The organism is Clostridium bowmanii (assembly GCF_018861315.1).
Lineage (GTDB): Bacteria > Bacillota > Clostridia > Clostridiales > Clostridiaceae > Clostridium_AD > Clostridium_AD bowmanii.
Window position 1 is genome coordinate 1 of sequence record NZ_JAHLDL010000012.1, and the last position, 57,671, is coordinate 57,671.

At 30.9% G+C, this 57,671-nt stretch carries 59 protein-coding genes and 1 riboswitch (1 of these 60 running past the window's edge); of the genes, 35 read left to right on the plus strand and 24 right to left on the minus strand.

Going from position 1 to position 57,671, the window contains the following annotated elements; genetic code table 11:
• Positions 1-63: 63 nt before the first annotated feature.
• Genes KPL51_RS09605 through KPL51_RS09615 form a run of 3 tightly spaced genes read right to left on the minus strand, consistent with a single transcriptional unit; the run spans position 64 to position 2,347 of the window.
• Positions 64-819 carry an amino acid ABC transporter ATP-binding protein gene (locus KPL51_RS09605; RefSeq protein WP_216160168.1) on the minus strand — a complete coding sequence of 252 codons (756 nt, stop codon included), beginning with the start codon at positions 817-819 and terminating at the stop codon, positions 64-66.
• Between the two features lie 51 nt (positions 820-870).
• Positions 871-1,512, minus strand: a complete 642-nt coding sequence (locus KPL51_RS09610) for an amino acid ABC transporter permease (RefSeq protein ID WP_216160170.1) — start codon at positions 1,510-1,512, stop codon at positions 871-873.
• Positions 1,513-1,546: 34 nt separating this feature from the next.
• Positions 1,547-2,347 (minus strand): amino acid ABC transporter substrate-binding protein, encoded by an 801-nt coding sequence (locus KPL51_RS09615; protein ID WP_216160174.1) that lies wholly within the window; start codon positions 2,345-2,347, stop codon positions 1,547-1,549.
• A gap of 287 nt (positions 2,348-2,634) precedes the next feature.
• Positions 2,635-2,747: riboswitch (FMN riboswitch) on the plus strand.
• Positions 2,748-2,985: 238 nt separating this feature from the next.
• On the opposite strand from KPL51_RS09615, the gene ribD reads away from it, so the two are divergent.
• From ribD to KPL51_RS09640, 5 genes are all read left to right on the plus strand, one after another.
• Positions 2,986-4,083 carry a bifunctional diaminohydroxyphosphoribosylaminopyrimidine deaminase/5-amino-6-(5-phosphoribosylamino)uracil reductase RibD gene (gene ribD / locus KPL51_RS09620; RefSeq protein ID WP_216160177.1) on the plus strand — a complete coding sequence of 366 codons (1,098 nt, stop codon included), beginning with the start codon at positions 2,986-2,988 and terminating at the stop codon, positions 4,081-4,083.
• A gap of 24 nt (positions 4,084-4,107) precedes the next feature.
• Positions 4,108-4,758 (plus strand): riboflavin synthase, encoded by a 651-nt coding sequence (gene ribE, locus KPL51_RS09625; RefSeq protein ID WP_216160180.1) that lies wholly within the window; start codon positions 4,108-4,110, stop codon positions 4,756-4,758.
• Between the two features lie 127 nt (positions 4,759-4,885).
• Positions 4,886-6,088 (plus strand): bifunctional 3,4-dihydroxy-2-butanone-4-phosphate synthase/GTP cyclohydrolase II, encoded by a 1,203-nt coding sequence (locus tag KPL51_RS09630; protein WP_216160183.1) that lies wholly within the window; start codon positions 4,886-4,888, stop codon positions 6,086-6,088.
• A gap of 52 nt (positions 6,089-6,140) precedes the next feature.
• Complete coding sequence (gene ribH, locus KPL51_RS09635; RefSeq protein WP_216160186.1) at positions 6,141-6,602, plus strand: 6,7-dimethyl-8-ribityllumazine synthase; 462 nt, start codon at positions 6,141-6,143, stop codon at positions 6,600-6,602.
• 425 nt (positions 6,603-7,027) lie between these two features.
• Complete coding sequence (locus KPL51_RS09640) at positions 7,028-7,333, plus strand: hypothetical protein (protein WP_216160189.1); 306 nt, start codon at positions 7,028-7,030, stop codon at positions 7,331-7,333.
• 118 nt (positions 7,334-7,451) lie between these two features.
• Here KPL51_RS09640 and KPL51_RS09645 read toward each other — a convergent pair whose 3' ends face one another.
• From KPL51_RS09645 to KPL51_RS09660, 4 genes are all read right to left on the minus strand, one after another.
• Positions 7,452-8,528: a GGDEF domain-containing protein gene (locus KPL51_RS09645; protein ID WP_216160192.1), complete on the minus strand. Its 1,077-nt coding sequence runs from the start codon at positions 8,526-8,528 to the stop codon at positions 7,452-7,454.
• A 127-nt stretch (positions 8,529-8,655) separates the two neighbouring features.
• On the minus strand, positions 8,656-9,384 hold the full coding sequence (locus KPL51_RS09650) for an HAD-IB family hydrolase (RefSeq protein ID WP_216160195.1): 729 nt from the start codon (positions 9,382-9,384) through the stop codon (positions 8,656-8,658).
• A 63-nt stretch (positions 9,385-9,447) separates the two neighbouring features.
• Positions 9,448-10,029 (minus strand): 5-formyltetrahydrofolate cyclo-ligase, encoded by a 582-nt coding sequence (locus KPL51_RS09655; protein ID WP_216160198.1) that lies wholly within the window; start codon positions 10,027-10,029, stop codon positions 9,448-9,450.
• A gap of 416 nt (positions 10,030-10,445) precedes the next feature.
• Positions 10,446-11,450 (minus strand): peptide ABC transporter substrate-binding protein, encoded by a 1,005-nt coding sequence (locus KPL51_RS09660; protein WP_224854067.1) that lies wholly within the window; start codon positions 11,448-11,450, stop codon positions 10,446-10,448.
• A gap of 1,080 nt (positions 11,451-12,530) precedes the next feature.
• Between KPL51_RS09660 and KPL51_RS09665 the strand changes: the two genes are divergently transcribed.
• The 5 genes from KPL51_RS09665 (at position 12,531) to KPL51_RS09685 (ending at position 17,188) form a co-directional block, all read left to right on the plus strand.
• Positions 12,531-14,111: a sodium:neurotransmitter symporter family protein gene (locus KPL51_RS09665; protein ID WP_216160203.1), complete on the plus strand. Its 1,581-nt coding sequence runs from the start codon at positions 12,531-12,533 to the stop codon at positions 14,109-14,111.
• A 219-nt stretch (positions 14,112-14,330) separates the two neighbouring features.
• Positions 14,331-14,744, plus strand: coding sequence for a hypothetical protein (locus KPL51_RS09670; RefSeq protein ID WP_216160206.1), 414 nt, complete (start codon positions 14,331-14,333; stop codon positions 14,742-14,744).
• A gap of 545 nt (positions 14,745-15,289) precedes the next feature.
• Entirely contained in the window at positions 15,290-16,279 is a 990-nt protein-coding gene (locus tag KPL51_RS09675; protein ID WP_216160209.1) for an FAD:protein FMN transferase, read from the plus strand.
• Positions 16,266-16,652 (plus strand): NusG domain II-containing protein, encoded by a 387-nt coding sequence (locus tag KPL51_RS09680; RefSeq protein ID WP_216160212.1) that lies wholly within the window; start codon positions 16,266-16,268, stop codon positions 16,650-16,652. Before KPL51_RS09675 ends, KPL51_RS09680 begins: the two co-directional genes overlap by 14 nt.
• Before the next feature lie 23 nt (positions 16,653-16,675).
• Positions 16,676-17,188: a Gx transporter family protein gene (locus KPL51_RS09685; RefSeq protein ID WP_216160215.1), complete on the plus strand. Its 513-nt coding sequence runs from the start codon at positions 16,676-16,678 to the stop codon at positions 17,186-17,188.
• A 333-nt stretch (positions 17,189-17,521) separates the two neighbouring features.
• On the opposite strand, the gene rnfB is transcribed toward KPL51_RS09685, so the two are convergent.
• The 6 genes from rnfB to rsxC are packed head-to-tail and all read right to left on the minus strand — an operon-like array spanning position 17,522 to position 22,506.
• Positions 17,522-18,361 carry an RnfABCDGE type electron transport complex subunit B gene (rnfB, locus tag KPL51_RS09690; RefSeq protein WP_216160501.1) on the minus strand — a complete coding sequence of 280 codons (840 nt, stop codon included), beginning with the start codon at positions 18,359-18,361 and terminating at the stop codon, positions 17,522-17,524.
• A 6-nt stretch (positions 18,362-18,367) separates the two neighbouring features.
• Positions 18,368-18,955: an electron transport complex subunit RsxA gene (gene rsxA / locus KPL51_RS09695; RefSeq protein ID WP_216160218.1), complete on the minus strand. Its 588-nt coding sequence runs from the start codon at positions 18,953-18,955 to the stop codon at positions 18,368-18,370.
• Between the two features lie 33 nt (positions 18,956-18,988).
• Positions 18,989-19,681, minus strand: coding sequence for an electron transport complex subunit RsxE (rsxE, locus tag KPL51_RS09700; RefSeq protein ID WP_216160221.1), 693 nt, complete (start codon positions 19,679-19,681; stop codon positions 18,989-18,991).
• Positions 19,681-20,247, minus strand: a complete 567-nt coding sequence (locus tag KPL51_RS09705) for an RnfABCDGE type electron transport complex subunit G (protein WP_216160223.1) — start codon at positions 20,245-20,247, stop codon at positions 19,681-19,683. The genes rsxE and KPL51_RS09705 overlap by 1 nt, the downstream gene beginning before the upstream one ends.
• Complete coding sequence (locus KPL51_RS09710) at positions 20,248-21,168, minus strand: RnfABCDGE type electron transport complex subunit D (protein ID WP_216160226.1); 921 nt, start codon at positions 21,166-21,168, stop codon at positions 20,248-20,250. It abuts the gene before it with no gap.
• Between the two features lie 15 nt (positions 21,169-21,183).
• On the minus strand, positions 21,184-22,506 hold the full coding sequence (rsxC, locus tag KPL51_RS09715) for an electron transport complex subunit RsxC (protein WP_216160228.1): 1,323 nt from the start codon (positions 22,504-22,506) through the stop codon (positions 21,184-21,186).
• 423 nt (positions 22,507-22,929) lie between these two features.
• On the opposite strand from rsxC, the gene KPL51_RS09720 reads away from it, so the two are divergent.
• The 3 genes from KPL51_RS09720 to KPL51_RS09730 all read left to right on the plus strand — a co-directional run bounded on the left by KPL51_RS09720 (position 22,930) and on the right by KPL51_RS09730 (position 27,224).
• A complete protein-coding gene (locus tag KPL51_RS09720; RefSeq protein WP_216160231.1) occupies positions 22,930-24,573 on the plus strand; it encodes a YceG family protein in 1,644 nt (547 codons plus the stop codon).
• Positions 24,574-24,672: 99 nt separating this feature from the next.
• Complete coding sequence (locus KPL51_RS09725; RefSeq protein ID WP_216160234.1) at positions 24,673-25,773, plus strand: toxic anion resistance protein; 1,101 nt, start codon at positions 24,673-24,675, stop codon at positions 25,771-25,773.
• A gap of 128 nt (positions 25,774-25,901) precedes the next feature.
• Positions 25,902-27,224 (plus strand): replication-associated recombination protein A, encoded by a 1,323-nt coding sequence (locus KPL51_RS09730; RefSeq protein WP_216160237.1) that lies wholly within the window; start codon positions 25,902-25,904, stop codon positions 27,222-27,224.
• Positions 27,225-27,515: 291 nt separating this feature from the next.
• Here the strand turns inward: KPL51_RS09730 and KPL51_RS09735 are convergent, their stop codons facing one another.
• The 3 genes from KPL51_RS09735 to KPL51_RS09745 all read right to left on the minus strand — a co-directional run bounded on the left by KPL51_RS09735 (position 27,516) and on the right by KPL51_RS09745 (position 30,307).
• Entirely contained in the window at positions 27,516-29,303 is a 1,788-nt protein-coding gene (locus KPL51_RS09735; protein WP_216160240.1) for a M3 family oligoendopeptidase, read from the minus strand.
• Between the two features lie 137 nt (positions 29,304-29,440).
• A complete protein-coding gene (locus tag KPL51_RS09740; protein ID WP_216160243.1) occupies positions 29,441-29,782 on the minus strand; it encodes a hypothetical protein in 342 nt (113 codons plus the stop codon).
• Between the two features lie 30 nt (positions 29,783-29,812).
• A complete protein-coding gene (locus KPL51_RS09745) occupies positions 29,813-30,307 on the minus strand; it encodes a YtxH domain-containing protein (protein WP_216160246.1) in 495 nt (164 codons plus the stop codon).
• Positions 30,308-30,579: 272 nt separating this feature from the next.
• Between KPL51_RS09745 and KPL51_RS09750 the strand changes: the two genes are divergently transcribed.
• Positions 30,580-31,311 (plus strand): lysophospholipid acyltransferase family protein, encoded by a 732-nt coding sequence (locus KPL51_RS09750; protein ID WP_216160249.1) that lies wholly within the window; start codon positions 30,580-30,582, stop codon positions 31,309-31,311.
• Between the two features lie 43 nt (positions 31,312-31,354).
• Here KPL51_RS09750 and KPL51_RS09755 read toward each other — a convergent pair whose 3' ends face one another.
• From KPL51_RS09755 to KPL51_RS09765, 3 genes are all read right to left on the minus strand, one after another.
• On the minus strand, positions 31,355-32,962 hold the full coding sequence (locus KPL51_RS09755) for a Na/Pi cotransporter family protein (protein WP_216160252.1): 1,608 nt from the start codon (positions 32,960-32,962) through the stop codon (positions 31,355-31,357).
• Positions 32,963-33,129: 167 nt separating this feature from the next.
• A complete protein-coding gene (locus KPL51_RS09760) occupies positions 33,130-33,288 on the minus strand; it encodes a hypothetical protein (RefSeq protein WP_216160255.1) in 159 nt (52 codons plus the stop codon).
• A gap of 258 nt (positions 33,289-33,546) precedes the next feature.
• Entirely contained in the window at positions 33,547-33,765 is a 219-nt protein-coding gene (locus KPL51_RS09765) for a hypothetical protein (RefSeq protein WP_216160258.1), read from the minus strand.
• A gap of 334 nt (positions 33,766-34,099) precedes the next feature.
• Between KPL51_RS09765 and hcp the strand changes: the two genes are divergently transcribed.
• The 17 genes from hcp (at position 34,100) to KPL51_RS09850 (ending at position 47,635) form a co-directional block, all read left to right on the plus strand.
• Positions 34,100-35,743 carry a hydroxylamine reductase gene (gene hcp / locus KPL51_RS09770; RefSeq protein WP_216160261.1) on the plus strand — a complete coding sequence of 548 codons (1,644 nt, stop codon included), beginning with the start codon at positions 34,100-34,102 and terminating at the stop codon, positions 35,741-35,743.
• A gap of 113 nt (positions 35,744-35,856) precedes the next feature.
• Positions 35,857-36,015: a polynucleotide phosphorylase gene (locus KPL51_RS09775; protein ID WP_216160264.1), complete on the plus strand. Its 159-nt coding sequence runs from the start codon at positions 35,857-35,859 to the stop codon at positions 36,013-36,015.
• A 289-nt stretch (positions 36,016-36,304) separates the two neighbouring features.
• Positions 36,305-36,466: a CAT RNA binding domain-containing protein gene (locus tag KPL51_RS09780; protein ID WP_216160267.1), complete on the plus strand. Its 162-nt coding sequence runs from the start codon at positions 36,305-36,307 to the stop codon at positions 36,464-36,466.
• Positions 36,467-36,761: 295 nt separating this feature from the next.
• The gene (locus KPL51_RS09785) at positions 36,762-37,262 is read left to right on the plus strand and encodes a PTS sugar transporter subunit IIA (protein WP_216160270.1); all 501 of its coding nucleotides are present in this window, start codon (positions 36,762-36,764) and stop codon (positions 37,260-37,262) included.
• 13 nt (positions 37,263-37,275) lie between these two features.
• On the plus strand, positions 37,276-37,536 hold the full coding sequence (locus KPL51_RS09790) for an HPr family phosphocarrier protein (protein ID WP_216160274.1): 261 nt from the start codon (positions 37,276-37,278) through the stop codon (positions 37,534-37,536).
• 194 nt (positions 37,537-37,730) lie between these two features.
• A complete protein-coding gene (locus KPL51_RS09795; RefSeq protein WP_216160277.1) occupies positions 37,731-38,945 on the plus strand; it encodes a DNA polymerase Y family protein in 1,215 nt (404 codons plus the stop codon).
• Positions 38,946-39,045: 100 nt separating this feature from the next.
• On the plus strand, positions 39,046-39,909 hold the full coding sequence (locus KPL51_RS09800; RefSeq protein ID WP_216160280.1) for a DUF6414 family protein: 864 nt from the start codon (positions 39,046-39,048) through the stop codon (positions 39,907-39,909).
• A gap of 99 nt (positions 39,910-40,008) precedes the next feature.
• Positions 40,009-41,364, plus strand: coding sequence for a CCA tRNA nucleotidyltransferase (locus KPL51_RS09805; RefSeq protein WP_216160283.1), 1,356 nt, complete (start codon positions 40,009-40,011; stop codon positions 41,362-41,364).
• A 202-nt stretch (positions 41,365-41,566) separates the two neighbouring features.
• Entirely contained in the window at positions 41,567-41,806 is a 240-nt protein-coding gene (locus KPL51_RS09810) for a DUF1292 domain-containing protein (RefSeq protein ID WP_216160504.1), read from the plus strand.
• 21 nt (positions 41,807-41,827) lie between these two features.
• Positions 41,828-42,004 carry a hypothetical protein gene (locus KPL51_RS09815; RefSeq protein ID WP_216160286.1) on the plus strand — a complete coding sequence of 59 codons (177 nt, stop codon included), beginning with the start codon at positions 41,828-41,830 and terminating at the stop codon, positions 42,002-42,004.
• Positions 42,005-42,150: 146 nt separating this feature from the next.
• The gene (locus KPL51_RS09820) at positions 42,151-42,777 is read left to right on the plus strand and encodes an HD domain-containing protein (protein WP_216160507.1); all 627 of its coding nucleotides are present in this window, start codon (positions 42,151-42,153) and stop codon (positions 42,775-42,777) included.
• A gap of 379 nt (positions 42,778-43,156) precedes the next feature.
• Positions 43,157-44,026, plus strand: a complete 870-nt coding sequence (locus KPL51_RS09825) for a radical SAM protein (protein WP_216160510.1) — start codon at positions 43,157-43,159, stop codon at positions 44,024-44,026.
• Positions 44,027-44,093: 67 nt separating this feature from the next.
• Positions 44,094-45,083 (plus strand): biotin--[acetyl-CoA-carboxylase] ligase, encoded by a 990-nt coding sequence (locus KPL51_RS09830; RefSeq protein ID WP_216160289.1) that lies wholly within the window; start codon positions 44,094-44,096, stop codon positions 45,081-45,083.
• Positions 45,084-45,229: 146 nt separating this feature from the next.
• Positions 45,230-45,472 (plus strand): DUF1292 domain-containing protein, encoded by a 243-nt coding sequence (locus KPL51_RS09835; protein WP_224854047.1) that lies wholly within the window; start codon positions 45,230-45,232, stop codon positions 45,470-45,472.
• A gap of 172 nt (positions 45,473-45,644) precedes the next feature.
• On the plus strand, positions 45,645-46,145 hold the full coding sequence (locus KPL51_RS09840; protein WP_216160295.1) for a UPF0158 family protein: 501 nt from the start codon (positions 45,645-45,647) through the stop codon (positions 46,143-46,145).
• Positions 46,146-46,290: 145 nt separating this feature from the next.
• Positions 46,291-46,866, plus strand: coding sequence for a glycerol-3-phosphate responsive antiterminator (locus tag KPL51_RS09845; protein ID WP_224854050.1), 576 nt, complete (start codon positions 46,291-46,293; stop codon positions 46,864-46,866).
• Between the two features lie 64 nt (positions 46,867-46,930).
• Complete coding sequence (locus tag KPL51_RS09850; RefSeq protein ID WP_216160296.1) at positions 46,931-47,635, plus strand: MgtC/SapB family protein; 705 nt, start codon at positions 46,931-46,933, stop codon at positions 47,633-47,635.
• Positions 47,636-47,870: 235 nt separating this feature from the next.
• Here the strand turns inward: KPL51_RS09850 and KPL51_RS09855 are convergent, their stop codons facing one another.
• Both KPL51_RS09855 and KPL51_RS09860 read right to left on the minus strand, forming a co-directional pair.
• Positions 47,871-49,442 carry a DEAD/DEAH box helicase gene (locus KPL51_RS09855; RefSeq protein WP_216160515.1) on the minus strand — a complete coding sequence of 524 codons (1,572 nt, stop codon included), beginning with the start codon at positions 49,440-49,442 and terminating at the stop codon, positions 47,871-47,873.
• 120 nt (positions 49,443-49,562) lie between these two features.
• Positions 49,563-50,087 (minus strand): QueT transporter family protein, encoded by a 525-nt coding sequence (locus tag KPL51_RS09860; RefSeq protein ID WP_216160301.1) that lies wholly within the window; start codon positions 50,085-50,087, stop codon positions 49,563-49,565.
• Positions 50,088-50,432: 345 nt separating this feature from the next.
• Between KPL51_RS09860 and KPL51_RS09865 the strand changes: the two genes are divergently transcribed.
• The 3 genes from KPL51_RS09865 to KPL51_RS09875 all read left to right on the plus strand — a co-directional run bounded on the left by KPL51_RS09865 (position 50,433) and on the right by KPL51_RS09875 (position 53,795).
• Positions 50,433-51,683, plus strand: coding sequence for a M16 family metallopeptidase (locus KPL51_RS09865; RefSeq protein ID WP_224854054.1), 1,251 nt, complete (start codon positions 50,433-50,435; stop codon positions 51,681-51,683).
• Positions 51,684-51,685: 2 nt separating this feature from the next.
• Positions 51,686-52,543 (plus strand): recombination regulator RecX, encoded by an 858-nt coding sequence (recX, locus tag KPL51_RS09870; protein WP_224854057.1) that lies wholly within the window; start codon positions 51,686-51,688, stop codon positions 52,541-52,543.
• Positions 52,544-52,628: 85 nt separating this feature from the next.
• Positions 52,629-53,795: a transglutaminase-like domain-containing protein gene (locus tag KPL51_RS09875; protein ID WP_216160304.1), complete on the plus strand. Its 1,167-nt coding sequence runs from the start codon at positions 52,629-52,631 to the stop codon at positions 53,793-53,795.
• Positions 53,796-53,814: 19 nt separating this feature from the next.
• On the opposite strand, the gene KPL51_RS09880 is transcribed toward KPL51_RS09875, so the two are convergent.
• From KPL51_RS09880 to KPL51_RS09890, 3 genes are all read right to left on the minus strand, one after another.
• Positions 53,815-54,171, minus strand: a complete 357-nt coding sequence (locus tag KPL51_RS09880) for a tetratricopeptide repeat protein (protein ID WP_216160307.1) — start codon at positions 54,169-54,171, stop codon at positions 53,815-53,817.
• A 130-nt stretch (positions 54,172-54,301) separates the two neighbouring features.
• Positions 54,302-55,102, minus strand: a complete 801-nt coding sequence (locus KPL51_RS09885; RefSeq protein WP_216160310.1) for an ABC transporter permease — start codon at positions 55,100-55,102, stop codon at positions 54,302-54,304.
• Positions 55,083-55,829 (minus strand): ABC transporter ATP-binding protein, encoded by a 747-nt coding sequence (locus KPL51_RS09890; RefSeq protein ID WP_244998059.1) that lies wholly within the window; start codon positions 55,827-55,829, stop codon positions 55,083-55,085. Before KPL51_RS09890 ends, KPL51_RS09885 begins: the two co-directional genes overlap by 20 nt.
• 396 nt (positions 55,830-56,225) lie before the next feature.
• Here KPL51_RS09890 and KPL51_RS09895 point away from each other — a divergent pair, with 396 nt between their 5' ends.
• On the plus strand, positions 56,226-57,671 hold the 5' end (the start) of the coding sequence (locus tag KPL51_RS09895) for a 2-hydroxyacyl-CoA dehydratase (protein ID WP_216160316.1). The gene runs 2,835 nt beyond the window's last position; only the first 1,446 of its 4,281 coding nucleotides appear in the window; its start codon is at positions 56,226-56,228; its stop codon lies beyond the right edge, outside the window.

The window sequence follows — 57,671 nt, forward strand, 5'->3', positions numbered from 1 at the left end:
TAAAAGTTTGTAGTATTGTTGAAAATACAAGTAGAAAATACCCTAAAATTAAATATAGGGATTTTATAATATATTGTGCGGAGTATAAGCTAAAAATTGCTTTATTCTTGGATGTTTAGGATTTGTGAATAATAACTCTGGAGTAGAGGTCTCTAGTATTTCGCCATTTTCCATAAAAATAATTCTATCTGAAATCTCCCTAGCAAATTGCATTTCATGGGTAACTACTACTAGTGATATTTTCTCAAGGGCAAGATTTCTAATGACTTTCAAAACTTCACCTGTGAGTTTAGGATCCAATGCGGAAGTTGGTTCATCAAAAAGAATTAACTCCGGATTCATTGCAAGAGCCCTAGCAATAGCAATTCTCTGTTTTTGTCCACCTGAAAGAGTACAAGGATAAGAATCTATTTTATCTAATAGTTCTACTTTGGTGAGTAGTTTTCTTGCTATGTTTATGGCATCTTTTTTATTTATATTATTTACTATAATTGGAGCTTCAATAATATTCTCTAAAACTGTTTTATGGGGGAATAGATTGAAGTTTTGAAATACCATACCTATTTTTTTATGTGCATTAACAGCTTCAGTATTAACAATTTTCTTGGTAGCCGCGGCTATTGTTATGTCATTAAATTCAATGAGGCCACTATCCATCTGCTCAAGCCCAGTTATGCACCTAAGAAGAGTACTTTTACCAGAGCCAGAAGGACCAATAATGGATATTACCTCACCCTTGTTTAAACTTATGGATACATCCTTTAAAACTTGATTCTTATCAAAACTCTTATTTATTTTACTTAACTTAAGTAAATTCATACGAGCACCGTCCTTAATTTAGCAGGTTATTCTTATTTAGTGGGTCCTTATTTATTCGTAAACTGAATACTTTTTTTCTAACTTCTTAAAGACCATGACAATAAGTGAAGTAAAGATTAAATATATTATTGCGGCAATAAAAAAAGGAACTATTGTAAAGTCTCTAGTAACAATTTCTCGAGCAGCTCTTAGTAAATCTTGTAATCCAATGGCAGCAACTAAAGCTGTATCTTTTATTAGAGTAATTCCCTCGTTGCAGGTAGGTGGAATTATTCGTTTAAAAGCCTGTGGTAGTATTATTTTTGACATAGTTTGTCTATAATTCATGCCTAAAACTTTGGCGGCTTCATATTGACCTTTATCAATAGATTGAATACCGGATCTGAATATTTCAGTAAAGTAAGCTCCGTAATTCAAAGAAAAGGTAAGTGCAGCTGCGGTAAAAGGAGAAAACTTAATTCCGATAATAGGTAGTCCAAAATATGTGAAAAAAAGTTGAAGAAGTAAGGGTGTTCCCCTAAAAAACCAAGTATAGAGGTCTATAATTTTACCAAGTATTTTCAAGTTTGAAACTTTAATTAGTGCTCCCAATATTCCAAGAGGTATGCAAAAGATTATTGTTGCAAAGTATAATTCAATTGTAAAGATACTCCCTTTTAAAATATAAGCTGTAATGTCCATAAAATTTGCCAAATATAACACTCCATTCCGAAAAAATTCTTAATTATTATTTATTTATAATATCTTTGCCAAACCATTTTTGGGATATAGTATTTGCAGTTCCATCAGTTTTCATTTCTTCTAAAAGTTTATCTATTTCAGCAGTAAGCTTTGCGTCAGTTTTTCTTATACCTACTCCGTAATCTTCTACACCTAAATTCTCATTAAGTACTTTATAATCATCTGGTTTTAAATTAGTATAATATCTTCCAACTACTTCATCCACTATAACAGCATCGATACGACTAGCATTTAAGTCCAGTAGTGCTTCTGTATTATTTGAATATTTTTTTACCTCTTTTAATGAGTCAGAAAGCTTTGAATCTGAACTTAGTGCACTTTCACTGCTACTTCCCATTTGCAGACCTACAGTTTTATCCTTTAAATCAATTTTACTGGAGATATTTGATTTGTTTTTTACTATAATTATTTGTTTATTTTGAAGGTATGCCTTAGAAAAAACGATTTGTTCTTTTCTTTTATCAGTTATGGTTAATCCATTCCATATAGCATCAATGTCTTTATTATTTAGACTTAATATTACTCCATCCCATTCTACAGGTTTAAAGGTTACTTTTACACCCATTCTTTTACCTACTTCTTTTGCCATATCAATGTCAAAACCTACAATTTTACCGGTTTTATCTCGAAAGCCCATTGGTGGAAAATTATCATCAAGACCAATTATAAGTTCTTTTTTTCCTTTTATGTCTTTTAATGAATTATCTGCGCTAGGTGTGCTACCGCAGGCAGTTAAAATAATACTTGCAAGCATTGTTACTATCAATAATTTGAATTTATTTTTCATATTAAACACTCCTTCATTTATAATGTGTACAAGTTATAAATATTATAATAATCATTTTACTTTAACACGTTAACTTTGTAAAGCAAAAAATCTTAAATAAATTAATTTTTTTTTAGTTGGTGAAAATATTAGTAATATAAATCTCTCTTCTAGTGGAAATATAAATAAATATGGAATTATAAACAGCCAATTCTATAAAGGGTTAAATAATGGTTCTTCATTTTTATTCTATAGTTATTCCCTTGACAGTAAAATCACAAAGTGCTATTCTTAAGTTGAAAATTAAATAGATCCTTCAGGGTAGGTGAGATTCCTAACCGGCGGTATAGCCCGCGAGCCGAAAGGTAGATCTGGTCAAATTCCAGAGCCGACAGTAAAGTCTGGATGAGAGAAGGAGAATAATGATAGATGTAAAAATTTTTATTTGCTAACTATGAAGATAGTTGCTAAATATCTTTATGTTTTGATTTGAATATATCTAGTGAAACTAGATATATAATTAGCTTATTAAGCCCTGAAAACATTGTTTTCAGGGCTTTTATTAATTTATATGATTTTATTTATTTAAAGATATGCATACTAAGAAGTGAAATAATTACTAAGATTTACACTACAATTATAGAATTAGGGGTGATATATTGGATAACTGTTATATGAAAAGGGCACTTGAATTATCTAAAAAAGCAGCTGGGTTTGTAAATCCCAACCCACTAGTGGGCGCTGTTATTGTAAAAGACAATAGAATAATCGGTGAAGGATATCATGAATATTTTGGTGGACCACACGCAGAAGTCAATGCTTTTGCAAATGCCACTGAAGATGTAGAAGGTGCAACTATATATGTAACATTGGAGCCTTGCTTTCACTTTGGTAAAACACCACCTTGTGCTGATGCTATAGTGAAAAACAAAATATCTAAAGTGGTAATTGGAATGATAGACCCAAACCCACTGGTGGCAGGTAGAGGTATAGAAATTCTTAGAAAAAACGGTATAGAAGTGACTACAGGCATAATGAACAAAGAAATAATGAAAACAAATGAAATATTTATAAAGTACATAACTGAGAAAAAACCCTTTTGTATTATGAAAACTGCTATGACTCTAGACGGAAAAATAGCAACTTGCAGTGGGGATTCAAAGTGGATAAGTAATGAAAAATCTAGAGCCTATGTGCATGAATTAAGACAAATGGTTACTGGAATTATGGTGGGGATTGGAACTGTTTTAAGTGATAATCCAGAGCTTACTACCAGAAGAGAAGGTGTGCCTAGCTTAAATCCCATAAGAATAGTTATAGATAGTAAGGCAAGAATACCATTAGATTCAAAGATATTAAAATGTGATGATAATACAAAAACCATTATAGTTACAACAGAATTTGCTCAGAAAAGTAAAATTAACGTTATAAAAGAAAAAGGTGCAGAAGTAATTGTAACCAGGAGTAAAAATAATTGGGTAGACTTGAAGTATTTAATGACAGTTCTAGGCGAAATGGGAATAGATAGTATTCTTTTAGAGGGTGGAAGCACTTTAAATTATTCGGCTATAAACGAAGGTATTGTGGATAAAGTGATCACTTTTATTTCCCCGAAAATATTTGGGGGAACTTCTGGCAAAACCCCAGTAGGAGGATGTGGAATAGAACATGTAAAAGATTCTATAAGGCTCTTGGATACGGAAGTAAGTAGATTTGATGAAGATATTATGATAGAAGGTTACGTAGAGAAAGTTTAAAGTTCTTATAAAGGATGTGAATAGATGTTTACAGGCTTGATTGAGGAAATTGGGGAGATATTGTCCATGAAAAAAGGAGCTAAGTCTGCGAGAATTACAATAAAAGCCACAAAGATTCTAGCAGACACGAAAATTGGTGATAGCATTAGTACTAATGGAGTTTGTCTTACTGTTACAGAATCTAATAAAAATAGCTTTAGTGTGGATGTTATGGCGGAGACTATAGGTCGCAGTAATTTAGGAAAATTAAAACCGGGCTCCACAGTGAATTTGGAAAGAGCCCTTAGAGCTAGTGGTAGACTAGGAGGCCATATAGTAAGTGGACATATTGATGGAATAGGAACAATTGTAGAGCTTTATAAAGAAGACAATGCCACTTGGGTGTCTGTAGAAACCACAATGGATATACTAAAGTATATTGTACATAAAGGTTCAATAACCATTGATGGTATTAGCTTAACTGTGGCATATGTGGATGAAAATATTTTTAAAGTTTCAATTATACCTCATACAAAGGATGAAACTACTTTAATAACTAAGAAGATAGGTGATGAGGTTAACCTAGAGTGTGACATGTTAGCAAAGTACGTTGAAAAACTATTAAAACATGGTGAAACTCCAAAAGAAAGGAAACCGGTTAGTATGGATTTTCTTCTCGAAAATGGATTTGTATAAAACTTTTTCACATTATTAAGCAATAATAACATAGCAGCAAAAGTGGTAATTACATCACTGGAAGTGATGACTACATCACTGGAAGTGATGACTACATCACTGGAAGTGATGACTAAGGGGTGGAAAAATGTATAAATTTAATACTATTGAGGAAGCACTAGAAGATATTAAAAATGGAAAAATGGTTGTAGTGGTAGATGATGAGGATAGAGAAAATGAAGGAGATTTAATAATAGCAGCCCAAAAGGCTACTCAAGAAAATATAAACTTTATGGCAATGTACGCTCGTGGACTTATCTGTATGCCTACAATTAAAGAAAGATTAGATAAATTAAATATAAAACAAATGGTGACAAATAATACTGATGCAAATGAAACAGCCTTTACTGTATCTATTGATACTATAAATACAACTACAGGAATATCAGCCGCGGATAGAGCAACTACTATATTAAAGGTAATAGATCCATTGGCAACCGCAAAAGATTTTAATAGACCAGGGCACGTATTTCCTCTTGCAGCAATAGAGGGTGGAGTATTAAAAAGAGCTGGTCATACTGAAGCTGCAGTGGATCTAGCAAGACTTGCTGGATTATATCCTGCAGGTGTGATTTGTGAAATTATGAATGAAGATGGATCCATGGCTAGAGTGCCAGAGCTTATGGAGTATGTGGAAAAACATGATCTGAAAATAGTTACTATAGCAGACTTGATTTCTTATAGAAGACAAACTGAATGCCTTGTAGAAATGGTTACAGAAGCTAAAATGCCAACTAGATATGGTGAATTTACAATCTATGGTTTTGTGGATAAGGTAAATGGGGAGCACCATGTAGCGCTAGTCAAAGGGAAAGTAAACAGTAGTGAGCCTGTACTTGTAAGGGTACACTCTGAATGCCTTACTGGAGATGCATTGGGATCTATAAGATGTGATTGTGGGCAGCAATATGATGCAGCCATGAAAGCAATAGCAAAAGAGAAAAGTGGGATTTTGGTATACATGAGGCAAGAAGGAAGGGGAATAGGCTTAATAAATAAGTTAAAGGCTTATGCGCTTCAAGATAAGGGAATGGACACTGTAGAAGCAAATATAGCTTTAGGGTTCCCAGCAGATATGAGAGATTATGGTATAGGGGCTCAGATATTAGAGATTTTAGGTGCTAAAAAGGTAAAATTAATGACTAACAATCCTAAAAAGATATCAGGGATTTCAGGTTATGGCATTGAAATAGTTGAAAGAGTTCAAATAGAGATGAATCATAATGAAAGAGATAAATTTTATTTGGAAACTAAAAGGAAGAAAATGGGTCATTTGCTTAATCTGAAATAGAGTTTATTGTTAAGTGCTACAATCAATAATTAAAATTATAGGAGGAAAACATATGAAAACATATGAAGGTAAATTAATAGCAGAGGGTTTAAAATTTGGAATTATAGTAGCAAGATTTAATGAATTTATAGGTGGTAAATTATTATCAGGAGCACTAGATGGTCTAAAACGTCACGGTGTAGAAGAAGAAAACGTTGAAGTTGCATGGGTGCCGGGAGCATTTGAAATACCATTAGTTGCAAAAAAAATGGCTAAGTCTGGTAAGTATGATGGAGTAATATGCCTAGGAGCAGTTATAAGGGGGGCAACATCTCATTATGAATATGTATCTGGTGAGGTTACCAAAGGAATTGCATCTGTATCATTAGAAACAGGAGTTCCAGTTATTTTTGGAGTGCTTACTACTGAAAATATTGAGCAAGCAATTGAAAGAGCAGGGACTAAAGCAGGTAATAAGGGTTATGATGCTGCAGTATCTGCAATAGAAATGGCTAATTTATTAAAAGAGATTTAGTATACTAAAGGATTCATGTAATGCTGGTCATGCATTCTGCCGCATTACATGAATCCTTCAATATTTACAGAGTCATCTTTATTAGAATTTTTAATACTGACTTCATGACAGGCTTACGAGAATTCTATATTCGCAAAAGAAGAATTTTTAAATGAAATTTCAATAGTTTTATCGTTTCTTATTGCAAGTCCTTCAGAGAAATTTCATACTTAATATACAACTACTACTTTTTAAATTATCGGGGTATTATTTAGGGGTACATAACAATTATTAATTGTTATGTACCCCTAGTCTGATTATGTATACATATATATGATATAATATTATTACTGAGAGCATTAAAGAAAGTTATTTAGTACTTAAGAACCCCATGCATTTATGCGTGGGAGTTTCAGTAAAAGATAATTAGAGTGGGGGGATTTGAAATGGGACTTGGCGATAGTGTTTTTACTATTATATTCATTATGATGGGGGCAGCTGCTGTTGTTTCTGGCTTGAATTTTGAGAAAAAGCACGGCGGAAAGTTTAAAGGTGAAAATAAGAGTGAGTATATAAAACTAAACAAGATTATTTTAATTTCAATGGGTGGAATAATTCTATTTGGAACTTTCCTAGGACAAGGTATACCAGTATACAGAGATATAATAACAAATATAACAATGGGAAGTTTAGTAATTATATGGATTAGTTATTCAGTAATATCTAAAAGAAAATTTTTAAAGAAAAACTAAGTTGCATTAAATGATGGATATAATTAAATATTAGCACCTTACTTTCGAATAATTTCAATATTCGAAAGTAAGGTGCTTTTTATAGCTTAATTTTACACTTATTGATGAAGTATAAATATTATGGCTGGCAAACCTTATTTCTACCAGAACGTTTAGCGGAATATAATGCATTATCCCCCTCACTTATAAGATTGTCTAAATCGGATACATTGTCAGGATAAGTGGCAGCTCCAATAGAAATAGTAATATTAATTTTATTTTTATCTGGTAGAATAAATTCATGGATTTCTACAGCTATTCTTAAGCGCTCTGCAACTTCTAGGGCCTGTTGATTTGGACAATCAGGTAAAATAACAGAAAATTCTTCTCCACCAATTCTAGATACAATATCAAAACTTCTACAATAGGTAGATAATATGATTCCTAACTGCTGTAACACAGAATCCCCTGCTAAATGACCATAAGTGTCATTTACCTTTTTAAAAAAATCAATATCGATAATTAAAATAGACAAACGTTCATTTTTGTTTTTAACATTTATAAAAGATTCGTTTAGTGAATTATCGAATTGTCTAACGTTATTTAAACCAGTAAGGAAATCTATAGTTGACTCTTGCTCTAACCTATTAAGTAATTTAATTGAAGTATTCATATAACCTGCAATATAATAGGCTAAAGATCCGATAATAAATGAACCAAGCCAAAAAAATATGAGAGTGTTACGAAGTGCAATTGGATCTTTAATAATTAATAAAAATGTACCAGTTATAATTAATGAGCTCACAAAGTTCATATAAATCCATTTATTAAACATATTTAGTTTTAATTTTGATAATAAAGCAGCGGCAATAGCAACGATAAGCATGCTAAGAGTCGCTATTATAGACGCGGTGCTAACACCAAAGTAGCTTAATCTAAATATTGCAATGGTTATTCCAGTAATAATTGCAGAAAATCCACCTCCATAAAGAGCGGCTATTAATATTGCAATGTGACGGAAATCCATAATAACTTTAGGGGTAATGTGGATAGTGAATAACATTAAAATAATACCTAGTATTCCCTGTGCAAGTCCAAAGAAAAGTTTATTTTTATATGAAAGTGATAAGTTTAGAAAAGTCTTTTTAAATACTTGGCTAATTACAAAAATAAAGGAAATTAGTATTGTGCCGTTAATAAATATATACCTCAACATGATATAACTCCTTTCAAAACAAAATATCCAATGATAGAACTAAAAAAATTACTATATATTTTATTATATAGTAATTTTTTAGCAAATAAAAGTATATTAAGTAGAAAAAGCATGATTGCAGGAAAAATTATATTTCAATGTGTTCGGGCCTTAATCTATAAACAACATCTTTTCTTTCTAATATTATTTTAATTTTTTCTTTTAATTCATTATCGTCTAGAATCTTTAGTAGAAGTTCTTTAGTGGGGTTTATTACTGTAGGGTGACTAATTAACTTTAACATATTGTAATCCCCAGAAGTATCTCCATATGCATAACTTTGATTCAAATCAATATTGTATTTAAGAACAAAATTTTCTATAGCAGTTTTTTTACTATCACTATCCCACATAGGAATAATATCACCAGTGTAAATGTCATCTTTATTCAATAAATACTTTGTTCCTATATAATCATCAAATCCATATTTTATTGACATTTCCCGTACAAGTTCAATGGGGCTACCTGATATGGTTATAATTAAATGACCCTGATCCTTATGCCATTTAATTTTGTCACGGGTAAAGGTATAAACTCTATCTCCCTTTTGCTTTATAATTTGACTGGCAATAAACTCAATTTGACACCTATGAAGCCCGATTATTGCTTCACTATAAATATCAGCCATTTTTAGTAGGTAATTATCATAATTTCCTATTCGTTTATCCCATTTAACATAAAAAGGTTTTACTTCTTTGTACCATCTATCATTTTCTATCAGTTCGCTTTTGATTAATTTTTTAAATACCTCTGTTATTAAACCGTCCCTATAGAGAGTACCATCAATATCAAAGAAAGCAGCTATTCTTTTTTCCAAAGGGGTCACCTCCAACACTAGTAATTTAATATTGTATTTAAAATTTTATAAAAATAAAGAAAATTATTTTGGAAATATTATTCTTTTTTCTGTGATTATGAAATCTAAAGGCACATCATAAATACCTGTTGGGATCTCACCGATTATTTGATAGTCATAGGCTATACCTACAGTAGGAGTGGTTTTCAATTTTTCGGGTAGAAATCTATCATAATAGCCTGCACCAAAGCCTATCCTGTTACAATGTTCATCAAATACTACACCAGGAACTATTATTAAATCTATATCTTTAATGTTAGCTTTTTTGAGTAACTCATGTTTTGGTTCCATAATACCGAAAGAAGATTTAGTAAGGTCAGTAGTAAGATTTTGTATTTCAAAAGGTATTATTTCTCTTGTCTCTTTTATACAATAAGGAACAATTACTTTTTTACCATTATCTAAACACCATTTAGCAAGGTCATATGTATTTACTTCACTATTGAAACTTAAGTACATCATGATATTTTTGCAACTTATAAACTCGGGTAAATTAATAATTGTTTTTACAATTTTATTGCTAAAAGCACTCACATTATCCATCTTCATGGTTTTTCTTTGAAGTAACATATTTCTCCTTAAATCATCCTTAAGACTGGTCTCCATAAATACCCCCCTAGCAATTATTATAGTAGTACCACTATAGCAACTTATTGTGGCTTTAAGCATTTAAATTCAATAAAATTTATGTAATTATAACATATGTTTTTCATATATGCAATTTGTAGAAGTTGTTATAAGTAGTCATTCTCTTATATAAGCTAGTTTGCAAATATAAAATATTGGTAAAATATTATATGAAAAAGAAGGGCGAAGTGGAATAGTTATTCTGAATTTTATGCATCCACGAAGGAATTCATTATATACTATTTATCACACTTTTACATCCTACATCTTTTCACTTTCATTAGCGGTTAACTTTTAAATTATCACCTGCGCCGCAGTAGTTATTAAAATAATAATTTTAATAAAAGCTCATAACATTCTAATGTTATGAGCTTTTATTATTTTACTAAACTATATTATTTTGCAGCAGTTACGGAAGCACCTTGGAACCATGTCATTCCTAAGGAGGATGTACGAACTCCCATAATAGTTGGTTTTGTAACTATTGTATTTGTGTATTCATAAATAGGAATTACAATATCATCTTTCATAATAATGTCTTCCGCTTCATGTAGCATTGTCATTCTCTTAACTGGATCTAATTCTTTTTTAGCAGCTAAAATTTTAGCATCATATACTGGATTGCTGTATCCTGGGTCGTTGTTTCCTGAACTTGTTGTAAGTAAATCAAGGAATGTCATAGGGTCTGTATAGTCTGCTAGCCAGCCATCTCTTGCAAGAGTATATTGTTTATCGTTTCTTGTTGTTAAGAATACTTTCCATTCTTGATTCTTAAGCTCTATATCTATTCCAAGATTTGTCTTCCACATATCTTGAATTGCAGCAGCAATATTTTGGTGACCAGCACCTGTGTTATAAAGAAAAGTTAATTTAGGGAAGTCTTTTCCACCTGGATAACCTGCCTCTGCAAGTAATTCTTTAGCTTTAGTTATATCTCCCTGCGCTGGGTAGTATTCTTTACTTGCAAAATCTTTACCATTTGGTTCTATAATGCCTTTTGGAACAAAGGATGTTGCAGGAGTTTGACCATCTTTACTAACATTTTCAACTATGTCTTTCCTGTTAATAGCAAGTGATAATGCTTTTCTTACTTTAGGGTTTTGTATAGCCTTAGCAGCTTCAGGTGTAAGATTCGCTACATAGTAATAAGTTCCTAAGTTAGGAGTGATTTTACAAGCACCCTCTTTTACAAGACCAGGTATTTCAGATTGTGGTGGTGTATTAATCATGTCCATTTGATCTGCTTTAAATGCTGAAAGGGCTGCAGTTGCATCTTCTAGCATTTTGTAGTTAAGAGTAGTAAGTTTGATATTACTAGCATTCCAATATTTATCGTTTTTTACAAAGGTCATTACATCTTTAGGTAACCATTCTTTCATTTTGAATGCTCCATTAGTAATGTAAGGTAATAAAGAGTAATGTAACTTTTAACATTGAGCTCTAAATCTTATATTCGACTAAATTATGTATAAGATTACACAATACTTGCAATTTTCTGAAAAAATTGATATTATAATTATAAATAAATTATAAAAAGTATTATAAATAGTTAATTTTTAAAAAACATCTTATAAAAGATTGTAATTTAATAGTGTGGTAAACAATAATTTTTTATAAAAAATAAGGATAAGTAAAAGGAGGAATAAATATGAGTGGTCAAGCATTGGGTTTTATGCTTGCAATGTGGAGTGCAATAATAGTTTCTGCAATAGTGAGTCTAAGAACTGTATTAAAGAATGACAAAGTGAAAAGTTAAGACGTATTAATATTTTGCTAAAAATTACTAATATATAAATATATTAAAAACACTAAATTGGAAAATCTACAACTATAAGGCTTATGATGCTAGAGTATTGATAACTACTCTATGCTAGAAGGACATATAGGGAGGAATATTCAAGGATCCTTTGAAAATAAGGGAAATTAGTGAAATGGATCAGGTTGAGATGTGCCAAGTGCAAAAGAAGAATCATAGATTTTTATATTTTTCAAAAGAAGGTGCAGAATTTTAATTCTGCACCTTTGTTTAGTTGTTTTATATAAAATCATAGATTTTAAGGAGTTATGTAAAAATATGAATATTTATTTTTTGTTAATTTAAATAATTAGAAAAAATGACTATGATTTGTTAAAAAAATATCAACAATTTAAATAAATTTTAATTTTCATTTAAAATATTGCTTATTTATGGTGGAAATTATTTTTAATTTTTCTTAGATAATGACAATAAATACTTGTATATTGTTGATTTATATACAAACATATTTTAAAAAGTTATATAATACATGGTTTTTAATGCGATTTAGTTAATAGATGAAAAAAAAAAATGAAGAATGTTTAACAACTCTTGCAATTTTCTGAAAAATTTGATAATATATTAATAATTTAAAAATAATTTATATGTTAATAATCTATAAACTATTAACATATAAATTATTAACATATAAATTATTAATAAATACACAGGGGGAGGTTTAATTATGGCTAAAGAACGAGAAGAATGGGGATCAAAGATTGGAATGATCCTAGCAATGGCAGGTAATTCAGTTGGCCTTGGTAATTTCTGGAGATTTCCATATCAAGCTGCTAAAAATGGTGGCGGCGCTTTTATGATTCCTTATGTGGGTGCTCTTATTTTAATAGGAATACCTTTGATGCTTGTAGAATGGATGATGGGAAGACTTGGTGGAAGATATGGGCATGGAACTGTAGGTTTTATGATTTATATTCAGTCTAGAGACAAGATTAAACCGCGACGTGCAATTATATTAGGTTCTATATGTGGAATGATAGTTATTGGGGTTACACTACTGGTAAATTCTTATTACAATCATTTGATAGGGTGGACATTGGGTTATGCATTTTTATCGGCCACTGGTGGTTACTTAGATAAGGCCGTATCTACAGGACAGTTTTTTACAAATTATATACAAAACCCCGCTTATGTATTCACTTTTTGGATTATTAGTTTAGCAGTTTTAGGACTAGCAGTTACAAGAGGAATTGAAAAAGGTATAGAATCTTGGGCAAAATTAATGATGCCTACTCTATATATATTTGGATTTATATTAATTTATAAGACACTAACTATTGGATCACCAGTTAATCCAGATTGGTCTGCTATAAAGGGATTGGATTATCTTTGGACTCCAAGATGGGGAGATTTAAGCTTTAAAGGTGCTCTTGCAGCAGCAGGGCAGATTTTCTTTACACTATCGTTAGGTATGGGAATAATTCAAAACTATGCTTCTTATTTAAAGTCTGATGATGACATTGTAGCATCATCAATGACAACAGTATCCTTAAATGAATTTGCAGAAGTAATCCTTGGAGGAAGTATTGCAATACCAATTACTTATGCTTTCATGGGCGTAAAAGGTCTAAGTGCAGGAGTGGGACTATCGTTTATCTCATTACCTAATATTTTTAGGGTTATGGATGGCGGTAGAGTAATGGGAACACTATGGTTCTTGTTATTGTTCTTTGCTGGATTTACCTCAGCTATTGCTATGTATAATTACTTAGTAACAATCTTAGAAGAAGGCATGGGTATGGTTAAGAAGAAGGCTGCCTTGTTAGTTTTCGTAGGCTATATAATAGTTGGACTTCCAGTTGCACTAGAGCCAATAATTACTAAAACTGCTGAACTTGCTTATTTTACAGAGCTTGATAACTGGGTTGGTACTTATTTACTAGTTGTAATGGGTCTTATTGAAATAATTGTGGCTGGTTGGCTTATGAAAGAAAATCCAGTAGACGAGATGAATCATGGTTCTTTCTGGCAAGCGCCAAAATGGATGTATACAGTTATGATTAGATTTGTAACTCCTGCAACAATAATAATTATTTTAGCAGGATCAACTTGGACATACATTCAAGAAGGATATTTTAAAATGATACCAACTTTTGTAGCAAAAACACCAGAGCTAATTCCCTGGGTTAATGGTGCGAGAATAGTTTTACTAATAGTATTTATTATTGGATTTATTGGTACTTATAGGAGTATAAAAGGTGTTTATGGAAAAGAACTTGTAGAAAATAAGGTTCTTATAAGAAAGTAAAAACAGGAGAGTATAACCATTAATAATTGTTATACTACTGAAAAATACTAAAGTAGTAATATTTAATAATTGTTATTACTTTAGATAAAAATAAGGAGGAAGAAATATGAGTGGTCAAGCATTGGCTTTTATGTTGGTAATGTGGCTCAGTATATTCGCGTTATCATTCCTTAGTTTAAGAACAGTATTAAAGCATCAATAGGAAGAGAGTGAAGATGTATGAATATTGAAGAAAGTATAGCTTTAAAAAAGATCACCTTTTATTTTACAATTTTAAGTGCATTGTTTTTGATTTTATCTTCACAATTCACAGGATTTCTTTTGCCATTACTATTTGTTCTACCGATATATATGGGGCTTATAGGAATTAAGCAAAGAAGAAAGAGTGGGTATTTAATAGGAATAGCAATAGTTCCTATAGCATTTGCTATTTCAGTACTATGGATAAGATATTCTATAAGTGTTTTCGCTGATAGAATAAACCAAATTGCTAAAATTAGTGAACAGTATAATATATCATCTGCTAAAGCCGGAGCATTCACTACAATCTTTTTTGCATTAAGTATTGCATTGGTTAGTATATGTGTAGTATTTTTGGTGAAATTACTTAGGCATAAAGAAATTTTCACATAAGATAGTTGAAAAAAATTAAATAGAGGACCTATTAAAAACACTGGAACACTGTTTCAGTGTTTTTAGTTGTGAGTGCAGAATTTAAATTCAAAAGGTAAATAGCATTTATTAAACTTCCAATTTTTCTAAAAATACAAATATATCTGTAATATATTTGTATTTTGATAATATATTATTAATAGTTAAAATAAAAATTGAAAAGGGCATAAAGGAGGAAGAAAGATGAGTGGTCAAGCGCTAGGCTTTATGTTAGTAATGTGGGGTTTAATAGCTGGTTTATCCTTCGTAAGTTTAAGAGCTGTATTAAAGAATAAATAAAATTGCAGGACATAAAAACATTTTTATATAATAATTCGTAATTAATAAAAACGCTGAAACTTTGTTTCAACGTTTTTATTTTAGAGAAAAATTTTATGTAATTCATGTTATATCAAGATATTTATTTCAAGTATATATATGGTATAATATATTTAAAAACAAGCTAGGGATGGTGAGGCATCATAAAGAGTTTACGTAAAAAATATTATATACTTTTATTATTGACTATGTCAACATTTTTAATATCTTGCAAAAGTAATATTAAACCTGTTGAAAAAGATACATATCTAATGGGTACAATTGTTCAATTAAAGGTATATGGTGGAAACGCAGAAAAAGCAACACAGAAAGCCTTAGAAAGAATAGGCGACATAGAAAATAAAATGTCTGTTAATATGGAGACTTCTGAAATTACCAAACTAAATGATAAGGCTGGTAAGTCAGGGCAAAAACTTAGCCGAGATACTTATTTTGTAATAGATGAAGCGGTGAAATACAGTAAGTTAACAGAAGGTGCTTTCGATTTATCTATAGAGCCAATTGTAAAGCTATGGGGTATAGGTACAGATAAGGAAAGGGTTCCTTCAAAAAATGAAATAGAAGAAAAATTAAAACTAGTAAATTATAAAGATATTATTTTAGATAGTAAGAATTCTACAGTAAAGTTAAAACGAACTGGTCAAGCTATAGATTTGGGTGGAATAGCAAAGGGATATACGGCGGATGAGGTAAAAAAGGTTTTAATTAATAATAAGATTAGCAGTGCACTTATAAATTTAGGTGGTAATGTTTATGCAGTAGGAAGTAAATCAGACGGAACTAGCTGGAGTATAGGGGTGCAGAATCCATTAGATACCCGTGGAAAATATTTAGGAAATCTTAGGGTTACTGATAAATCAGTGGTCACTTCAGGTAACTATGAAAGATATTTTATTGTTGATGGTAAGCGGTATCATCACATATTCGACCCGAAAGATGGATATCCATCAGAAAATGGCATTATAAGTACAACAATAGTATCAGATAAGTCAATAGATGGGGATGTGCTATCTACTAGTACTTATGTCTTGGGTCTTACAAAAGGACTTAAATTGGTAGAGTCTATTAAAGGTGTAGAAGCTATTTTTATTACTTCTGATAAAAAAGTATATGTTACCTCGGGTCTAAAAGATAGTTTTAATTTAACGGATAAGGAGTTTATTTATGAAAAAAGGTGATAAGATAGTTGGAATAATACTTATAATTGTTGTGGTAATAAGTTTAGGTGCCGTTTCATTATATAAATTTTCCATTAAAGGATCAGAAAATATTGCAGTTATAAAGAGTGAAGGCAAGGTTGTTAAAACTATTGATTTAAATAAGGTAGTTGTACCAGAAGAGTTCACTTTAAAAACATCTAATGGTCATTACAATATAGTAGCAGTTAAGCATAATAGTATTAGTATAAAAGACGCAGACTGTCCACATAAGGAGTGTGTTAAAAGTGGATGGATTGGAAAGCCAGGCGAAATGATTGTATGTTTACCTTTTAAGCTTGTAATTAATATTAATGGACAAGCAGAGACAGGTGTAGATGCTGGAACATTCTAAAATAAAAAGATGTGGGTGGAAATATGAAAAACACTAAAAAAATGGTTTTACTTAGTATATTAGTGGCAATAGCCTTGGTTATTTATTTAATTGAGGCACAAATTCCAGTACTATTTCCAGGAATAAAATTAGGACTAGCTAATTCTATATCTTTAGTTGCATTAATTTTATTTGGTTGGAAAGAAGCAATTTTAATAATGGTTTTAAGAACAGTATTAGGATCTATTTTTGGAGGTGGACTATCAGCTCTTTTGTTCAGTTTTGCTGGTGGATTACTTAGTAATATAGTAATGATACTACTATACAAGTATCTTAAGAATGTCTTAAGTCTACCTACAATTAGCGTATGTGGTGCTATTTTTCATAATGTAGGGCAACTACTGGTAGCTGCTTTCATAATTAAGGATTTAAGAATATATTTATATTTGCCAGTATTACTAATTTCAGCTATTGTTACAGGGTATTTTATTGGAACACTAGCTAATGTGTTGAAAAATAGGTTAGAAAGAATATTAGTACTAGATAAAAGGTTATAAAAAGGGATAGAGCAATCTCCGAAGTGCCTTGCAAACGAGCTCTAAACTTAAAATTCCATTAACAAATTCTAACCTTTTGCAAATATATAATTCTCTAGCGCTCACACTCGGTGTCCTGCCTCGGGTTCGCTAGCCTGCCGTCCTGGCAGGCTTACGAGAATTTTATTTTTGCAAAAGAAGAATTTCTAAATGGAATTTCAATTGTTTTTTCGCTTCATATTGCAAGTCACTCCGTCGAGATTTTCTATCCGTTTATTGTTATTATTTGCTCTAAGGGAAACAAAAAATAAAAAGGTACTAAGATTATATAATCTTAGTACCTTTTATTTATAACTACTTGCTTACTGCTGCACTCTGTTCAGTCATGGTTTTATGAACTGTTAGAGGCTTAGAAATAGCTTTTGTTGGACACTTAGTAGCACATAGGCCACATTGTATACATTTTTCGAAATCTATTGTAGCTAAGTTGTTAACCATGGTAATTGCTTGAACTGGGCAAACTTTTACACACATCTGGCATGCAATACATCCAACCGCGCAATTATCTTTTACTGCTTTACCCTTTGATTTTGAGTTACATTCAACAAGTACTTCTTGATTTGCTGGAATAAACTCTATTAAATTCTTAGGGCATATGTTAATGCAAGCGCCACAAGCTACACAATTATCCTTATATACTACAGCTACACCATCGATGATGTGAAGGGCATTAAAATCGCAAGCTCTTACACAACTACCAAAACCCATGCAACCATCTGAGCAAGCTTTAGGGCCTTCTCCAGGAGCAATAACTGCTTGACGACAATCTTGAATTCCATCATATTCATATTTTTCTTTTGCCACATTACAAGTACCTTTACATTTAACAAAAGCCACTTTAGGGTTCTCGGTTTCGACAGATACACCCATTATTTCTCCGATTTTCTCAGCAACTGCACTTCCGCCTACTGAACATAAATTTAGAGCAGCATCTCCACCAACTACGGCTGCAGCATAAGCATCACAACCAGCAAAGCCACATGCACCGCAATTTGCGCTAGGTAAGGCTTCTCTAACTATCGGTATTTTAGGATCAACTTCTACATGAAATTTTTTGTTAGCATAACCAAGTACTACCCCGAATACTAGTCCCAAACCACCAAGGCTTAATACTGGGTAAAGTAAATTGTTCATATCCATTTAAATACCTCCCAATTTTAAACCACTAAAGCCTAAAAATGCAATAGCCATTAAGCCTGCTGTAACTAATGAAATAGGTAATCCTCGAAAGCATAGTGGCATATTATCATTCTCTTCCATTCGTTCTCGTAGACCTGAAAGAAGAACAATAGCAAGCATGTAGCCAAAAGATGCTCCAAGAGCATTGACCATGGATTCTATTAGGTTATATTTTTCGCCTATATTAATAACAGCCATACCAAGAAGGGCACAGTTAGTTGTTATTAAAGGAAGAAATATTCCAAGTGCTCTATAGAGACCTGGCTGAGTTTTTTTAATAACCATTTCAACAAATTGCACAAGTGCTGCAATAACTAGAACGAATGCTAGAGTTGATAAATAGGTTATGTTCAAAGGAACTAAAATCCAGTTGAATACTCCATAACACATAATTGAGGCTAAAAACATAACAAATATTACTGCTAGTCCCATGCCTTTTGCAGTCTCAGTTTTTTTAGAAACTCCAAGAAAAGAACATATTCCAAGGAATTTAGCTAATACAAAATTATTTACTAAAAATGCACTTATAAAAATTGAAAAAAGTCTCATTTATATCCACCTTTCTTAAAAAATTAAACAAAATTATTTTTTACAACTATGAGCACAAGAACCACACCCAGTACACTCACCAGTCACTGGATCAATTTCATGAAAATGTGCAATTTTATTATTAACTTTATTTGTTTTATTAATTGATTTTTGATTTAATAAAGCCATTAAAATTCCTAGTGTAATAAAAGCTCCAGGCGCTAAAACCATAATTATAGCAGGCTCAAAAGAGTTTCCAAATACTTTAAATCCTAGTATTGAACCAGCTCCTAGTAATTCTCTTATTGAACCAAGAATAGCTAAGGCTATTGTAAATCCAAGTCCCATTCCAATAGCATCGAAAACTGAAGGAAGTGGCTTGTTTTTTGATGCATAAGATTCAGCTCTTCCAAGAATTACACAGTTAACAACTATAAGTGGAATGAAAATTCCTAAGGATTTGTATAGTGCTGGAACAAAACCTTGTAATAAAAATTGTATTAATATTACGAAAGCAGCTATTATTGTTATATAAGCAGGTATACGAATCTTATCTGGAATTACTTTTCTTAGTAATGATATAAAAAGATTTGAACCAATTAACACTACTGTAGCTGCGAGACCCATGCCTATACCATTTTCTACACTACTAGTAACAGCTAGAGTAGGACACATAGCTAGAACTTGAACAAATATTGGATTTTCAGTTACTATTCCGTTTTTTATTCTTTCAGAAAATACGCTCATTATTTTTTATCTCCTTTCAATGAAGAGTTATAAAAATCAATAGCATCATTAGCACCAAGAGTTACAGCTTTAGAAGTAATTGTTGCACCTGTAATAGCTTGTATTTGATTTTCCTTTGAAGGAGCTACTTTTACAACTTCTAATTTATCTTTTGTTGGTTTATTTTTATACTGATCTGAAAATTCAGGCTTTGGAGCATTAGCACCAAGACCAGGAGTTTCAGTGTGAGTTAAAATTTCAATCCCAGTAACTTTTCCATCATTTGATATTCCAACCATGATTTCTATTGGGCCACCGTATCCTTTAGGTGTAACTTTTATAGCATATCCAGCTATTTCAGTACCCTTCATACCAACATTAACCTCAGTAACTTTATCATTGAGTTTTACGTCTGCCGTATCAAACTTATCAGCTGTAGGTAAAATTTCTTTCATAGCAGCTTGTTTATCTGAAGCAATTTTCTCAGCGATAGGTGCTTTGGTTACTTCATAGGCACCGCCAAGTAAGAATCCTGCAAGTCCTGTAATTAAAAGTAAAATTAAACCTAGTTTTATATTTTCTTTCAATTATTTCACCTCCCCAAAAATACGTAGAGCAGTGAACTTATCAATAAATGGAACAAATAAGCTCATTATCAATATAGCGTAAGATACACCTTCTGCATAACCACCATATAAACGTATTATTGTGGTTAAAACTCCACATCCGATTCCAAAAATAACTTGTCCTTTTTTTGTCATTGGAGAAGTTGTATAGTCAGTTGCCATATATATAGCACCGATCATCAAGCCTCCAGAACAAATCTCGTATATTGCATTTCCAGTCATTAAACTATCTCTTCCTAATATAAGTGTTAAGATAAATACTGAACCGATGTATGCTACTGGAGTATGCCAAGTTATTACTTTTCTATATAATAGATAAGCTCCACCAATTAGTAAGGCAATTACGGATGTTTCACCAATACAACCACCTTGATTACCAACAAAATTGCTTATTAAACTTGGTAATTGACCGCTACCGCTTTTAAGTATTCCAAGTGACGTAGCAGCTGAAACACCATCAACAGTAAAATTAGTCATGTGAACTGGCCAAGAAGCAAGTAAAAATGCTCTAGCAGCTAGTGCTGGATTCATTATGTTTTGTCCAATGCCACCAAAAAACTGTTTAACTATAATAATAGCGAAAAATCCTCCGATTACAGGAAGCCAAAGTGGAACGGCAGCTGGAAGATTAAAAGCAAGTAATAAACCAGTTACTACGGCACTAAGATCTCCTATTGTAACTTTTCTATGGGTAAGTTTTTGCCATAATGCTTCTGCTGCAATACATGATAGCACAGATAGTAATGTAACTAAAAATGCTTTCATTCCAAAGAAATATATTCCAGCAAAGGTAGCAGGTATTAATGCTATTATTACGTCTCTCATTATACCCTGCACAGAATCATTTGATTTTATGTGTGGGGATGAAGATACTGTATACATATAAGTCACCTCTATCTATTTTTTTCTTCTATTAATATTTACTGTTCGTTTACCTTCACGACAAGTTTGAGTTAAATGACGTTTAGCTGGGCATACATAAGAGCAACAAGCGCACTCAATGCAATCCATACCATGTATTTTTTCGAATTCATCATAATTGCCTCTTAAAACTAAAGAATTAAGTTTTGTAGGATTTAAAAACATAGGGCATACACTCATGCATTTTCCACATCTAATGCAACTAGATTCTTCTTCGAGTTTAGCTTGCTGTTTTGTTAAGCAAAGTATTCCTGAGGTTCCTTTAATTACAGGAACATCTAAAGAACTTAAAGCCATTCCCATCATAGGTCCACCTGAAAGTACTTTAATAGGATCTTCTTTAAATCCACCAGCAGCATCTATAATTTCGCTTATAGAAGTACCAAATTTTACTCTCAAATTAAGTGGCTGCTTAATTGCTTCTCCAGTTACAGTTAAAACTCTCTCTGTAAGTGGGTTACCATTTACTACTGCATTGTATATCTCAAACACAGAATCAACATTTTGAACTATGCATCCAACATCTGCAGGAAGCTTTCCAGAAGATAATTCTCTTCCAGTAATAGAATAAATCAATTGTTTTTCTGCTCCTTGAGGATATTTTGTGGTAAGTGGAGTGACTTCTACATTAGTAAGATTTTCTGAAGCTTTTTTCATAACTTCAATTGCTTCAGGCTTGTTATCTTCAACTCCTATATATCCCTTTACACCAGGATACATTTGAAGAATAATTTTTAAGCCTTCTACGATTTCATTTGGTTTCTCTAGCATCATTCTGTAATCACAAGTTAAATATGGTTCACACTCAGCCGCGTTTACAATAATGCTGTCAATAACTTTGTCTGCAGGTGGGTTAAGCTTAATATGCGTTGGAAAACCTGCTCCACCCATACCTACGATACCAGCTTCTTTAATGATAGCCAATAGTTCGTTTTTGGAAAGTTTTTCGTAATCGATGTGCGGAGTCATAGTAAGTGCTTCTTCATAAATGTTATCGTTTTCCACAATAATAGACATTACCATGGCTCCATTACTATGTAGTCTTGTGGCTACATCGAGTACAGTTCCAGATACACTCGAATATATTGGTGCAGACACAAAAGCTTTGGATTCACCTATTTTTTGTCCCATAAGCACACGATCACCTTTTTTTACTAGTGGATCGCAAGGCGCTCCTATATGTTGTTGCATAGGAAATACTAAGTTGCCTTTTGGAAGCAAATTTTGAATTGCTTTGTTCATACTTAAGTCTTTTCTACCATTAGGGTGAATCCCTTTTTTGAAAGTCAAAAGTCCCATAATAAACCTCCTTGTAGTTCTCTTTGGACTTAATAATTATCATCTGTTATCTGTCTTGTGGTTTTATATAGTAGATAACAATAATAAATGGAAAGCCACCTTATACCAATTTTGAGTTAAACTGTCGATTATATAATAAATTTATACCAAATGTTGTAAAGAAAGCATAAACTTACTCTTAAGGTGCATATAAAATGCACTATACTATATATATTACACCTTTTATGTGTATAAAAGAATGCTTTTTTGTAAAAAAAACAGCATAAAAAAAAGTTGCATTATTCTGATAATTCGAATTAATATATATTAATTTGTAATATTTTCAATATATTCTAATGAAAAACGAGCTCATATTATGCTATACTTAGAGGGGATAAAAAAACTATATTTACAACAATAAACAATTAAAAAGGTAAGGTGAATATGGAAAAGAATAGTTTAAATAACCTAGAAATCCATAGTGTGAATTTAGACATCAATGAAGATGTCTTAAGTAGTCTTAAAACAGAGATTAATAAAAGAAATAAATTTCAATACAATTCGAATGTTGTTTTTATTCCATATTATTTTTATAGGTTTATAGGTATAAAAGACAGTGAGACTGATTACTATGAGAACTTATATAAATTAGATAATGAACTAAAGAAAATGGGATCAGGGTACATGAGATTTAGTGTGGGATTAGATAAGAAAATTAGCATAAAACTTCAAAACGTATTGAATGATATTTGGGTAAAGGTGTTTCAAAGCGAAATTATTGATGTATCTTTAATTATAAATTTAATAAGTGATAATGGACTTTTTCCGAATTTGACTAACAAAGTTTTGCTCACTCAGATTAAAAATAATTTAAAGGGACTTCTAGAATACTACATTAAAAGTAATGAAACAATGGATAATCAGAATATTAAAGTTATTACAAATTATATGATTCATTGGATAAATATTTATTCCGCAGAATTATTTGGTAAATTTGATTATTTGAGTATTAATCCTAAAGTAGTATTTTATGGAGATATTTCAAAAGCAGAAGTTTTTTTCTTGATACTGTTATCAACTTTAGGTTGCGATATTTTGTACTTCAATCCTGAAAATTCTGGAACCTTCCATGAAATTGATAAATACAATGCTTTTTCTAAGGAAATTGTTTATAATTGTAAAAGGGAGATAAAGCCATTCCCTATAGCTATAGAAGATAGAATTAAGACTACTGCATATAATGCTAAGCAAGAACTTAACAAAACGCTGTTTACAGATGATTCTGGGTTTTATAGGCCTTGGCAGTTTGCAGATTATAAGGTGCAGGCATTAACGCTTAATACTACTTATGAAGAAATATATATATGGATGAAGGAAAAAGCACATATAAGGGAAGGGTGGACAGTTAAAGGCTCAACTGTCGTTATACCTAATATGTTCTCAAAAGTTTGTGGTACCCATGAGAATATTGATTTGTATTGGAAAGAAATTAATGAGGTAGTAACTGAAAAATTTACAAAGTTCTATAATGAGCTACCTATAATGGAGGCGGTTCATTTAGAATATGGAAAGTTTAACTTAATATACCCGAGCAATGCTTTTTCAGAATTTGATACGCAGGAAATGATTAATTCATCTTGGTGGAAATACAAGGATTTAAGGTCAGGCCTTCAAAAGACTATGGCGGACAAAATCAAAGAATTATGCTTAAGTCCTGTAATAATAAATGTTGAAAAGGAAGATTTAAGGGATTTACAAGTGGATATTTTCTCAGTACTTATAAATCTAGATGGAGAGATACTTGAACTTCTGCAAGCATTCGATTATCCTGAAGAAGTTCCTAAAATTGTAGTATATAATAATGAAGAAAATGGTAATTTATCTTTTGAAGATTGCATAATGCTTTCTTTTATGAATTCCATGGGGATTGATATAATTATCTATAACCCTTCAGGATATAACGATATAGAAAATTTTATTTATCCAGAGCAATATGACATTCACAGACTTACGAATGTGAGCTTTGATCTTCCTTTTAAAAAATATATGGAAAAGAAAAAAAGCTTTTTTGAAAGTCTTTTTCACTGATATTTGATGAAATAGAGATTAACAATGTATAGTTAAATTTGATTTTTATGTTAGCCATAAAAGTCTGAAATAAATTAACAAAATAGAGGAGTGGAAAACATGGAAAATAATAATGGAGTACTTATAATTAAAGACGAAAATGCTGAAAATCAAAATATAGAACAAAGGGCTAAAAGTATAAATAATCAGCTTAGAGTATCACCACAAGTTATGCAAATAGCATCCAATTTAAATATTAAAGATGCAAATGCAATTTTAGAATTTGGAAATGAGCCAGCCCAGCAAATATCGAAATTTGCGGATCAAATATTAAACTCTATTAAAAGCAGTAGTATGGAAAATTCAGGTGTTATGATAAAAGAACTTACAAGTATAATGAAAAAGTTTGATAAGCAAGATTTTGAAGAAGCCAAAACTGGTTTTCTTGGGAAGCTATTTAGCAAACCAGGTAAGGCTATAGATAAAATGATGGGTAAGTATAAAACTATTGGGGGAGAAATAGATAAGATTTATACTCAACTTAGTGGTTATAAGGTGGAAATAAATAACTCTAATTTAATGCTTGAAAACTTATATAATCAAAATTTTGAGTATTATGGAGAATTAGAAAAATATATTACTGCAGGAAATATGATAGTTGAAAAAAGTGAAGCGGGAGATCTTCCTAAACTTGAGTCCTTAGCTAATAATGGAGAGCAAATAAATGCAATTAATTTAGAAAATTTTAAAGCTACTCTTGAAATGTTAAAGCAGAGAATTTATGATTTGGAAATGGCTAAAATGGTATCATTACAAACTGCTCCTCAGATTAAAATGATTCAAAGGGGTAATTATAAGTTGATATCAAAAGTGCATTCTGCGTTTATAATAACTATTCCTGTATTTAAAAATGGTATAATCCAAGCTATAGCATTAAAGAAACAAAAATTAGTAGCAGATTCACTATCTGAACTTGATAGAACTACTAATGAGTTATTAATGAAAAATGCCGAAAATATAAGAAGTCAAAGTGTGGACATAGCAAAACTTGCTGGAGGTACCAGTGTTAAAATTGAAACATTAGAAAAAACATGGAATACTATTATGCAAGGTATCGAAGAAACAAAATCTATTGAAGATGAAAACAAGAGATTAAGAGAAGCGGGTATAGTCAAATTACACGATATGACAGAAAAACTAAAGCAGAAATCAATAAGATAATAGATTTATGAATTATAATAGAGTTATGTAACAAAATAAAGGATTTAGTCTCATTAAAACAAATAACAAGTCAAATAGTCTAACCTATTGACTTGTTATTTATTTGAATGTGATTAAGAGGTGATTATATGGATATGTTTGAATTACAAGCTGAAAAGAACTTATTAAAAGATGCGCCACTTGCTGAAAGATTAAAACCTGAAAAATTAGACGATTATGTAGGGCAAGAGCATATTTTAAGTAAAGGAAAGCTTTTATGGAGGGCCATTAAGGCGGATAAAATAACTTCCTTAATACTTTATGGGCCACCAGGTACAGGAAAAACTAGTTTGGCTAAAGTTATTGCAAATACAACAAAATCTAATTTTGTTAGGCTTAATGCAGTTACAGATGGCCTAAAAGAATTAAGAGAAGTGGTGGCCACGGCAAAGAATGATTTAGGAATGTATGATACTAAAACTATCTTATTTATAGATGAAATTCATAGATTTAATAAAGCTCAACAGGATGCATTATTACCATATGTAGAGAAGGGTACAATAGTATTAATTGGGGCAACCACAGAAAATCCATATTTCGAAGTTAACAACGCATTAATTTCTAGGTCTATGTTATTTAAGCTAGAGCCACTAGAGGAAAAACACATTCAAAAGATTATTACTCGTGCGCTAGAAGACAAGAAAGTAGGATTTGGGAATACTAATATTTGTATGGAGAATGATTCTATAAGTTATCTTGCAAATATGGCAAATGGAGATGCTAGGTGTGCACTTAATGCCTTGGAGTTATCAGTACTCACTACAGATAAAGATGAGCTAGGAGTAATAAATATAACACTAGCTGTTATGGTGGAATGTCTTCAAAAAAAACATATAAAATACGATAAAAATAGAGACGAACATTACGATGTTATTTCTGCCTTTATTAAAAGTATGAGAGGGTCTGACCCGGATGCTACCATACATTACCTGTCTAGAATGATATATGCTGGGGAGGATCCTAAATTTATTGCTAGGAGAATTGTAATAGCTGCGTCTGAGGATGTAGGAAATGCGGACCCAATTGCACTACTTGTAGCAAATAATGCGGCACAGGCAGTTCAGTTTGTAGGCATGCCAGAAGCAAGAATTATTTTATCACAAGCTGCAATTTATATAGCCTGCGCACCTAAAAGTAATGCATCATATATGGCTATTAATAAAGCACTTAAAGATTTAGAGACAAAAAACATAGGGAGTGTACCTCCTCATTTAAGGGATCAAAGTTATAGTGGAGCAAAGAAATTAGGTCACGGAGTAGGATACCTATACCCTCATGACTATGAAGGAAATTATGTGAAGCAACAATATTTGCCAGATGAACTAGTTGGTACATCATATTATGAAGCTGGCAATAATGGATATGAGAAAAAAATTAAAGACAGACTTAAGGAACATTCAAATAAAAAATAGTAAACTAAATTTTATGCTAAGATGTATTTACTATGGATAACTTTTTTATAGTTGAGAGTTAAAATAAAATTTTCATTTTCTAACAAATGTTTTTATACGCAAAAAAAGTATATATTATGTAAACTTCATTTGAGCAAGCTCTAGTTATTCTTAAATGATTTTAATGGGAGATGCGTTAAGAAAAGTGCATGTTTGAGCGTTAGCGAGTTTGCACTTTTTAGCATCTTTCATTAAAATCATTTTAGAATTACTTAGCACAGCGAACAGAAGTTGTAGTAATATATACTTTTTTTATTTCATATTCACAAATTTATCTATATCTTGGGTAATAATGTTTAGAGAACTTCTCCAAAAATCAATAGAATGGATATCTACATTCATCATTTTTGCCACTTGAACTAAATTATTTTTCCCAGTAGCAGAAAGTAAGGCATCATAATCATTTACAAAGGAGTCTCCTCTTTTTAAATACTCAGAATACAATCCTTTGGAAAATAATAGACCGAAGGCATAAGGAAAGTTGTAAAAATTACTAGAAGCATCATAATAATGTGGTTTGCATATCCACATATATGGGTGCAAAAAATTATGGTCAAGACCAGCACCATATGCTTTTTTCTGAGCGTCTATCATAATTTCTTTTAATTCATTAACAGGCAATGAATTATTCTCTCGGCGTTTAAATAGTTCAGTTTCAAATAAGTAACGGCTTAAAATATCTATAATTACTTGAGCATTGCTAGAAATATTATGCTCTAAGATAGCAAAAGCTTCTTCTGAAGATGCATTTTTTAATGCTGCATTGCTTATTATTGTTTCACAAAATATAGAGGCAGTTTCTGCAATAGGCATAGGATAGTCACTATTTAATGCAGACTCTTCTGTTAAACATAAACCATGATATCCATGACCCAATTCGTGAGCCAGAGTAGAAACATCGTTAAAACTTCCTGTAAAGTTAGATAAAATTCTACTTTCTTTAATGCTATGTAAATTAGCACAAAAGGCGCCACCTAATTTTCCTGCGCGAGGCTCTGCATCAATCCAGTTATGAGAAAAAGCATTATCGGCATAACTGGAAAGCTTATCACTAAAGGTAGCAAAATTTTTAACTATAAATTCTCTTGCTGAGTCATAGGTAAAGTGCATATTGGCGCTACCCATTGGAGCAAATAATTCATAAAAAGGAAGACCTCCAGAATAGCCTAATATTTCAGCTTTTTTTCTGAAATATTTTTCAAAAGAAGGAAGGCTCTCCATCATAGCACCTAGCATTGCATCTAGTGTTTCACTATCCATTCTTGAGTTTTCAAGAGCATTATGAAGTGGAGACTTATATCCACGAGCCTTGCAAAGTGTAATAACTTCTCCTTTTATACCGTTTAATGCTGCAGCAGAGGATTCAGCAATTGCATCATAAGATTTGAGTTCCGATTCATAAGCATTTTTACGGAGTTTACTATCTTTATCAAAAGCCATGTTTCTAATAGTAGATAGGGGTAGTCTCACGTCTTCTCCATTTATATTAATAGGGACGAGTAGTGTTGAGGTAAGTATATTTTGAAGTTTAGACCAAGCATTTGAACCACTATTTTTCATTTTAGCCATAAGCTCTTCTTCTGTATCACTAAGTAAGTATTTAGCATTACTAGCTAGGTCACTTATGTAATAACTATGAGTCTTAATAGTGTTAGAATCTTCGATTAGAGATTCTATATTTTCTAGTGAATTACACCATTTTGAAAAAACGGTATGAGGTTTAGCCAGTTCAGCCAGGTTTAAGGACAATTTCTCTGAAAATTTGTTAGCAATTTCATTTTTTGTATCAACACTTAAAACTAATTCTGTATAATTAAATAATTTATTTACAAGATCATTAAATTCATTTTCAAAATTAATATAGGCCTCAATTTTTAATTTAGAGTCATCAGATTTTGTTTCATTATTAGAAGAATTACAATTCTCTATTGTCCATTTTTTTATATATTCTATGGAATTTTCAAAACAATTAATGTCTTCTTTAAATTCCACACTGTCAAAGGATGTGTATAGCTCATTTAAACTCCACTTCATTTCCATATTAACACCTCTATTTACAAAATTTTATAAAACTAATATATAAAATATATTATAACACGTTATATAAAATAAAATAACCCTATAATAGGGTTATTTTACATTTGTATAAGGACGTAAAAAAAGTAGGAATAATTCTCCTACTTTTTATTTGAAAATATCTTTTTTATAATAGTTAAAATATCTACTATGTATACTAAATATTTTTCTAGTGATTCTGTTGCACCAACTGCAGTGGCAGTTGTCTGAACTACTACTTCAGTAACATCTTTTATATTGTCTGTTACCTCGTACAAATTAGCAAAGGTTTTTGGTAAACCGGTTAATATTTCATCAATACTATCTTCATTCTTTAAGATAATTGAATTTACCTTTGATATAGTTTTAATAAGTTTTAACAATCCTACTATTAGTATAACTAAAATAATTATACCAAGAAAAATCAATATGCCTTGTCCTGTTTTAAAAAAGTCTACATACATTAATAGCACCACTATTCTTTTAAATTTTGGTTATTTTTTAATCTCAACTTCAACTTGTCCCACAATTGCTTCTGAATCATCATTGTCAGTTACAGCATCATTTATTGCAGATGCAACTTTCGATGTCTTTTTTTCATTTAGATATTGAGAAACTTTAACTTTCGCATCTGTTACATTATTCTTAGCTTCAGAAACTTTATTACTCATAGCATCTTTAAGTTCTATACTTTTTTGTTTGATTTTAACTTTAGCATCTGATACATTATCTTTAGCATCGGAAACTTTATTATCGACAGTTTGCTTAATCTCTATAGTTTTTTCTTTAATATTGTTTGTAAGCTCTTTTGATGTATTGGCGATATCTTCCCTGTTTTCTTTACCAGATTTAGGGGAAAATAGTAAACCGCCTAGTAAACCACTAACACTGCCAGCAGCTGTACCTATAAGTAATTTTTTTGCTGTATCAATTCTTAATTTTCTTTGTTTTTCTTTTTTTCTTTTTTCTATCCAATTTGTAAATATCATAATTATTTCCTCCTTTAAAGATAAAACCTTATAGTCTAATCATATACTTTATGTGGTTAATGTCAACACTTAAGGAGAAATGTAACGAAAACGTTACAAAATGCTATTATGAACAAAAGTTACTATAAAAGCATATCAATTTTCTGAGATGTTTGATAAAATGAAAAAGTATTTTTGAAGGTAAGGCATAATAGAAAATAGTTGAACAGTATTTTATAGGTACAATGCTTATAGAATGTGCTGATGTTAATGAAATTACTATGGGGGGGTTTATGATAAAATTATTATGGTATTTATATTTTTCAATATATTTGTGTATTTCATCAGTTAGTTTTATTGAAATAAAATATATAGCTAGGAAATCACCTAAAGAGGCTGAAATATATGCCTATAGGAGAGCACAGAAAATTTCAAGATATGTGTTGAAGGTAACAAACACAAGTATGAAAGTTAGTGGTATTGAAAATATACCAGTGGAAAATTGTGTTTTTATATCAAATCATCAAGCTATTTTTGATGGGTTCGCGTTGGTGGCATGCATTGATAAACCTTTTGGGTTTATTGCTAAAAAAGAAATAAAAAAGATACCACTAATTAGTACTTGGTTAAGATCAATAGGATCCATTTATATAAATAGGCAAAGTACCAGAGAATCAATTAAGACTATTCAAGAAGCTGTAGAAAAGATAAATGGTGGAAGTTCTATGTTGATTTTCCCAGAGGGAACAAGAAGTTTAAAATCTAAAATGAATTCCTTTAAAAAAGGGAGCATTAAACTGGCAACCAAATCTAAAACTTGCATAGTACCTATAACTATAGATGGCTCTTACAATGTATTAGAAGCTTCTATAAAAGTCATGGGGAACAACATAAATATGGTTATACATAAACCTATTTATGTTAATTCATTAAGTAGAGCCGAGGAGCAAGATTTAGCAGAATATGTACAGAACATAATAGAAGATGAATTAAATAATATGGTATTAAAAAAGATTAGGGGCTAGTTTTACACTACTAGGCCCCTAATCTTTTTTTGTTTATTGAAATTTATTTTGAATTAACCACCATTTGTGCAATATTATTTGAATGATCTCCAACTCTTTCAAGATTAGTTAATAGCTCTAGATAAACAGAGCCACCAGCTGGTGTACATTGGAGTTTATTTAATCTAACTATATGCTCATTTTTAAGTTGTTTTTCCATATCATCTATATTTTCTTCAACAGCCATGGCTTTACGAGCAGATTCTAAATCAGAATTCTCTAAAGCTATTATGGCATTATCCACACAATACTTTACAGTTTCAAACATATGTGCAAGATCAGTTATTGCTTTTTTAGAGAAAGTGAGGTTGCCATCCACCTTTAATTTTGCAAGTTCCCCTAAGTTTTCGGCATGATCTCCAATTCTCTCTATATCATTTACTACATGATATAATGAAGTAATGATTTCAGATTGACGCTCAGATAGAGACGTATTTGAAAGGGACACCATATAACCAGTTATTTCTCTTTCAAGAAAATTTATGGTAACCTCATGCTCAATAACTGAACTCATCAAACTCTCATCAGAATTTAAAAAGGCTTGCATTGCATTTGAAAGATTTTCAGAGGCAAGTTTTCCCATTCTACTAAGTTCCTTGATTACTTGTCCAACTGCGATGGAAGGGGTTTCTAGTAACCTGATATCTAAGTATTCAAGTACAAGAGCAGATGATTTTTCATCTTCGCCAGGGACTAATTTATTAACAATTTTAACTAAAGTACCTATAAACCAAATTTGAATAAATACATTTGTCAAATTAAATAACGTATGTGCATTGGCAATTTGTCTTTGAATATCTCCACCAAACATTGGAACAATTTTTAAAACTGGCTTGAAAGCTAGCATAAACATTATTGTACCTGTGGTGTTGAAAATCAAATGTATAAGTGCAGCTCTCCTAGCGTTTCTGCTAGTTCCAATACTTGCGAGTAATGCAGTAGCGCAGGTTCCAATATTATCTCCGAAAAGTATAGGAAGTGCAACGCCAAGGGTGATACTGCTATTTGAAGCAAGTGCCATTAATATTCCAATAGTAGCACTACTACTTTGAACTGTTGCTGTCATACCAAGACCAACAAGAACTCCCATGAGTGGATGTTTTCCGAGTACTAAAATAAGGTTTTTAAAGCTATTTAGCTCACTTAGTGGCCTCATAGCATTTTCCATCATTGACATACCTACAAATAATATACCAAAACCTAGAATAATTTCGCCAATGTCTCTAGTTTTTTTCTTCTTGCAAAACATAACTAAAACAGCACCTATTGCGAGAATAAAGGGTGCTATATCTGTAAGTTTAAAAGCTATAAGTTGAGCGGTCATTGTAGTACCAATGTTTGCTCCCATAATAACCCCAGCAGCTTGAAATAAATTCATAAGTCCTGCATTTACAAAACCCACAGTCATTACTGTAGTTGCACTACTACTTTGAATAATTGCAGTAACCCCTGCACCGACAAGTACGGCGAAGAACCTATTGCTAGTTAGAATTTCTAGCATTCTTTTTAACTTTTCGCCGGCTGCCTTTTGGAGACCATCACCCATTAGCTTCATTCCATACACGAATAGTCCGAGTCCACCTAAAAGTTGAAAAATCATCTTATAATCCATCTTAACTCTCCTTTAAAAAAGAATATTCATATGTTCCTTATGTTTCCTATGAAATTTTATCATAGCAATGTTAAGTTGGTGTTAAGTTTTTATGATTTATGTTAAAAATTTTACGAATTCAGACATTTTTTTAACTAATGTTACGAAATGTTAAGAAAAGGTTAATTTTATGACATATGGACCTTTCGCTTTTCTAAAATTGAAATTAGTATTAAGGCAAAAGCTCCACCAATTAGTGCAGTTATAAGCTGAGGTAAACCCATAGCAATAACTAAATTATTCGCTATTTTTGCAGGTATATTTAGCTTGAAGATTTCGCCACGCACTCTCGTGACTTCAGTCATGAGTTAGTGGCGTTAAGTATTATTGCATAAAATATAAGTAAATTACACATACTAAGTGTTGATTAATGGGATAAGTTTTGATGCTGAAATAGATAAAAAAAGATATTTTATAAAAGCACCAATTACAATTCCTAGATATTTACCATATTTACCTCTATTATTTAAAATTACAAAGCTGAGAAGGAATAGTATGTTACCAATAATTATAAAAGGAATGAAGGGAGCTAAAGCGCCAGCAAGTTATCCAGTTAGCCAAGCGAGTATTGGGGTTAAAGAGCCTACTAATATTCCATAAAAACCTCCACAAATTGCAGCTGTGAGTATAAGGAGTGTGTTAACTGCTGGTCCAACAAAAAATTGGCTTATTTGACCTGTAGTTTTTCCTATTACCTGAAAAACTATAGCTAATGCAAGAAAGAGACTTGCTTTTATTAGTTTATTAATGTCTATACTTTTCATAATATTACCTTTTTTTTATTATTTTAATATAACAATTATAACCTATTAATACAATGGCTTCAATATGATGGATTAGTGGTGATATTATTCCACATAGGCCACAATTGATTATATTACTATATAGATAGAGGCAAATGAAAAAATATTATAAACTTATATTGCGTAACAATTGTTACCGACTTTAAATACATATAAAAGTATACTAAAGGTAGTTCAAAAATAAAGTCGAATTATTTATGTCCTTATCAATTATTCTAAACAATAAATTTATAATATATGGAAGATAATTATATGAAACTATTGTCATTCCAAAAAAATATTAGGAGGAATTATAATGAGTATGTTTTGTTATCAATGTCAAGAAGCTTCAAAAGGAACGGGTTGCATCGTAGGCGGAATGTGTGGTAAATCAGCTGATTTAGCTAATATGCAGGATTTATTAATTTTTGTTTTAAAAGGAATATCTATTTATAGTACAAGTGCAAGGAAACTAGGAATAGAAAATGAAAAGGTAAATAAATTTGTAGCAAATGGATTGTTCATGACTATAACAAATGCTAACTTTGATAAAGCTAGATTTATCGAAACAATAACAAAAGCATTAGAATTACGTGAAGAAATTAAGGCAGAACTCGTAAATGCTGGTGGAATAATAGATGGTAATTTACCTGAATGTGCAACGTGGACAGGCAATACTTCAGAGTTTGAGAGCAAATCTATGAATGTTGGTGTACTTAAAACGGAAAATGAAGATGTAAGATCTTTAAGAGAATTAGTTATCTATGGTATCAAAGGAATAGCAGCTTATACTGAACATGGATATAATTTAGGGTATGAAAACAATTCCATATATGCATATATGCAAAAGGGACTTTCTCAAACAACTGATGATAGCTTATCTGTTGATGAATTAGTGGCACTAGTACTTGAGTGTGGCAAATATGGTGTTGATGCTATGGCATTATTAGATAAAGCTAATACTACTACTTACGGAAATCCAGAAATTTCAAAAGTAAACATCGGAACTCGAAATAACCCAGCTATATTAATTAGTGGACATGATTTAAAGGATATGGAAGAACTATTAAAGCAAACACAGGGCACAGGAGTAGATGTTTATACTCATAGTGAGATGTTACCAGCAAACTATTATCCAGCGTTCAAAAAGTATACTAATCTTGTAGGTAACTACGGAAATGCATGGTGGAAACAAGATTCAGAGTTTGAAAGCTTTAATGGACCAATACTTATGACAACAAACTGTATTACTCCTCCAAAAGCTTCTTATAAAGATAGAGTTTATACTACGGGAGCATCTGGATTTGATGGTATGAAGCATATAGCAGATAGAGAAGACGGAAAGGCAAAAGATTTTTCAGCTATAATTGAGCATGCTAAAAGATGTAGTTCTCCAATTGAAATTGAAAGAGGAGAAATAGTTGGAGGTTTTGCACATAATCAAGTATTAGCTTTGGCTGATAAAGTTGTAGATGCTGTTAAATCAGGGGCAATCAAAAGATTCTTTGTAATGGCCGGTTGTGATGGAAGAATGAAAGATAGAGAATACTATACTGATTTTGCAAAAGAACTTCCAAATGATACAGTTATTTTAACTGCAGGGTGTGCAAAATATAGATACAATAAATTAGAACTTGGAGATATTGGTGGAATACCTAGAGTACTAGATGCAGGACAATGTAATGATTCATATTCATTAGTTGTAATAGCAATGAAACTTCAAGAAGTATTTGGACTTGCTGATATTAACGAATTACCAATAACTTACAATATTGCATGGTATGAGCAAAAGGCTGTAATAGTATTATTAGCATTATTACACCTAGGAGTTAAAAACATTCATTTAGGACCAACATTACCAGCATTTTTATCTCCAAATGTGGTTAATGTATTAGTTGAGAACTTTGGAATTGCTCCCATTGGGACTGTAGAAGAAGATATAAAAATGTTTATGGCTTAAAGACCTTAAGAGCACTCTAAATGATTTTAGGGTGCTCCTATTTTTAAATTCATAGCATAATAATTTTACATAATAATGAGTTTAAAGGGTAAAATAATTATGAGGTGATTTTAATGGATAAAGAATACACAAAAGGTTCTAATGATATAACTTATGCGAATCTATCCCAAATGGAAATGGAAAAATTAAAAGAAGTAGAGAGAACTTTTAATAATGAATTTCAGTGTGATTATTACCTTATGGCGATGAAAAACCACAAAATAAAATCCTGATAAATATCAGGGTTTTATTTATATTATTGCAAATATTGGTGGGTGGAGTATTTCCATGAGATGTAAAAAAATTCATATATAAAATGCTCCTAAAGTATAATAAGTAATTTATATTACACAATATTTCGCATAGCAGTATGGTAATATAAAGAAGAAAACTAAAGATTAAACCATATATTGAAAGAAATACGACAAATTATGCCCTAATATTTAATATTTTAAGAACATATTAAAAAACACTTGAATAAATTCAAAATGTATTTTAAACTATATTAGAGGTAGAATTAATATGGATGTTGACTATAAAGTGTTAAGGTCTCTTAGTAGTAATGTTGTTGTTTCTAAAAAAGACAATAATGAATATGGTCTTTTGGGTAAAGGCACAGGGTTCGGTAAAAGACTCGTGAATTTATTGCAAAAGGGAGTACCAGTTAGGTGTGTTACTGATTAGATTGGGCATGAACCATATAAAATGCTTAAATGCATCTTATTAGTTTATGCCTTTTTTAAAAGAGCATTTCAAAAGAAAATTTTTAAGATATATTGGTAGAATAAGCTATGTTAGTAGATTAAGCTACGTTAGTAGATTAAGCTACGTTAGTAATATTAATATATATATTTAAAATGCTAAACAATCCACAAACTAATGTTTATATAAGAGTTTATATTTAGAATAATATCTCATGATAAAGTAATTTAAGGTAGATAACAATTGTTAATTGTAATCCACATTAGGGAAGGCGAGGATGATAAAAATGTTTGGCTTTTTCAAAAAGAATAAGGAAGAAAAGAGTATAATTATAAAATCTCCAGTTGTGGGAAGATGTTTTGACATATCAGAAATACCAGATGAAGTTTTTTCAACAAAAATGTTAGGTAATGGAATTGGATTTGAATCTAAAGAAGGAATTTTATATGCACCAGTTGATGGTGAAATTCTTCAAGTGTTCCCTACAAAACATGCTATGATTTTAAAGACCAAAGAAGGTTTAGAAATACTGCTCCACATAGGTGTTGATACTGTAGAGATGAAGGGTGAAGGATTTGAAGTTTTTGCTCAAAAGGGCACACAAGTAAAGGCTGGAGATAAATTATTAACTTTTAATAATGACCTTATAAAAGCTAAAGCTAAATCTAATTTAAGTGTATTAGTGCTTACAGATAATGAAATAATGGAATCTGTGGAATTTAATTTGGGAAATGTAGATAAAAATAATCAAGTAATAATAATAAAATTAAAGAAATAGGGGTGTCAATATTATGATAGAAAAAAAAGCTATAGTTAAAAGTGAAAGTGGAATACATGCTAGACCAGCATTATCAGTAGTTAAAGAGGCGTCTAAGTTTAAATCAGAAGTACTTATAATAAAAGATGGAAATGAGTATAATGCTAAAAGTATAGTGGCTATAATGTGTATGGCTGCCGTTAAAAATGATGAAATAACAATAAAAACAACAGGTGATGATGAAGAGGCTGCGGCCGTTGCCATGGTAAAACTTATCGAAGAAGGACTTGCATAATAAGCAGATAGCAATTGTTAATTTCTTAATAAAACATATACATATTAATAAGTCTTATACTTAGGTATAAGGCTATAATAAAAAGCAACCTATACTTTAATTGAGGATAGGTTGCTTTTTTGTGATTAAATTCTATATAATATATTCATATATTGTATTTTCTTTAATAAGCCTTATATAAAGGATGAGATTGTATGAACAAATTTAATGATAAACTTATATTTCATATAGATGTTAATTCAGCATTCCTTTCTTGGAGTGCTGCGGATAGACTTATGCGGGGAGAAAATATTGATTTAAGAGATATAGCCTCTGTAATAGGGGGGGATGAACAGTCGCGAAGAGGAGTAGTTTTGGCAAAGTCCATGAGTGCTAAAAAAAATGGAATAGTAACAGGAGAAAGTTTGTTTACTGCAAGAAAGAAATGTGGAGACCTTGTAGTAGTCTCACCTGACTTTAGTTTATATGAAAGGTGTAGTAGAAGTATGAGAGAAATTTTTAGTGACTATACACCTTATGTGGAGAAATTTTCTATAGACGAGTGCTTTTTAGATGTAACAAGTTATAATACTTCAATAGAAGCAGCACTTTCGCTAGCTCGTGATATAAAGGATAGGATAAAGTCAGAACTTGGATTTACAGTTAATATTGGCATGTCAGATGTTAAGCTTTTAGCTAAGATGGCATCAGATTTTGAAAAACCGGATAAAATACATACACTTTTTAAAAATGAAATAAAAAAGAAGTTGTGGAAGCTGCCCGTTGGAGAGCTTTTTATGGTTGGGAAGAAAACTGTGCCTAGGCTTAACAATTTAAATATATTTACAATAGGAGATCTGGCTCAGTATGATGTTTCCATTTTGAAGTATCACTTTAAAAGTAGTGGGCTTACCATGTGGAAATATGCAAATGGGATAGATGATTCGGAAGTTAAATATAATAAATATGAGCTAAAGGGGATAAGTAATTCAACTACATTATCGGAGAATATTAAAAGCAGAAATGAAGCCTATAAAGTATTATTAACATTAGTAGAGCATACAGCAACTAGATTAAGAGATATAAAAAAGTGCTGTTATTGCATTTCTGTAACTATAAGAAATCAAGAATTTAATGATTCATCTAGGAGTAGGACTTTAAACAATGCTACGGATTCAACGCAGGAAATATTAGATACAGTAAAAAAGCTCTTTGATGAATTATGGAAGGGGGAACCAATAAGGTTACTAGGAGTTTCACTTACCAATCTATGTGAAGATAATTTTAAACAATTATCAATTTTTGATATTAGCAGTGTGCGTGATGAAAGGCAAAGAGTAATAGACAAAACTATAGATAGTCTTAGGAGTAAATATGGTGAAACCTCAGTTATAAAATCAGTATTACTAAAGAAAAAACAATATAAATAAAAGTAAACTGAAGATATTGGCTATAAATAAACTGTTCTAAATCTTAATAAAGATATATAAACTTTGTAGGAGTACTACTTTTACGGAGGGATTAATAGGCATGGATAATAGAGCATTAATACCACTATACCTTAATGGAGATTTGATAAACAATTTATATACAATTGTAATCCAGGAATTTGCTGAAATTAAAAGCGAAAGCACTAGAAAGATGTTAACTATTACTACCAATGCGCCATTGTATGAACTTACTTGTGGTAAAATAATGCAGGGGGACTTAAATGTTCAACTTCTTAATGAATTCACGTCTGCGAAAGTTGAAGAAAGAGTTTCAATTGTAATAACAATTCTATCAAGATTAAAAAACATATTAACTGATCAAAGTATGTTAAAGATTATAAATAATGAGAATGATGTTAAGAGTATAAAGGAATTTGATTTTATGCAGTTTACTGGCCAATTATATAAAAATCCAGTTATAGAGTATATAGAAGACATAACTCGGGTTATGGAAATGCAATTGGCTTTTTCACCAGAAAGTGTAGAGAATGGTGAGGAAAGTAATGAACATAAGATTAAGAGGCAAGTTTTACAAGTTTTGAAAACAGATATGGAAAATTGCAAAAAAGAGAAATGTTTGAAATTCATTAGTAGTAGTATTGGGCAAAGCAATACAAAAGTTATAGTGCCCTTAGAGATAAAATATATGGCAGATAATTTAGATTACATTGAAGGTGCTAATATAACTGTGCTTGGTAAAGTTATAAGGATTTCAAAGGAAAATGAAAATAATAGCAATAGTTTGCTAAGTGGCACATATTTTGATTATTTGGACCAGAAATATTTTCAAGAATTCAAAAATAGATTTTTAAAAAACACAAGTTTAATTAGAGATTATGATGAGAATCAAATAGAAATAAATGAACCCATTATTGAAATTATACCTATAGCAATGTATATTTAATATTAGGAACATTCAAACAAATATTGTGGTTATATAATAGTATCACGAATTGTTATTTGTTTTTATGCGCCGCGTAGTAAAAGAAGAAGGGTGATTGCAATGAGTCATAAAAACATGGAAATGCATATACCAAAGGATGTAAAAATAATTTTAGATTGTTTAAAAAATAATGAATATGAATCTTATATAGTGGGTGGAAGTGTACGTGATTGTATAATTGGCACAAACCTGCCTAAGGACTATGATATAACTACTAATGCTCTGCCTGAAGAGATTATTAGGCTGTTTGAAAAGACTGTGCCTACAGGTATAGAACATGGAACTATTACGGTTATGATAAATGGAGCTGGTTATGAAGTCACAACTTACAGAATAGATGGTAAGTATCTGGATAGTAGAAGACCGGAGTGTGTTACATTTGTTCTAAATTTAAAAGAAGATTTAGCTAGAAGAGATTTTACTGTAAATGCAATGGCTTTTAATGAGAAGAATGGTCTTATTGATTATTTTGGTGGCATGGAAGATTTAAAAAATAAAACAATTAGAGCAGTAGGAGAGCCTAATAAAAGATTTCAAGAAGATGCTTTAAGAATGCTTAGGGCTATTCGGTTTGCGGCATCATTAGACTTTAATATAGAAGAAAAAACACTAGAGGCTATAAAATCAAATTCTCACCTTATTTTAAATGTAAGCAATGAAAGAATTAGAGATGAAATATGTAAGATGATGGTATGTAACAATACTACAAAAGCGCTGAGAACACTTAAGGATACTAAACTATTAGAATTTATACTGCCAGAACTTCAAGTAGCCGTAGGATTTAATCAGCAAAATCCTCATCATGATAAAGATATCTTTGAGCATATTTTAGCCGTTGTGGAAAAATGTCCTCCTAATCTTAATGTGAGATTGGCAGGATTATTACACGACATAGCTAAACCAAATTGTTTTACTATTGATAAAGAAGGTATAGGACACTTTTATGGTCATGATAAAAAAGGTGTCATAATATCAAAGCAAATACTTAGGCGACTTAAATTCGACAATCAAAGCATAAATAAAATTAGCACTTTAGTAAAGGAACATATGAATGTACTTTCAAAGCCAACAGATGCTTCTGTAAAGCGCCTTATTAATAGGGTGGGTGTAGATTTAGTACCTGATCTTTTTACACTACAAAGAGCAGATGCATTAGGTTCTCGTTTTTCTGAAATTCGTTTAGCAGAGATTCGAAAAATGGAAGAAAGTGCAATGGCTATTTTAGAATCTAAAGTTCCACTATCTATAAAAGACCTTGCAATAAATGGCGAGGACATAATTAGTGAATTTTCTCTTAAACCAGGGAAAGAAATAGGTGTCATGCTGAAATTCCTTTTAGATAAGGTATTGGAACATCCAGAATTAAATAATAAAGAAAAACTTTTGGCTATAATATCATATGAATATAAGAAATAAAAGTAGAGTGTTTAATTCTCCCTTAGACTTAATGTTTGGCGGGAGTGTTTTAGTGATAAAAAAATTTGTACTGAGTTATAATAAAGATTTGGTATAAAACCTTAACTTAGGCACAACCTAATAAGGTATATGAAAATAAATAGATATTCCTTACAAATTTTTTATTTATTTGACTGTGCCTAAGTTTAAAGGAGGAATGAATATGATAACTAATGAAATAATAACCGTAGTAAATGAATATGGAAAGAAAGTAGATTTGGAATTGATTGATGCTATTAAAATGGATGGAAATGAATATGTTATAGTCGGGCCTAAGGACTCAGATGAGGCTTATGCTTACAGGTCAGTTGTAAAGAATGGTGAAACAGAATACTCATCCATAGGCGTTGGAGCTGAGTTCAAAAAAGTGTTAGACAAGTATAATGAGCACCAAGCTCAATAAAAATTGATAGGAGGTTTTTATATGAAGAATCGTGAAGAGGCTAATAAAGAAAATCTGCGTGATTATATTAAAAAAGACACAAAGACGCAAAATCAACATTCTAAAAATCAAATAATTCAATCTGTTGAAGAAAGTGCAATTAATGAAAGTGTTTATCAAACTAAAAAAAGTGAGTATGGTGGAGTTAAGTCAGAATAACGAATAGAATTATATCAAAACAAAAGAAGCAGGTGTTTATTATCTAAATATGATAATAAACACCTGCTATTTTTGTTATAATATAATAATAGAAGAATACATAAACACATAAATATTAATAATAAAAAGAGGGGAATTAAGATATGATGAAAATGTTTGAACAATTTGAAAATCATCTAATGGAAGATGAGAAGCCTTCTACATATTTCAATAAAATAATAAATGATGAGAGTATCTTTAATGAATATCCATATACATTATTAAGCTCATTAGTAGACACTGGGCAATCTCCAGAACATCATCCGGAAGGAAATGTATGGATTCATACAATGCTGGTGGTAGATAATGCAGCAAAGGTAAAAGGATTAAGTGAAAATCCCAGAGCATTTATGTGGGGTGCATTATTACATGATTTAGGGAAAGCACCTACTACAAAAATTCGTAAGGGCAAAATAACATCTTATAATCATGACACCGTGGGTGCAGAGCTTTGCAGAAAATTTCTTGAGATATTTACAGAGGACGAGAAATTTATTAAGCAGGTTACATCTTTAGTTAGGTGGCATATGCAAACTCTCTTTGTAATGAAAAATCTACCTTTTGGGGATGTTAAAAGTATGTCAAAGGAAATTTCTATCAAAGAAATCGCCATGTTGTCACAGTGTGATAGACTGGGGAGGGCTAAGCTTAGTGAGAGTAAAATCAAAGAAGAGAAGGAAAATATTAAATCCTTCATTAGAAAATGTGAAGAGGAGTTATCGCGGTTGAAATGAGTTATTAAATAAAAGTATATATTATTACAAATGCATTCACGTCGTTAAGTAATTCTATAATTTATTTTATTCTCAGCTGCTAAAAAATGTAAACTCGCTATGCTCAAACATACATTTTTCCTTACGCAGCTGAGAATAAAATAAATTGTGAATTACTAAACTTGTTCAAATGCATTTTACATAATATATACTTTTAATAATAAAACTCAAATTTCAAAAATTTCAAAAGGCTACTAAGAGGTATCCTTAAAGTCCTAAATTTCTATAAAGACATATGGTATAATTATAGGGTATTCAAGGAAAGTTATTCAGGGAGAGTACAAAAGAACTCATGGCCTGCGGTCATGAGGGGGTTAGATAGATGGAGAGGATGATTAGGGTGAGATATGAAGGGGTAGTATATAGACCACCTAGTGAGGCGAAGAGTCTTATAGTACAAGTTACTATTGGTTGTTCGCATAATGGGTGTAGCTTTTGTGGGATGTATAAAGAAAAGAAGTTTAGGATACGTGATTTAAAAGATATTTTGGAAGATTTAGAATCTGCTAAATTAACCTATGGGATAGTTAAAAAGGTATTTCTTGCAGATGGAGATGCGCTAGTGCTTGAAACTAGTAAATTGAAATCTGTATTGTTAAAAGTTAGAGAATTATTTCCTCAATGCGAGCGAGTGGGAATATATGCTACTCCTAAAGATATTTTAAGAAAATCAATAGAGGAACTTAGGGAGCTAAAAAATTTAGGTATTGGCATTGTGTATCTAGGGGTGGAATCTGGAAGCAATGAAATATTAAAGTGCATAAATAAGGGAGTAACTGCAGGTGAGATGCTTATGGCAGGACGAAAGGTTAAAGAAAGTGGGATAAAGTTATCTACAACTCTTATTTCAGGTATAGGAGGTAGGTCAAAAACAAGTGAGCATGCAATAGAATCTGCTAAACTTATAAGTGCTATAGACCCAGATTATGTAGGGTTTTTAACATTAATGTTAGAGTGCGGAACCCCCATGTATGAAGAGGTACAGAAGTCTATTTTTCATATATTAACTCCTAAGCAAATAATGTATGAGATAAGAGAATTCATAGAAAAGGTAGAAGTTACTAATTGTATTTTTAGAAGTAATCATGCTTCAAATTACATTTCGCTTTCGGGAACATTGCCACAAGATAAGAATTTGTTATTAAGAGACATTGATTTTGCACTAAAAGGCGAGTATAAGTATAAGAAAGAAGATTATAGACAATTATAGATATATATATAATATACAGACTATCTTTTTCAGAGCTTGATAAAACAAAAGAGGGTGTTGAGATCATATGAAAGGAAAAGTTCTTAAGTTACTTAAGGAAAGTGGAAATGAGTTTGTATCAGGTCAAAGGATTAGTGAAGAACTAGGGGTTAGTCGTACTGCCATATGGAAATACATAAATATAATCAAAGAGGATGGCTATGAAGTTGAAGCAATTTCAAGAAAAGGCTATAGAATAATATCCTCACCAGATATACTTACCTTTGAGGAAATTAAAGACTATCTAAGTACAGAGTACATAGGTAAAAATTTGATATACTGCGATTCTATAGGCTCAACTAATTCAAAAGCCAAAGAATTAGCAGAGGGTGGAGAGCAGCATGGCACGGTTATACTAAGTGAAGAACAAACCCAAGGACGTGGGAGGCTGGGCCGAAATTGGGTATCTCCTAAATATAAGGGCATATGGATGTCAATAATACTTAGGCCCAATATAATTACAGAAAACATATCTCAAATAACATTACTTGGAGCAGCAGCTGTTCAAAAGGCTATTATGAAAATGGGTATTAAAACAAGTATTAAGTGGCCTAATGATATAGTGCTTAATAGTAGAAAAGTTTGTGGAATATTAACAGAAATGAGCGGAGAGATAGATCATATTAATTACCTAATTATGGGGATTGGTATTAATGTGAACTTGGATGAAAAAGATATACCAATGGATCTAAAAGACGTTGCCACTTCACTTTTCGCAGAGAGTGGAAAACATATTGATAGGAAGATTTTAATTGCTAATGTATTAAACAGTTTTGAAGAATTATATAGCGCTTTTGTGCGAAATGGAAATATAAAAGAAACTATAGGTATTTGTAGGAAAAACTCCATACTTATAGGAAAAGAAATCCAATTAATTAATAGAGGAAAAATAACAACAGTTAAAGCAATAGATATAAGTGATACTGGTGAATTAGTTATAGAAAATGCACAAGGAATGATAGAACATATTGTTTCAGGGGAGGTTTCTATAAGAGGAATATATGGATATGGTCAATAAGAAAAAATTATTCATTTTAAATAAAATTATTAGTACACTATAAAAATACCTAAGTTTAAAATATACTTAAAATCTATGTTTTTATATAGACATAGTAGCTTGATTAAAGGTATAATATTATTATTAAGTTTGAAAGGAGAATGTTTATGGAAGAAAATAAAATTATATCAATGATGGACGAAGATGGAGAAAAGGTTGATTTTGAATTAGTTGAAATTATTGAATTAGATGAAAATAAATATGCTTTATTAGCTCCTATAGGAGAGGAAGAGGATGCTTTCGTCTACAAGATAGAAACAGTAGAGGGCAAAGATCAATATATTGCAGTAGAAGATGAAGAAGAATTTGAAAGAGTATTAGAAGAATACGAATCAACTTTTGATGAATAAATAACATAGCCAATAATTAATATAGCCAATAGACCGTAAAGGTTTATTGGCTATATTATTATAAATGTTTTGTTTTAGGATAAAATAGAGATAGGCACATGTAATAGATTAAAATACTGACTTATGATTTATTTCAATGTGACTTTATTGCATGGGAGGAAAAATTTTAAATATGGGAAAAATTAATATAATAGATATTGATATGCAAGCACTTATAGAAACAATTTCACATGAAGATGATAATTTAGGGAAAAGTTTTTTAGACACACATACTGGTGAGGTTATATATATTCCTACAGAAGTGAGTGAAGCCTTAGAAAATGGGAATTTAAAAGACGAGACTTTCGATACTTGGCTTAAAGAATTTGTTATGGTAGCCATACTTATTAGTGAAGATGAGGTTAACAGATATTTGAGTACACCTCTTATAGATGAAGATTTTTATATAAGTGCAATGAAGAAATATGTTAATAATATAGTTAATAATTCAGATTTAAAACAAGAATTACAAAAGGCTTTAAATAGTAAAGATCCCGTAAAGAAATTCAAACACGTTTTAATGGATAAAGAAAATAAAACTGAAGATTGGTATAAGTATGAAGATAGTTCTATAGCTGAATTTGCCAGAAATTGGTTAAAATCAAATGGAATTGAGCTTAAGTATTTAAATTAAATCAGAAAAAACAGCCAATTTATTGTTTCTTCTTAAACCATACCCTTTTGAAATAATTAAGCTTAGTGTGATATAATTAATTCATATAAAATGTTGGTTTTATGAATTTTTAAAACTAAATATGGTTTAAATTATAATAATAGGAGTGAGAATTATTGAAAATGAATTTTATGATAGGATCCGAGAAAATCCAGTAATTGCAGCAGTAAACAATTTAAAAAAGTTAGAAAAAGCTATAAAATCTCCTTGCGAAATTATTTTCTTGCTTACAGGAGATATTTTCAATTTACAAGAACTTGTTAATCATGTAAAGGCAAGTGGTAAGAGTGTATTTGTGCATTTGGATCTAATTGAAGGGTTTTCAAGAAATGTATGTGCACTAAAATATATTAATGAAATTATTGTGCCAAATGGAATTATTACTACTAAAAGTAGTCTTATTAGAACTGCAAAGGAAATGGGGTTATTTTCTATACAGAGGCTTTTTATGTTAGATGCATTATCATTACAGAGTGGTATAAATTCTATTAAAACCATAAGACCTGATGCAGTAGAAATATTACCTGGAATTATGCCAAGGGTAACGAAAACAATTAGCACGGAAGTAAATATTCCTATAATTACTGGTGGGCTAATTTCAGACAAAGAAGACGTGATTGCTAGTATTAAGGCAGGGGCAGTTGGTATTTCAACAAGCAAAGAGGAAATATGGTATATGTAATCATGCATATATTAGCTTATTATTAATTATAATAGAATATGAAAAATTTGTTGGAGGTACATACATGTTAGCATATGAAGTAGCAATAAGGCTCGCTCTTGCAGTTGTAGTTGGTGGCTTGATTGGATATGAGAGGGAAGCTAAAAATAGACCAGCTGGTTTTAGGACGCATATTCTAGTATGTTTAGGTGCAGCCATTACCTCGATGATTCAATTATATTCTATTCAAGATACAACCAATATAATACTGCAGCATCCGGAACTTCAGAATGCTATAAAAGCAGATATTGGAAGGCTAGGGGCACAAGTTATAACGGGAGTAGGATTTTTAGGCGCAGGGACTATTATGCATGAAAAGGGGTCAGTAAAGGGACTCACTACTGCAGCAAGTATATGGACAGTGGCATGTATAGGACTTGCAGTTGGTCTGGGTTATTACACTTTAACTATACTATCAACTATATGTGTTTTTATAGTATTGGTATTTTTTAAGACTTTTGAAGCTAAACTTTTTAAAAACACTAATGTGCTTAAAATAGAAATTCAATATGGAAACAAGAAAAATATGGTGGAAAAATTAGAACAATATTTTGACGGTATGGGCATAAAAGTTAAGACAATAGATTTCTCTATTGATGATGAAGAGGAAAATCCAGATTATAGCACAGCAATATATACGATTATAGCACCAAGACATATTAAGAGCAATAGAATTGTACAGAGATTGTGCACCTTTGAAGAAATATACAAAGCCAATATAGTAGAATAAAAACAAGAATTAGAAATTTGGTTATTTAGACATTATATATATTAGAAATACCTCAACTAACAAGATAAAAATTAATGCATAAAGCAATTTTTTGAATTTATTCATAATTATCACCCCATTTTATATTGTATGTTAAGGGGGGGGATAAAATTATTAAACTTAAAAAAATATGAATAAGAAGTAACAAAATAAAGAGAGCCCTTATTAATAAGGACTCTCTTTTGAGTTAATAAATCTATCTTCTAGATTTAGCAACCTCAATATTTACTTTTCTACTATTTAACTTCTTACCAGAACTATTATTTAAAATAGAATCAACTAAGTTTGAAGGTACATCTAAAAATGAGAATTTATCTAAAATATCGATACGGCCAAGTTCATTTTTATTAATATTAGCTGTTTCGCATAAGAAAGATATAATATCTTTAGTCATAACATCATCCATTCTTCCAATAGAAAGGAATAGTCTAACAGTATCATTTGTCGTTGTTGTAGAATCATCTGCATAGTTATAGTTAACTTCTTTATCGAAAATAATTTTTATAAGAGAAGCGGCTACATCTTCAGCACCAAATTCACTTATAAGTTTTTTTCCAAGTGGAAGGAAGTTTTCATATAAATTTTCGTCTAAAACTAATTTTATAGAATCTAGAATAGTTTCTGATTTAGCAGCAAAAACATCTATTATAGTAGGAACAGTTTTTTTAGTGATTACACTTTTAGTATCACGTTCAATCTGTCTTATAGCAGAAGCTTCTCGTCTTGTAATAAGACTGTAAGCTGTACCTTCTTTACCTGCTCTAGCAGTTCTTCCTATTCTATGTATATATGATTCACTATCTTGTGGTAAGTCATAGTTTATTACATGAGTAACATCTTCTACGTCAATTCCTCTTGCAGCTACATCAGTTGCAATTAAGAAATTTAAATTACCATCTTTGAATTTTTTTAGAGTGTTCATTCTTTGACTTTGTTTCATATCTCCGTGCATACCTTCTACAGTATAACCTCTAGGTTGTAATCCTTCTACTAGCTCATCTACACCCTTTTTAGTTTTACAGAATAGTATAGCAGTCTTGGGAGCATCAACATCAAGAATTCTGCAAAGTGATTCAAATTTATTTTTTGGATTTACTTCGTAATAATATTGCTCGATTTTAGAAACCGTTAGTGATTTCTTTTCAATTGCAATAATCTTCGTTTCAGGATGCATATATTTCTTTGACAATACTTTAATAGCTCTTGGCATAGTAGCTGAGAAAAGTAAAGTCTGTCTATCTTCACTTAAATTACTTATAATACTTTCAATATCTTCAATAAAACCCATGTTTAGCATTTCATCAGCTTCATCTAAAACAAGAAATTTTGCATTTGCAAGTTTTAGTGTACCTTTTCTAATATGATCTAAAAGTCTTCCTGGAGTTCCAACTACAATATCCACGCCTCTTTTTAAAGCAGAGATTTGTCTATCAATAGATTGGCCACCATAAATTGGCAATATTTTTATTCTTTCATGCTTTGCAATGCGTTGAAGTTCTTCTGCAACTTGCACAGCAAGTTCTCTTGTTGGAGATAATATTATTGCTTGAACTTTTCCGTTTGATTTTTCCATCATACTTAAAATAGGTGCTCCAAAGGCTAATGTTTTACCAGTTCCTGTTTGAGCCTGACCTATAATATCAAAGCCTTCTAGTACTACTGGAATAGCTTTCTGTTGAATGTCAGATGGGTATTCAAATTTCAAATCTGTTATAGCTTGCATTACTGAGTCATTTAGTCCTAGTTCATCAAATCTTAATTTTTCAATTTTATTCATTAATTTTTTTCCTCTTTCTTCTTATAAAGTATCAAATACATCTCATATTAAAGTATATACAGAATAACAAATATTAAACTAAAAAAGCAAAATTAAATTGCTTTTCTACAATTATTTAAAAAAATTCCTCAAAATTGAGTTCTTTTCAATAACATAAATAAGAGGTAATCCAATTCCATAACAGCAGACAAATTCTCCCCATGCAACTTGTAACATACAAAGTAAAAGGGGCATGTCTTTAAAATATAAAAGCTTTAACAGTATGCCTATAACAATGGCATTAACTACTACAGCCGGTAATGGAGCAAGTATTCTTTTGAATTTAAGTTTGCTTTTACCAATATAGTAAGTTGAAATCGCGGCTATAAATGTTGCAAGGGAACCGAAAATCATATCCATAATACCTAGTGGACTTATGATATTAGAAACTATACAACCTATTACTAGCCCTGGAATTGAAAAAGATGCAAAGTAAGGTAGGATAGTAAGTCCTTCAGCAATACGATATTGAACAACTCCAAAGCTGAAAAACGACAAGCTTAGAGTTAAAGCTGCATAAATAGCAGCCACCATTGCTGCAAAAACAATTCTTCTTATTTTTACAGAGATAGTTCCTTCATTTAATTTAATATTCATTTTTGTGCCTCCATAGTTTTGTTTTGAGACAGGATGGTTACGAACTGTCTATACGTATTCGACCCGAATTTTAATTGTACTATATAATTCAGTATTAGTCAAATGAAAATATACTATTGTATAGGGAATTAACTCTAGTTTTAAATTGTTATAAGTGATATTGTCGCTAGATTTACTAAAGTCATGGTAGTAGACTTACTATTAAGAGAAGTATAGCAATGAAATAATAAATATTTATTACAAACAAATGGTAATAGGAAATTGAATAAGAAAATAGTCTAAAATCGTTATAAGTATGATATAGTTAATCTATATATATTTATTTTTTGAGTAAAGGAGAAAATAATGAATAAAGAAATTTTTAATACCAAGCAAACACAATTAAGTAATGGAATTAAACTTATTACTATTAAAAAGGATAGTCAAATTTCAGCGGTTCATGCTGGAATAAATATAGGTTCGCTTTATGAAGAAAAAAATGAAAAGGGGATAGCCCATTTTATAGAGCATATGCTTTTTAAAGGAACGGTTAGCAGAACTAATGAAAAACTAAATAGCGAACTGGAAAATTTAGGTGGAGAATATAATGCGTATACGGATTTCAATTGTACAGTGTATAGTGCTACAATTTTAAATGAAGAATTAGAGAATGTAGTAACACTTATGGGAGATATGATTTTAAGTTCAACTTTTCCAAAAGATGAAATTGAAAAAGAAAGGGGAGTTATACTAGCTGAAATCAGAACAATTAATGATGATATTGAGGACTTAAGCTTTAAGAGAGTTAATGAAGTTGCATTCAAATACAGTCCTCTTAGGGAAGATACTATTGGTAATGAAAAAATAATAAAAAAAGTTGCAAGAAAACAGCTTGTTGATTTTTATAATAAATATTACGTACCTAATAATTGTTTTATATCTATTGTATCTCCACTTGAACATGAGGTCATAATAAATATGGTAGAAAAGTATTTTGGAAATTGGAGTAAGAAAAGTTTTGAAAAGAAAAAGATAATATATGAACACAACCAATTTGTAAAAGAAATTTCATATAAAAAAGAAATTGAGCAAAGTACCATACTTTATTTGTATACCTTCAATGGATTATCTAAGGATGAGGAACTAGCACTTAGAATATTAAATTATAAATTTGGAGAAAGTTCTAATTCTATATTATTTAGAGAGCTTCGTGAAGAAAGAGGATTGTCCTATGATGTTTATACTCATTTAGATACTTCAAATAACGTTAAGACGCTATATATTTATACTTCGGTTGCAGAAGAAAATGTAGATGAAGCAATAGAAGTGATTGATACAGCTATTAACAATATTGAAAGTAGAAAAATAGTTTTTGATGATAATACCATAGCCTTAATGAAAAAAATCTTGAAAACTGCTATAGCATCAACCTTAGAGGATTCTACGGATCTTGGAAATTATGTAATTCATCAGGCTATGGATGACGAAGACATATATCAATTTACTGAGGATATGGATAACATGAGCAATATTAAAAGCGAAGATCTATATAATGTTGCTAAAAAAGTATTGCAAAAGCCAACAATTCATATATTTTTACCGGAAAAGCGAGGTTAGTATTGAATAGTATTATAACAAAAATAGAAGTTCAAAAGAAAAATAAGCATAGAGTTAACATTTATATGGATGATGAATATGCCTTTGCTTGTGATGCGCAGCTTGTGTATATTCACAATATAACAAAAGGCAAAACCATTGAAAAAGAGAGTTTACAAAATATAATTGATGAAGACAATTATATTAAGGGGAAAAATGTTGCACTTCATTTTTTGGAAAGAAGCTTTAAATCATCGAGGCAAGTGGTGGATAAATTAACAGCAAAAGAATTTGAGGTTAAAACCATAGATAGAGTAATTGAATTTTTAAAAGAGTATGCATTTATTGATGATAGTAGATTTGTGGAATTATTTATAAAAGAAAAAATAAATTCCAGTGGTAAAAATAAAATAAAATTTACGCTGCTAAAAAAATTACTTCCAAAAGAATTAATTCAGGAAGGTCTGGATAAAATAACCTTAGAGCAGCAGCTTGAAACAGCTTTGAAATTAGGTGAAAAAAGGATAGCAACATTATCTAAGAGTGAAAAAAATATTCAAAAACTTTATAAAAAAACTTCAGACTATTTAGTGCGAAGTGGTTATGATTATGCAATAGTAAATGAGGTTTTGGGTAAAATAACTAAAGATATTAACAGTGAGGAAGCTAAAGAAATAGAGGAAACAGAAGATACGTATGAAGAAAACTATAATAAATTAAAGGAATTAGCGAGCAAAAGATACAACATATTAATTAAGTCTGAGTCTGAGAAAATTAAGCTATATAAAAAGCTAGGAGATTATCTTTTAAGGCGTGGTTTTAAATGGGATATAATCAAAAGAGTATTAAGAGATTTAATTAATGGTGTAGATGAGTTGTAGGTATAAAATCTTCTTTTAGATTCGTTAATATTTAAGCACCGCAGGGGAAGATTTAATTGCATAATTACGAAAGAGGGTGAAATGTTTGTTTAGAGAGCCTATAACTTTAATTTTAGTATTCTTTTTTATATATCCAATAATTAAAGGGTTTATATTTAAATTTTCATCTGAAAATTTGAAGGGAACTGTTCAAGGAATGTCTCAAAGTATCTCTTTTTTGAGCTCATTATTTATAGGAATATATTACACTAAAAAAATTTTCATTCAACATAATGAAGGTACCTTCGAAAAAATATATAACTCTATACCACTAAAAGCTATAGAGTTTGTTAATGATAAACCATTAGTGATTTATGTGTTATTGATGCCACTGGTTGTATTAATAATTTATACAATTATAAATCTTGTAGTCGACCTTATTAGCCGAGTTACTATTTATCCTTTGTTTGATAGCATTGAGGATAGATTAAAGAATAAAAACGGTCATTTTAAAAGAATTGTAGGGGCAATATTTCAAATTCCAAAGGCAATATGTTATGTAATTGTTATTACTTTCATGTTGAATTTTTTATCACTCCTTAAGATAACTGATACATACAACAAGTATTTGGAAGAATCACAAGTATATAATTATATATCTAAACAAGTGGTTATACCACTTACTAACTCAAAACTAGCAAAAAGACTTCCCAATATAGTTAATAATTCCTTTAAGATTGTAGTAAAGGAAGCTAATACTCAGGAGCCTAATGCAGCAAATAAGCAAAGAGTTATTACTTACTATAATGGTATTACATTAGAGGAAGCAATTAAATCCAATGATGAAATCAATCTATTCGCAAACAACCAGGTAAAAGGAAAAAGTGGAACGAGAGAAAAAGCAAGGGCTATTTATAATTGGGTAGGCAGTGAAATAGTTTATGATGATGAAAAAGCAAATAGAGTATTAAATAATGATTTAAAAGTGAAATCTGGAGCTATCCCAACCTATGAATCTAAAAGTGGAATATGCTTTGATTATGCAAGTCTTTTTGTAGCTATGTGTAGGGCTAATAATATAAAGGTTAGAATTATTACTGGCCAAGGATTTAATGGGAATAATTGGGTTAGTCATGCTTGGAATCAAGTTTATGTAGATGGCGAAAATAAATGGATTAATGTAGATCCGACATTTTTAATTGGTGGGAACTATTTTGATAGTAAAAGATTTGTTATTGATCATAAGGAAGACAGTATAGCTGGCGAATGGTAAAAAATAACTCCCTAATTTTTTAGGGAGTTATTTTATAGCTTTTTAATAATAAATTAATAGCTCTTTCACAATCTTCATCTTCATTATTTAGTGACCAAGCAGTGTTGAAGTAATATAATGCTTTTGGCTTGTTAAGGCACATAGCATAGCAATAAGCTAAATTAAAAAAGTATTTGCTTTCCCGTCTTATGGCTATAGCATCATGAAATATAGGTATTGCTTTTTCGTATTCCTTTAAGTGAATAAAGCATACTGCAGTATTATAAAGTGACCCAGCCTCATTATCTTTCATTTCTGCAGCTTTTTTATATAGTGCAATTGCTCTATTATAATCCTTAGTATTGTATATGTCGTTAGCTTTTTGAAAGTAGTCCATTATTTTCCTCCTTACAGTTCTCCGAAGAGTAAAAAAATTGGTTCCTAAATAATGATATTACTATTTAGTATTTAATATTACATATAAATACTACCCAAGGATTATAAATATATTCACTTAATCTAAAAAATTAACTATTTTTATTTACTATTTTTCTTTCTAAAAATGCAACTATTTCATACATTAGGTAAGCTAAAATCGAAAGTATTACTATACTCATCATTACCATATCTAGCTGAGAGATTTGTCCGCCGAAAATTATCAAAAATCCTAAACCGTTCTTGGCTACTAGGAATTCTCCCATTATAACCCCTACCCAGGACAGCCCTACATTGATTTTCAATGCTGAAATAAGATTTGGGATAGATGCAGGAATAATTAGGTTAATTAGTATTTGTAATTTAGAAGCTCCGAAGGTTTTTAAAAGCTTAATTTTATCCTCATCAACTTCTCTAAAGCCACTTAGTATGCTTATTATAGTTACAACTATTGATATTAAAAGAGCAATTACTATTATCGCCTTTATCCCGTTACCTACCCAAAATATAATAATAGGTGCAAGAGCCACTTTAGGTAGTGCGTTTAAAACTATTAAGTACGGATCTAGCACTTTTGAAATAAAATCTGACCACCATAATAGAATTGCAATGAGTGCACCTAAGATTGTTCCTAATACAAAACCTACTATAGTCTCAAAACAGGTTATGAATATATGAGACAGTAATGTGCCCTCTGCATATAGTTGTATAAACGACTTATACATTCTTGATGGGGTGCTTGTTAAAAAAGGATCAATCCAGGAAAGTCTGCCAGCTATTTCCCACAAACTAAAAAAAACAATTAGTATTACGAGTCTTGTAAAAATAACACAGTATTTCTTTGTTTTTACATTTTTTATATAATTTTTGTGCTCATCGCTTTGAATCTGCATTACTATTCAACTCCTTCCAAATTTCATTGAAATAAACTCTAAAATTTGGAGCTTCTCTACGCTTAAGTGGGCATGAAAAAGCTTTTTCAAAATTAAGGGCCATATTTTTAATAACTATAGCAGGTCTACTTGAAAGAATAATAATTTCATCTGACATAGAAATAGCTTCTGAAATATCATGAGTTACCATTATAGTAGTCTTTTTTTCCTTTTTTATAATTTCATAAACTTCGTCACTAATGTTTAATCTAGTTTGATAGTCTAGTGCGGAAAAAGGCTCATCTAAAAGAAGTACTTCAGGGTTTAGTGCTAAAGTCCTAATTAGAGCAACTCTTTGGCGCATTCCACCGGACAATTCCCTGGGATGATGATTTCGAAATTCCCAGAGATTGTAGCTTATTAAAAGATTTTTTACCATATCTATATTTTTATCAGTAATACAGTGGTTAATTTTAAGGCCTAAAAGTACATTGTCCCATATATTTAACCAATCAAATAATTGATCCTTTTGAAACATATATCCAATTTTTGAAAAGCTTGAGTTATCATTATTGCCATTGATCACTATTTTTCCATGTGATGGGGAGGTTAAACCTGCTACTATATTTAACAGGGTGGATTTACCACACCCAGAAGGACCTACAATAGTTAAAAAATGACTTTCTTGAACATTAAATGAGATATCATTTAATGCGGGAGTTTCTGCAGCTTGAGAGTGGTAATTCATGGATACATTATTAATCTCTACTTTAATCACTTTATCATCTCCTTAGAGTTATACTTTAGTATATGACTTTAAATAATGTATTGTTAACGACATTTTAATGGGTTATAATGTTTTATAATTATATGTTAATTTTCTGTAAAAGTAGTTGATATTTACATAAAAATTGAATAATATGTAATTAATAGAAATTATAATATGGGGGTTGTTAGTGCAGAGAATAAATTTGGTTTTTAAAGAATAGATATAACTATATAGGAATAATTAGTCTATTCACTCAAATATTAAATAATTTGAAAAAATATGAAGATTGAATTCAACTGCATAAACAGATATAATTAAATATTAGGTTTAAAAAATAAGAATAAATCCAAACTTGCGGGGAAAGAGAAGATAATTATGAAAAAAATATTACATGTTGGGTTAGATGTAGGATCGACTACTGTTAAGATAGTAGTACTAAATCAGCAAGAAAAAATAATATATAGTAAATATCAGAGGCATTTTTCTGATATAAAAAGTACAATAGCTGAGCTTTTAACTGAGGCTTATAGTAATTTCAAAGAATGCAATATTACTATAATGGTAACGGGTTCTGGTGGACTAGCTCTATCTAAATGGCTCAATATTGAATTTATTCAAGAAGTAGTAGCTAGCACTTATGCTATAGAAAATATTATTCCAAGAACTGATGTAGCAATAGAGCTAGGTGGAGAAGATGCAAAAATCATATATTTTGATGGAGGAATAGATCAAAGAATGAATGGTACTTGTGCTGGAGGTACTGGTGCATTTATCGATCAGATGGCATCACTTCTTCAAACAGATGCCACAGGGCTTAATGAACTTGCAAAGGCTCATAAAACTATATATCCAATTGCAGCTAGATGTGGAGTATTTGCAAAAACAGACATTCAACCCTTATTAAATGAAGGTGCAGCAAAAGAAGATATAGCTGTATCAGTTTTTCAGGCAGTAGTTAATCAAACTATTAGTGGACTTGCTTGTGGCAAACCAATTAAGGGGAATGTTGCATTTTTAGGTGGACCGTTATTTTTCTTGTCTGAACTACGACAAAGGTTCATTTCAACATTGAAATTAACAGGGGATGAAATTATTTTTCCGGAGAATTCTCAGCTGTTTGTTGCGCTAGGTGCAGCTATGGCATCAAAGGATAAACACATTATTACCTTTGAAGAATTAAACAAGCAACTTCCAAAGTTAAAGCAAGTATCTAATCAGGAAGTCCAAAGACTTAGGCCCTTATTTTTAGATGAAGAGGAGCTACAAGTTTTTAACAAGAGGCAGAGTCAATATAAGGTAGCAAGAAGAGAATTAAAAGATTACAAGGGAAATTGTTTCTTGGGTATAGATGCTGGGTCTACTACTACTAAGGCTACACTTATAGATGAGGATGGAGCGCTTTTATATTCTTATTATGGAAGTAATGAAGGTAATCCACTAACTATGGTTAGAAAAATATTAAAGAATATATACACTGTTTTACCAGTTGGTACGATTATTAAAAATTCAGCAGTAACAGGTTATGGTGAAGGATTAATAATGGCAGCTTTAAAAGTAGACATTGGAGAAATTGAAACTATAGCCCATTACAAGGCAGCAGAATTCTTTCTACCAGGAGCAGATTTTATATTAGATATTGGTGGACAAGATATGAAATGTTTAAAAATAAAAGATGGTGTCATAGATAGTATAATGCTAAATGAAGCGTGTTCCTCTGGGTGTGGGTCTTTTATAGAAACTTTTGCTAATTCTTTAAATATGGAAGTAGAGGATTTTGCAGATGTAGCTCTTAGTTCTAAAAGCCCAGTAGACCTTGGTTCA

Coding starts and splice junctions, on each gene's coding strand:
- KPL51_RS09605 (WP_216160168.1), bottom strand. CDS start 819: ATGAATTTACTTAAGTTAAGTAAAATAAATAAGAGTTTTGATAAGAAT.
- KPL51_RS09615 (WP_216160174.1), bottom strand. CDS start 2,347: ATGAAAAATAAATTCAAATTATTGATAGTAACAATGCTTGCAAGTATT.
- ribE (WP_216160180.1), top strand. CDS start 4,108: ATGTTTACAGGCTTGATTGAGGAAATTGGGGAGATATTGTCCATGAAA.
- KPL51_RS09630 (WP_216160183.1), top strand. CDS start 4,886: ATGTATAAATTTAATACTATTGAGGAAGCACTAGAAGATATTAAAAAT.
- ribH (WP_216160186.1), top strand. CDS start 6,141: ATGAAAACATATGAAGGTAAATTAATAGCAGAGGGTTTAAAATTTGGA.
- KPL51_RS09640 (WP_216160189.1), top strand. CDS start 7,028: ATGGGACTTGGCGATAGTGTTTTTACTATTATATTCATTATGATGGGG.
- KPL51_RS09645 (WP_216160192.1), bottom strand. CDS start 8,528: ATGTTGAGGTATATATTTATTAACGGCACAATACTAATTTCCTTTATT.
- KPL51_RS09655 (WP_216160198.1), bottom strand. CDS start 10,029: ATGGAGACCAGTCTTAAGGATGATTTAAGGAGAAATATGTTACTTCAA.
- KPL51_RS09665 (WP_216160203.1), top strand. CDS start 12,531: ATGGCTAAAGAACGAGAAGAATGGGGATCAAAGATTGGAATGATCCTA.
- KPL51_RS09670 (WP_216160206.1), top strand. CDS start 14,331: ATGAATATTGAAGAAAGTATAGCTTTAAAAAAGATCACCTTTTATTTT.
- KPL51_RS09675 (WP_216160209.1), top strand. CDS start 15,290: ATGTCAACATTTTTAATATCTTGCAAAAGTAATATTAAACCTGTTGAA.
- KPL51_RS09680 (WP_216160212.1), top strand. CDS start 16,266: ATGAAAAAAGGTGATAAGATAGTTGGAATAATACTTATAATTGTTGTG.
- KPL51_RS09685 (WP_216160215.1), top strand. CDS start 16,676: ATGAAAAACACTAAAAAAATGGTTTTACTTAGTATATTAGTGGCAATA.
- rnfB (WP_216160501.1), bottom strand. CDS start 18,361: ATGAACAATTTACTTTACCCAGTATTAAGCCTTGGTGGTTTGGGACTA.
- rsxA (WP_216160218.1), bottom strand. CDS start 18,955: ATGAGACTTTTTTCAATTTTTATAAGTGCATTTTTAGTAAATAATTTT.
- rsxE (WP_216160221.1), bottom strand. CDS start 19,681: ATGAGCGTATTTTCTGAAAGAATAAAAAACGGAATAGTAACTGAAAAT.
- KPL51_RS09710 (WP_216160226.1), bottom strand. CDS start 21,168: ATGTATACAGTATCTTCATCCCCACACATAAAATCAAATGATTCTGTG.
- rsxC (WP_216160228.1), bottom strand. CDS start 22,506: ATGGGACTTTTGACTTTCAAAAAAGGGATTCACCCTAATGGTAGAAAA.
- KPL51_RS09720 (WP_216160231.1), top strand. CDS start 22,930: ATGGAAAAGAATAGTTTAAATAACCTAGAAATCCATAGTGTGAATTTA.
- KPL51_RS09725 (WP_216160234.1), top strand. CDS start 24,673: ATGGAAAATAATAATGGAGTACTTATAATTAAAGACGAAAATGCTGAA.
- KPL51_RS09730 (WP_216160237.1), top strand. CDS start 25,902: ATGGATATGTTTGAATTACAAGCTGAAAAGAACTTATTAAAAGATGCG.
- KPL51_RS09735 (WP_216160240.1), bottom strand. CDS start 29,303: ATGGAAATGAAGTGGAGTTTAAATGAGCTATACACATCCTTTGACAGT.
- KPL51_RS09740 (WP_216160243.1), bottom strand. CDS start 29,782: ATGTATGTAGACTTTTTTAAAACAGGACAAGGCATATTGATTTTTCTT.
- KPL51_RS09745 (WP_216160246.1), bottom strand. CDS start 30,307: ATGATATTTACAAATTGGATAGAAAAAAGAAAAAAAGAAAAACAAAGA.
- KPL51_RS09750 (WP_216160249.1), top strand. CDS start 30,580: ATGATAAAATTATTATGGTATTTATATTTTTCAATATATTTGTGTATT.
- KPL51_RS09755 (WP_216160252.1), bottom strand. CDS start 32,962: ATGGATTATAAGATGATTTTTCAACTTTTAGGTGGACTCGGACTATTC.
- KPL51_RS09765 (WP_216160258.1), bottom strand. CDS start 33,765: ATGAAAAGTATAGACATTAATAAACTAATAAAAGCAAGTCTCTTTCTT.
- hcp (WP_216160261.1), top strand. CDS start 34,100: ATGAGTATGTTTTGTTATCAATGTCAAGAAGCTTCAAAAGGAACGGGT.
- KPL51_RS09775 (WP_216160264.1), top strand. CDS start 35,857: ATGGATAAAGAATACACAAAAGGTTCTAATGATATAACTTATGCGAAT.
- KPL51_RS09780 (WP_216160267.1), top strand. CDS start 36,305: ATGGATGTTGACTATAAAGTGTTAAGGTCTCTTAGTAGTAATGTTGTT.
- KPL51_RS09785 (WP_216160270.1), top strand. CDS start 36,762: ATGATAAAAATGTTTGGCTTTTTCAAAAAGAATAAGGAAGAAAAGAGT.
- KPL51_RS09790 (WP_216160274.1), top strand. CDS start 37,276: ATGATAGAAAAAAAAGCTATAGTTAAAAGTGAAAGTGGAATACATGCT.
- KPL51_RS09795 (WP_216160277.1), top strand. CDS start 37,731: ATGAACAAATTTAATGATAAACTTATATTTCATATAGATGTTAATTCA.
- KPL51_RS09800 (WP_216160280.1), top strand. CDS start 39,046: ATGGATAATAGAGCATTAATACCACTATACCTTAATGGAGATTTGATA.
- KPL51_RS09805 (WP_216160283.1), top strand. CDS start 40,009: ATGAGTCATAAAAACATGGAAATGCATATACCAAAGGATGTAAAAATA.
- KPL51_RS09810 (WP_216160504.1), top strand. CDS start 41,567: ATGATAACTAATGAAATAATAACCGTAGTAAATGAATATGGAAAGAAA.
- KPL51_RS09815 (WP_216160286.1), top strand. CDS start 41,828: ATGAAGAATCGTGAAGAGGCTAATAAAGAAAATCTGCGTGATTATATT.
- KPL51_RS09820 (WP_216160507.1), top strand. CDS start 42,151: ATGAAAATGTTTGAACAATTTGAAAATCATCTAATGGAAGATGAGAAG.
- KPL51_RS09830 (WP_216160289.1), top strand. CDS start 44,094: ATGAAAGGAAAAGTTCTTAAGTTACTTAAGGAAAGTGGAAATGAGTTT.
- KPL51_RS09835 (WP_224854047.1), top strand. CDS start 45,230: ATGGAAGAAAATAAAATTATATCAATGATGGACGAAGATGGAGAAAAG.
- KPL51_RS09840 (WP_216160295.1), top strand. CDS start 45,645: ATGGGAAAAATTAATATAATAGATATTGATATGCAAGCACTTATAGAA.
- KPL51_RS09850 (WP_216160296.1), top strand. CDS start 46,931: ATGTTAGCATATGAAGTAGCAATAAGGCTCGCTCTTGCAGTTGTAGTT.
- KPL51_RS09860 (WP_216160301.1), bottom strand. CDS start 50,087: ATGAATATTAAATTAAATGAAGGAACTATCTCTGTAAAAATAAGAAGA.
- KPL51_RS09865 (WP_224854054.1), top strand. CDS start 50,433: ATGAATAAAGAAATTTTTAATACCAAGCAAACACAATTAAGTAATGGA.
- KPL51_RS09880 (WP_216160307.1), bottom strand. CDS start 54,171: ATGGACTACTTTCAAAAAGCTAACGACATATACAATACTAAGGATTAT.
- KPL51_RS09885 (WP_216160310.1), bottom strand. CDS start 55,102: ATGCAGATTCAAAGCGATGAGCACAAAAATTATATAAAAAATGTAAAA.
- KPL51_RS09890 (WP_244998059.1), bottom strand. CDS start 55,829: ATGAATTACCACTCTCAAGCTGCAGAAACTCCCGCATTAAATGATATC.